The following is a 57,671-nucleotide window of genomic DNA, read 5'->3' on the forward strand; positions in this document are numbered from 1 at the left end:
CTTAGAAGTGTTCTTCTTAGCGTCTCACCCGTTGTTCTGAGTGGTTGTCCGTGTCAGTGGGTGCGTATATTACCTTCCAGATTTTTTTACGCAAGCACTTTTTTCATTTATTTCGATTTTTTATCAAATAGTTAAAAGAGTTCCCTTCTATATTAAAAAAGCCCCTATTTGATATTAACAAATAGGGGCTTCTACTAGATCACTATTCTATTCGGATTTAACCCAACCACTTACGAGCGTTTTGGAACAAACGCGCCCAAGGAGCCAGCTCTTGCCACTCCGCAGGTGACCAGCTGTGTTGAATAGCGCGATACACTCGCTCAGGGTGTGGCATCATAATCGTTACTCGACCATCTTCTGTTGTCAGACCTGTAACCCCTTCAACAGAACCATTCGGGTTGAATGGGTAGCGCTCAGTTGGTTGACCATAGTTATCAACATACTGAAGTGCAATCTGTTGATTTGATTGCAATGCAATTTTATGAGCCTCATCACGGTATTCTGTCTGCCCTTCTCCGTGTGCCACGACAATTGGCATACGAGAGCCTTCCATACCTGAAAGAAGGATAGACTTAGATTCCTTCACTTCGACTTGAACCAATCGTCCTTCAAACTGAGCAGATTGGTTACGCACAAACTTCGGCCAGTTTTGTGCGCCTGGGATCAAATCATGTAGGTTTGATAACATCTGACAACCGTTACACACACCTAATGAGAAAGTATCTTGGCGGTTGAAGAAAGCTTCAAACTGTTCGCGAGCTCGTTCGTTAAATAAGATGGATTTTGCCCAACCTTCACCAGCGCCTAATACGTCACCGTATGAGAAACCACCACAAGCGACTAGCCCTTTAAATTCTTCTAGAGAAATACGGCCAGACAGAATATCACTCATGTGAACATCTACTGGTGTAAAGCCCGCTTTATGGAAGGCTGCTGCCATTTCTACTTGACCATTAACACCCTGCTCACGCAACACTGCCATGCGCGGCTTAGCACCTGTTGAGATATAAGGCGCAGCAATATTTTCATTCACATCAAAACTTAGCGATGCAGATAGCCCCGGATCTTTGGCATCTAACAAGTTATCAAACTCTTGCTGTGCTGATTCAGGGTTATCGCGTAAAGCTTGAATGCGGTAACTTGTTTCAGACCATGTGCGCTGCCAAGTGATACGGTCTTGAGTCAGGATAACGTCATTATTTAACGTAAAGTTTAATGTATCGCTATCATTAAGTGTCGCCACTTTATGAACCGCAACACCTTTTGCTGCATACGCTTCTATTATTGCTTGCGCATCAACATCATTAACCTGAATCACTGCACCTAGCTCTTCATTAAAGAGAGCAGATGCCGCTTCAACCTGATTTGACGCGATCAAATCAAGATTCACATCTAAACCGATGTGACTTGCGAAAGACATTTCTACCAAAGATGCAAATAGGCCGCCGTCAGAACGGTCATGATAAGCAAGCAGCTTACCCTCTCCATTCAATGCCTGTGTTGCATCAAAGAAGCCGGCCAATGCATCAGCACTGTCAACATCAGGAACAGTTGAGCCAACTTGGTTGTAAACCTGAGCAAGAACGGAGCCGCCTAGTCGATTTTGCCCAGCACCAAGATCAATAAGCAAAAGCTGAGTATCTGCATTATTAGTCAATTCAGGCGTCAGCGTTTTACGTGCATCCTCTACAGGAGAAAATGCTGTAATCACTAGTGATAGCGGAGAGGTAACAGACTTATCTTCACCATCTTCTTTCCATACCGTTTTCATCGACATGGAATCTTTACCAACAGGAATTGCGATATCAAGTGCAGGACATAATTCCATACCTACCGCTTTCACAGTTTGATACAGTTTTTCGTCTTCGCCAGCGTGACCCGCTGCGGCCATCCAGTTAGCAGACAGCTTGATATGGTTACGCTTAGTAATTTTTGCAGCCGCTAGGTTAGTCAAAGCTTCACCAACCGCCATGCGACCAGATGCAGGTGCGTCCAACAAAGCGGATGGAGTGCGTTCCCCCATTGTCATCGCTTCACCGGTATAACTGTCTAAGCTGGATGTCGTCACAGCAACATCGGCAACGGGAACTTGCCATGGGCCAACCATCTGATCACGAGCAACCATACCCGTAATTGTTCGGTCACCAATCGTAATCAAGAAACTTTTAGAAGCAACGGTTGGTAAGCTAAGAACGCGATTTGCTGCATCCGCCAAATCTAAATTCTCGCCAGAGAAGTTGTCGCCTTTTACATTGGCCTTTTCGGCAGTACGATGCATTTTAGGTGGCTTGCCAAACAACACTGACATAGGAAGATCGACAGGCTTGTTATCAAAATGAGGGTCTTGTACTTCTAGATGAAGCTCTTCTTTCGCTTCACCAACAACTGCAAACGGACAGCGCTCGCGAGCACAAATATCTTCAAACTCTTCTATACGATCAGCCGGTACCGCTAGTACGTAGCGCTCTTGAGATTCGTTGCACCAAACCTCCAACGGAGACATACCCGGTTCGTCGTTTAGCACTTTGCGTAAATCAAATGCACCACCACGCTCACCGTCTTTAACCAGTTCAGGCAATGCATTAGAAAGACCGCCCGCACCAACATCATGAATAAAGCTAATTGGGTTGTTATCACCTAGCTGCCAGCAACGATCGATTACTTCCTGACAACGACGCTCCATCTCGGGGTTACCACGCTGAACAGAAGCGAAATCAAGATCTTCGTTACCATCAGCAGACGCCATAGAGGATGCAGCACCACCACCAAGACCGATCAACATTGCAGGTCCACCTAGTACAACCAGCTTCGCGCCAACATCAATCTCGTCTTTTTCTACATGATCACGGCGAATATTACCAAGACCACCCGCCAACATGATCGGCTTATGGTAGCCTCGAACTTCGTCTCCATTTGCTCCCTCTACTTTTTGTTCGTAAGTACGGAAGTAACCAAGAAGATTTGGGCGACCAAATTCGTTATTAAAAGCAGCACCACCAATCGGCCCTTCGATCATAATATCCAAAGGCGTTACGATACGAGAAGGCTTACCGTATTGGCTTTCCCATGGTTGTTCAAAGCCAGGGATTTTAAGATCGGATACCGTGTAGCCAGTTAAGCCAGCTTTCGGCTTAGCGCCAATACCTGTCGCACCTTCATCACGGATTTCACCGCCGGACCCTGTCGCAGCACCAGAGAAAGGCGCAATCGCAGTTGGATGGTTATGCGTTTCTACCTTCATCAGGATATCGATATCTTCCTGACTGAAATCATATTCTTGCGAACCAGGAGCAGGATAAAAACGACCCGCGTGATGACCTTCCATCACTGCAGCGTTATCTTTATAGGCAGATAAGGTGCCGTCGCTATTATGCTCGTGCGTATTCTTGATCATCTGGAACAAAGAGCGGTCTTGCTCTTCGCCATCGATCGTCCAAGAAGCGTTGAAGATTTTGTGGCGACAGTGTTCAGAGTTTGCCTGTGCAAACATCATCAACTCAATGTCGTTTGGATTGCGACCAAGTTCAACGAAAGATTCAACTAGGTAATCAATTTCGTCATCCGCCAGAGCTAAGCCCAATGTTTGGTTTGCCGTGACCAATGCATCTCGGCCACCGCCCAGAATATCAACATTGCTCATTGGAGCAGGCTCTGCATGACTGAACAGCTGTGACGCCTGACTTGTTAGTTCAAGCAAACTTTCAGTCATACGGTCATGCAGCAACGAAGCAACCGTTTGGCGCAGATCATCAGACAAAACTGAGTCAGAATGAACGAAATACTGAACACCACGCTCCACACGTGCGACTTTATTCAAACCACAGTTATGAAGAATATCCGTTGCCTTTGAAGACCATGGAGAAATGGTGCCAATACGAGGTACAACCAACACGCTTTGATCAGACGTTTTAACGGCATCTGTCTTAGCTCCGTAAGTCAACGCTTGTTCCAATATTAGCTGCTCTTTTTCAGACAACGAATCGCCTGAATTTAGCTCAATAAAGTGTATAAATTGCGCATCAATATCCGTTACACCTGGAGCAACGGCTTGTACTGTAGAAAGGAGTTTAGCCTTACGAAACGCAGAAAGAGCTGCGGAGCCATGCAGGGTTAGCATGTCGAGTGTTACCTCATATGGTTAGTTCGGGGATTTTGCGGGGTATTTTAAATGAATGAGTGGGTAAGGGATAGTAGCAGCAAGATCTCATTAACCTGTTTTATTTGACCGATCGTTTCAATTTCTTTTTTTGCTCTCGACGAAACTGAAAGAATGCCGTCAACTGTTCTGACGCTTCCGATGCCAACACCCCCCCGACCACTTCTACTTTATGATTCAAAAAGGCCTGTTCAAAAAACTGTCCCTGACTTTCTGTTACACCACTTTTTGGCTCTGTCGCTCCATAAACCACTTTCGCGATGCGTGCATGCACTATCGCTCCGGCGCACATAGAACAAGGTTCTAGCGTCACATACAAAGTGGCGCCTGGAAGACGGTAGTTATTTACGTTGGCACATGCATTTCGTATTGCTTGAATCTCTGCATGAGCAGTGGGATCACACGTACTAATAGGCCGATTAAAACCTCGTCCGATTATTTGGTTATTTTGAACAACAATCGCACCGACAGGGATTTCACTTTCCTGTGCTGCTTCTTCCGCTAACGCTAGCGCCTCTTTCATCCACTCATCGTCTGTCATATTGATTTATCTCAAACTAAAAAGTTGCTGGTCTTCTATTTCGTCCTCTAAACTGAGTTCAATTATTAACGAGGATTATAGGTGTGAAAAAAGTTGTAGATTTAATGATTACCAATCTAGTTACAATTAAAGAAACCGACTCCTTGGCATCTGCTAAGGAACTTATGGCGGAAAAAAACATTAGAAATCTGCCTGTCGTTGATGACGACGGAAAATGTCTAGGAATGTTAACCCAACGAGAATATTTAAAGCACGCTTTTTACCTTGTTAGTCAGTTTGGCACACAGTTGTTGAGCAAGAAAGAAGCCCAGACGCCAGTCAAAAATGCCATGAACACCGACATATTGACGTTGACACCTGACACAGACTTAGACATTGCGGCGCAGTTTTTCATATCAAACAAATACGGAAGCCTTCCAGTAGTCGACGACGATAAGCTTGTCGGCATCCTTACTCCCGTCGATTTCGTAAAGCTCGCTCACACCTATTTAAAGGACGCTTAAACAGCCTCCCAAACTCTTTTCTTCAACCAGTACAAAAAATGCCAAGTACACACTATGTGTCTTGGCATTTTTTATTAACATCGTACTAAGTCGCTATTCAAACCTGCATTCAAATAGCAGGCTCACATAGAGTTAAAGCGATTCAATTGATACTTTTTGCTCTTCAAGCTTAGCAACCGCTTGCTTTAGATCGTCTGATTTAGCACGTTCTTTAGCAACAACAGCCTCTGGCGCCTTAGCAACGAAACTCTCGTTAGAAAGCTTACCTTCAATACGTTGAAGATCCTTCGTTGCCTTGTCTATTTCTTTTTGTAGACGAGCAAGTTCTGCATCTTTATCAATCAGGCCTGCCATCGGTACCAACACTTCCATATCGCCAACCAGCGCAGTTGCAGACATAGGCGCTTCATCGCCTTTTTCTAGCCATGTTAACGTTTCAAGTTTTGCCAGCTTTTGTAAGAATGCCGTATTCGCAAGCATCCTAGCTTTGTCTTGCTCCGAGCCATTACGGAATAAGATATTTAGAGGTTTAGACGGAGCAATATCCATCTCACCGCGGATATTACGAATACCTTCAATCACTCCTTTCAGCCACTCGACATCGTTTTCAGCGTCATGATCTAACTTCGAATCATCTGCTTCTGGATAAGAAGCAAGCATAATCGTTTCACCTTCAACACCTGCTAAAGGCGCAACGCGGTGCCAAATTTCTTCCGTCAGGAACGGCATCATTGGGTGAGCTAGGCGTAAAAACGCTTCCAGAACACGAACCAATGTGCGGCGAGTACCGGTCAACTGAGCTTCTGTTGCATTCTCATCCCAAAGCACAGGTTTAGAAAGCTCAAGGTACCAGTCACAATACTCGTGCCACATAAATTCATACAAAGCTTGCGCTGCAAGGTCATAACGATGCGTATCATACGCTTTGTTTACCGCTGATTCCGCTTGCTGTAAGCGACTGATAATCCATCGATCGGCCAACGAAAGCTCTACATCTGAGCCAGACTGACCACAGTCTTTCTCTTCCGTATTCATCAACACATAACGTGTTGCATTCCAGATTTTATTACAGAAGTTGCGGTAACCTTCTAAGCGGTTTAGATCAAACTTAATATCACGACCGCCCGATGCCAAAGAGCACAGCGTAAAGCGCAATGCATCCGTTCCGTATGCCTGAATACCTTCTGGATAAGCGGAACGTGTGTTTTTCTCAACTTTTTCAGCAAGACGTGGCTGCATCATGCCGTAGGTGCGTTTTTGCACCAAAGATTCGATATCGATGCCATTAATCAAATCAAGTGGGTCAATAACATTCCCTTTTGATTTGGACATTTTATCGCCGCGTTCATCGCGAATAAGTCCTGTGATATAGACTGTCTTGAAGGGCACTTTATCTGTGAACTTCAACGTCATCATGATCATTCGCGCGACCCAGAAGAAGATAATATCAAACCCTGTTACCAACACATCGGATTCACTAAACAGTTTGAACTCTTCTGTCTCTTCTGGCCAACCTTGCGTAGCAAACGTCCACAATGCAGAAGAGAACCACGTATCCAGAACATCTTCGTCCTGAGTAAGCTCAACATCGTCACCTAAGCTGTATTTTTCGCGAACAGTTGCTTCATCTTTTCCTACGTAGAATTTACCCTGCGCATCATACCAAGCTGGAATTTGGTGTCCCCACCAAAGCTGACGAGAAATACACCAATCTTGTAAATCACGCATCCAAGAAAAGTAGGTGTTTTCCCACTGTTTTGGAACAAACTGGATATCGCCGTTCTCAACAGCTTCAATAGCAGGTTTCGCTAAAGTTTCTACGGCAACATACCATTGATTCGTTAAATAAGGCTCTACGACGGTATTGCCACGCTCACTGCGAGGCACTTTCAACTTATGGTCGTCAATTTTATCCAGTAGGCCTAATGCTTCGAAATCAGCAACAATCACCTTACGAGCCTCGAAGCGATCCATCCCTTGGTATTTTTCAGGGGAGTTATCATTAATCGACGCGTCGTCGGTCAAAATATTGATCATTGGTAAGTCGTGGCGTTTACCCATTTCGTAGTCATTGAAATCGTGAGCTGGGGTAATTTTCACACAGCCAGTTCCAAATTCTTTATCTACGTAGTCATCAGCAATAATTGGAACCTTTCGACCAACTAATGGCAATTCAATTTCTTTGCCAACTAAATCTTGGTAACGCTCATCGTCCGGTGCCACTGCCACTGCTGAGTCACCCAACATGGTCTCAGGACGTGTTGTCGCAACTACGATATAGTCTTTTCCATCTGCCGTTTTAGCACCATCGGCCAATGGATAACGGAAATGCCAAAGGAAGCCATTCTCTTCTTCGGAAATAACTTCGAGATCTGAAATAGCGGTATGAAGTTTAGGATCCCAGTTAACCAAACGTTGGCCACGGTAAATAATGCCTTCATCATACAAGCGTACAAACACTTCCTGAACCGCTTCAGACATGCCTGGATCCATCGTAAAGCGCTCTTTAGACCAGTCGACAGAGTCACCTAAAACCCGCATTTGATCAGAAATCGTACCACCAGACTGACCTTTCCACTCCCACACTTTTTCGAGGAATTTTTCACGGCCTAGCTCTTTACGAGTGGTATTTTGTGCGGCCAGCTGGCGCTCAACTACCATTTGCGTTGCAATACCTGCATGGTCACTGCCAGGTTGCCAAAGAGTTTGCTTGCCTTGCATTCGAGCACGTCGAATCATGGCATCCATGATGCTGTGCTGGAATGCATGCCCCATATGAAGACTCCCCGTTACATTTGGCGGTGGAATCATAATGGAAAATGGAGCGCCATTTCCGCTTGGCGCGAAATAATTGTTTTCTTCCCAACGCTGATAAATTGGGGCTTCGATACTCTGAGGTTGGTAAGTCTTTTCCATTATGTTGTCTTAAAACTCTATAAAATGGCAGTTGATAAATAATCGAGGGATTATAGCGTGTCAACACGAACGGAGGAAGCCGCTCATGTCGTCAATTGAAAGATAGAACAAAGGAAGCATGGGAAAGGCTCCCATTTCTTGCATGATATGGTCACCCCTTGCGCTTCGTATACTCAATCAGTACATCTGTGATCAAACTAGGAAGACGCTGTTCCAGAACGGTTTGAATCGCCGCTTCAAGATGCGCTCTGTCTCGTTGTTCGTCGTCTTGTTGTTCATCAATCGCAGCAAGTGGCGTTTGAGTGTCACCGTCGTCCATAGAAAGAGAAAAATAGTCCTCTTGTGATAGAGGCGAGTTAGCAGCCTCTTTTTCAGACGACGAAATTTTTAAGGCAGGGGAAGCTTTTTCAACATTTTTAGACTCAATATCCAAAACACTGTCTTCTGAATAAACGGCGCTTGGAGTCTGCTCCTTTTTTTTAGAAGAAGCCGTTTGCTGAGTCGCTTTGACATCCTGTGTACCGACAATATCCATCAAGATAGGAATATCATCCTGATTTCTTAAAGCATTCGTGAGTACCGTTTCATCAGGTTCGGCGTTAAATGTTTGTGTCACAGTATCCGACATAAAAAAGGACCAATAAGTTAGAACTTTTTGACAAGTGTAAGCACTGGAATATCGCGGTAGTAACTCAAACTGACATTCATATCCGTGCGATTTTGATGTACAACTTTGGCACTCACATAAGCAAATGTCCAGCCCAACAAAGCCTGTGAAGAGTAATGTTTGTTAATCGCCACCCTTGCAAGCCCCGGCATAACAGACAAACCATAGAATAACGCCTTCATTCCTGTGGATTCAGATAGCATCGCGGCATTAATCATAGGAACCGCTCCTGAAAAAGAATGACCGCTAACGCTATTCACGTCATCGAAAAGGCGCCAGTTACTGCTTCGGCCCTCATTTGGCCGACTTCCACCTAGAATATTTGCGGTAATAAAACCTGAAGGAGCGCCTACCATGAAGGTTCGAAAAGAGTACCGTCCCCATTTACCGTAAACGCTTTCATGATCACTTAGCCAATAATCGAGCCCCATAACCCCTAAATAAATGGGAATACTGGGTATCGTGCGTGTTGAGTCACCGAAATAATTGACCTGCTTTGAGTCATTAAGAAAACTTTCATCGTCATGCGGCAACTGCTCATGCAAATATTCGTCAATATTACTATTGGCCATAACGCCCGCTGTAAGAAGACCAGGAGACAGTGATTTCAATGTCGAGGTAGTATAAAAAGACTGATAATCCTGTACTACTTCACCGTACAACGTCCCCCAAAAACCGTCACTCGCACAAGCAAAAGGAGCGTTTACAGCTATAAACGCTCCACAAAAAAGCACCCAAAACTCTCGGATGCTTTTCATACTACTTTACTTTATTCAACAAATACTGAGTCAACAAGCCTACGGGTCTTCCGCTAGCACCTTTTGCAGCCCCACCCGTCCAAGCGGTTCCTGCAATATCCAAATGAGCCCATGGATAAGATTCAGTGTATCGAGACAAGAAACAAGCAGCGGTAACCGAGCCAGCTTCAGGGCCTCCAATATTACCCATATCGGCAAAGTTGCTGTCCAACTGCTGCTGGTATTCTTCATCTAAAGGCATTTGCCAAAGTTTATCCGCAGCACCTTTACTCGCTACCTTTAAGCTTTCAGCAACCGTATCGTCATTCGCATACATCGCTGAATTCACGCTGCCTAATGCAACAACACAAGCACCTGTTAGAGTCGCTATATCCACAACGGATTGTGGCTCAAAGCGCTCAATATATGTTAAGGCATCACAAAGAACCAAACGACCTTCAGCATCCGTATTCAAAATTTCTACGGTCTTACCAGACATAGTACGAACGATGTCTCCCGGTTTTGTAGCATGTCCACTCGGCATATTTTCAGCGGCAGCAATGACCGCAGTAAAATTCACAGCAGGCTTCATTTCACAAATGGCTTTCATGGTACCGAACACGCTGGCCGCGCCGCACATGTCATATTTCATTTCGTCCATTTTGGCGCCTGGCTTCAATGAAATACCACCAGTATCAAAAGTAATACCTTTACCAAGAAGCACGTGAGGCGCTTCGCCTTCCACTCCGCCTCGATAATGCATAACGATAAGGTAGCTTGGCTGATCACTGCCGCGGCCTACAGACAACATACAATGCATGCCTAACTCGTCCATTTTTGTCTCGTCTACCAACTCGACATCAATGCCATACTCTTCACCGAGACCCTGCGCTTTAGAAGCAAGGTAGCTAGGAGTACATACGTTACCTGGTAGATTTCCAAGTTGACGAGTAAACGCCGAGCCTACTGCCGTAGCGACACCAACGGACATAGCAGATTCGTCTGTACCTTCGAGTAAAATGGTCTCAACGTTGGTTGCTTTGTCTTTATCATCTTGTCTGAACCCAAGAAACTCATAGAAACCTTCATTTAACCATTGCGCGGCAAGTGTCAGTACATTAGCTTCTTGACGGTCAACAACACTTAGACCTTTTAACGCGACAGCCACTTTTGCAAATGGAAGCCCTTTAATTTGGGATGCGATTGCCGCTACGACTTTTTTCGCTTTCGCGTCAGAAAGAGTTCCTTTTCCCACACCGACCAGCAAAACAGCGGATGCAAACTCTTCAGCTACAGAAGGTAGAAGTAAGGTCTGCCCCACCGTGCCTTTAAAAACGTTAGATTCACGCAGTTGCAAAATTTGTCCCGATGATTTTGCATCAATCCATGCGGTAGATTCCGGCAACTCGCCTTCACTAGGTACAAAAACAACCGTCAAATCTGCTTCTACTGCGGATATACGATCGAACAATGCCGTTTTCATTTAATCTTCCTCTTTCCTAATAACTTGTATAAAACACTGGATAATCACTACCTTATCGCGAGATAATGGGGACTCTATAATTTGCTATCAACACTTTGTTGTAACTTTAATTATCCATTGAGGTGAATTTGAGACTATTCAGATACTTGGCGAAAGAAGTGCTCGTGTCAACAGCTGGAGTGACTCTAATTCTTCTTCTCATCATTCTCAGCGGCCGATTTGTAAATTATTTGGGGCGTGCTGCTGAAGGTAAAATGTCATTTGAGTTCCTTTTTATCATTCTAGGGTTCCATATTCCCAGTTTTATACAGATGATTCTTCCTTTGGCGTTTTTCATATCTTTGCTTTTAGCATACGGTCGCTTGTACATAGAAAATGAAATGTCGATTTTATTTTCAAGCGGAATCAGTAAAGCAAAATTAGCGCTCTACACTTTAGGTATAGCAGGCGTTTTAACGCTCGCTAGCGCTTTCATCAACTTCTGGCTCTCCCCTTTCTCAGAATATCAGGCCGAACTGGCACGACAAGAACAAGACCAACTGACCGCATTTGATTTCATTCAACCAGGTCGCTTCCAAGGACGAGGACAGAGAACCACGTATGTTGCGAGCTTCACCGCTGAAGAAGGCTGGATGAATGATATTTTTCTATCAGACTTTGTACGCAAAAATGACCGAGACATTCCCACACAAACAGTTGCTAAAAACGCAGAGCAAATCCGCATAGAAGCAGAAGGCGGTTTAAACTATTTAGTATTCAAAAATGGCGTTCGATACGAAGGCGTACCTGGGTCAGCGGAGTATCGAATCATGGAGTTTGATACCTACGCCATTCGACTAGAAGACAAAGCATTTGAAAAAATAGACCGAGCCTTTGCCGTTCCGACTTCTGCCCTTTTAGGATCCGAAAACCTTAAATATGTCGCAGAATTACATTGGCGCATGGCGTTAGTTATCATGATTCCAATTTTGGCAATCATTGGCGTTTCATTGAGCCAAGTTAACCCACGACAAGGGCGTTTTTTCAAAATGCTCCCCGCAATATTACTGATGATCCTCTACCTTGGTTTACTTATCTGGGGGAAAACAGCACTAGAGAAAGGAAAAATCCCCGCTCAATTTGGGTTATGGTGGGCACACGCGATGTTTGCGACCATTTCAGGTGTATTGTTTCTCCAATTTAATCAAACATTTGCTCGCAAAAAAGCCAAACTTCCGACCGCAAAGGAGAGCCAATAATGAACCGCTTTGACCGATATATCGGCAGCAGCGTTCTTTGGTCATTCGCAGCCGTTATCTTCGTACTCCTAGGGTTAGACTTTGCACTAACCTTCATAGACCAAGTAAAAAAGGTAAGCGACAGTTATACCACAACCGCACTACTTCAAGTTTTAGCCTATCGCGCACCCACTAAATTTGCAGAATACATTCCCGTGGCATCCTTAATCGGCACCCTAGTAGGGTTGGGGGCATTGGCCTCAACTTCCGAACTTACCGTTATCAGAGCCGCAGGTACTCCCATCTGGCGCATAGGGTTCGCAGCCTGCAAGCCAATATTTATTGTTGCTATTTTGGGAGTGTTTACTTCTGAATACATCTCTCCCTACACAACACAACAAGCAGACTTAATAGAGCGACTTCGTGGGCAAAGCGCTGGAAAATTCGCCCTAACAGGTGGTGTCTGGATAAAGTCCGATGGTAACTTTGTTTATATCAACGCAGCGGACCGAGACGGCGTACTTTATGACATTCAGATTTTCACACCGAAAGACCATGCTCTAGAAAAAATCCAAAAAGCTAAATTCGCAAAACACCAATCTGGTGAACAATGGACACTGGAGCAGGTCACAGAGACACACTTTCTAGGTGATAATATTGAAACAAGCTATCAAAAGACTGCGTCGTGGACAACATCATTAAAACCCAATCATTTATTCCTTGCCTCGCAGGAACCTGAAGCACTATCTCTAACTGAGTTGCACAATTATCAAGACTACCTCGTTCATCAAGAACTGAATGCGGGGCTGTATCAACTCGAATTTTGGACGAAAGCTCTTATGCCTTTTGCATGCTTCGCGCTTGTCATTGTTGCTTTATCCAGTGTGTTCGGACCACTTAGATCCTCAACAATGGGAGGAAGAATTTTTTCAGGTGTTTTGATCGGTATTATTTTCCAAAATGGTCTCAGCCTTTTTGGAAAAATGAGCCTAGCCCTTCATTTCTCTCCATTTATTGGTGTCTCAATCCCTATCACAATCTGCTTTGCTATCGGCATTTTCTTAATGCGACGCAGGGGTTAAACCGAATAAAAAACAATGAAACTTATAAATACGATGATTGATCCGCCCCTGTCACGCCTTCAATGGGCAAAATCCAGCTTACTCTTCGGCCTGCTATACACCCTGCTGGCCTATGTAATTACTCTAAATTACACATCCTTTATACAAGTAAGCAGCACTCTGGGCACAGTGTATTTGTCATTCGCCTTCATTGGACAGATAGGATTATTGTGTTTTCTTGGCGTTATTATTTCTACGTGTTTAGTCACTCTTATTAAGCAGAAACACCTAAATCTATTTATTTTGTGGCTAACAGGCACAGGCATTTCAATATTATTTTTTACTGACACCCAGATATATGAGCTGTACCGTTTTCATCTTGGAGGGTTCGTTTGGAGCCTTGTATTTGGCGAAGGTGGCAGTCAGGTTGTTTCTGTTTCGTGGCTTACTAAACTACTAATCGCTGGTGTTGTTTTTCTTTTTATGGGAGTTTGTGCTGTCCTTCTATGGGTCAGCATTAGACTTACCCAAAACCGAAAGTTAAAAAACCTTCGTTTAAGCTTCTATTCACTGATTGTTTTATCGTTCCTTAGTGCCAATCTAATACACGCGTGGTACGACGCTCACGGCAACACTGAAATACGAGCCATGACACGACACCTTCCGCTTTACGAACCCGCCACAGCGGTGCGGTTTATGGCGAAGCAAGGTTGGATTGACCCAAATACCGTCACTCAACGTGCACCGTTTGCAAAAGAACACACAGGGCAACTTAATTACCCAACACAAGGCTACGACATTAAAGCCGACAACAAACCAAACATTTTGTTTATTGCCATCGATGCATGGCGCGGGGACACTTTTGACAATACCGTAACGCCCTATACGTTCAACCTAACTCAGCAATCAGATGCGCTGTACTTTAAAGACCACCAAAGCGGTGGAAATGTCACAAAAGGGGGGATATTTAGCCTTTTCTACGGCATACCCGGTACCTATTGGGACGCATTTACGGCAGCACAACTGCCTCCTGTCTTTATTCAGTCTCTGCAAAAAGCCGGCTATGAGACTGGAATTTGGAGCTCAGGCCCAATTATCAACCCGTCATTCCATCGCAATGTTTTCAGCAGCATTCCTAACTTAGCGACAAAAACCGAAGGTGACGCGCCCTACAAAAGGGATAGAAAAATCACAGACAACTTTGTCGAGTTTGTAAAAAATACTCACTCGCCATTTTTAAGCTTTCTATTTTTTGACGCCGCTCACGGGTATGCTCCACCAGAAGACTATAACCCCAAATTTGAACCTTATTGGGACCGAGTTGATCATCTCGCTTTGAACGAAGATTTTGACCCAACACCTTATCGGAACAGATATCGAACCGCTTTGCACTTTATTGACGAGCAAATAGAAAGAGTCATAAACAGTTTAGAGGAAACAAATAAACTAAAAGATACAATCGTGATCATCACATCAGATCATGGAGAAGAGTTTAACGACACGGAGCAAAATTACTGGGGACACGGCAGTAACTTCACGCAAAATCAAACTCATGTCCCTCTTGTTATACTTTGGCCAGGAAAAGCGCATAAAGAATACCACCACAGAACCAGTCATTACGACATTGTCCCAACCATAATGACTGAAGCTCTTGGAATCACAACACCGATGAACACATACAGCAGTGGACGCTCCTTATTCGACCCAACCGGAAGAGATTGGTTACTCGTACACAGCTATTTCAACTACGGCGTCATCATGAAGGATCGCATCGTTACCACTTTCCCAACAGGGCAATTCGAAGTAACCGACTTAAACCTAAACAAAACAGATAAAAACATGCCTGCTGGCGTTACATTGTCAGTTCTAAAAGAGATCAGTCGCTTTTACAAATAACAACTTACTCAATCGATAGATTGCCACTTTGGAACACCTATCGATTTATAAACAGCTTTATTCTAGACAAAGCCTCTTGCAGGCGCTCTTGATCACACGTGTACGCAAAGCGCACATACTTGTGCGCATCTTTAACACCAAAATCTGCACCAGGCGTTAGCGCAACGTTCTTTTCTTCTAATAACGCCAAACACCACGCCATAGCGTCATCAGTGACACCAGATACATCAACATAAACATAAAAAGCCCCCTGTGCAGGAGCGACAACTGGCAAGCCGATTTCTCTTAACCCTTCGAGTAATGTGTTACGACGCTCGGAAAACTCTTCTTTTCGCGCCTCGCACTCTTTTAAAGACTCTTTATCAAATGCTTTTATTGCAGCATATTGCGAGACACTAGGAGCCGAGATAAACAAATTTTGAGCAAGCTTCGTAGCCCCTTCGATTGCCCAATCTGGCACGACAATCCACCCTAATCGCCATCCAGTCATTGCAAAAAATTTTGAAAAGCTATTAATCACAAAAATATCGCGATCGATACTTAATGCGGTAAAATCCTCCCCGTCATATACCAAGCCCTGATATATTTCATCAACAAGAAGATGCCCTCTTCGAGCAGCTACTTCCTTCCATGCAGATTCGATATAGTCTCTAGAAAGTACAGCCCCCGTCGGATTAGAAGGCGATGCCAACCACATACCTGACGTATTTCCATCCCAATATTCATCCAACGAAGACAAATCAATTGAAAAATTCTGCACCGCATTCGTTTCAACCAACTTTGCTTGAGCGCCACACTGAAGCAAAAAATGCCGATTGCATGGATAGCACGGATCAGGCATTAAGACATTGTCTCCTGACTCAACCATAAGTGATGCCATTAGGAGCAAGGCACCAGAGGCTCCAGGAGTTACAATAATTCGATCTTCTTCAACAACCGTTTCATAGCGATCAAAATAATGCTGACTAATTGCCTTTTTTAACTCAGGTAAGCCGTTTGCCGCGGTGTACCCTGTGCGCCCCTCCAATATTGTTTTGCATCCCGCTTCACTCACGTTCCGAGGCGCTATAAAATCGGGTTCACCGACTTCAAGATGAATAACATCAAACCCTTTCGATTGAAGATACTTGGCTCTTTCCAATACGGCCATTACATGAAAAGGGGAAATTTGCTCTACTCTTGAGGCTAACTTATGCATTTTTCCATCCATTAATACAAAAAAGCGGTACACTAAAGAAAATTGCGCGAAAAAAAGTGGTTATATTAGGGAATTTCTGATAACTTTCCGCCCGAAAAATTTCTAATTTCTAAACTTAATCAGTACAGGGTACCACAAGGAACGCCTGTGAAGTGAGGCAATGCGTATGCCAAAAACGAATCCCGAATCATTAATGAAAGACTTCGAACCCTACGTTTCCGTAGCGGGCGAAGAGTACATGAATGAAAAACAGTTGGCACACTTTCGTAGCATCTTGGTCAACTGGAAGCAAAACTTGATGGAAGAGGTCGATCGTACCGTTCATCACTTGCAAGAAGAAGCGGTGAACTATGCCGACCCAAATGATCGCGCAAGCCAAGAAGAGGAATTCAGCTTAGAACTACGTGCACGTGATCGCGAAAGAAAACTGGTTAAAAAAATCAACCAGACAATCGAGCGCATTGACGAAGACGATTACGGTTTCTGTGATGAGTGTGGTATCGAAATAGGTATTCGACGCTTAGAAGCACGTCCAACTGCAACAATGTGCATCGACTGCAAGACACTTGCTGAAATGAAAGAGAAGCAAGTCGGCGGCTAGTTTAGACATGCAGCGTATTTATCGCGGCCGGTTCGCTCCTTCGCCAACTGGCCCGCTGCATTTTGGCTCCCTTGTGGCAGCTCTTGCAAGCTACTTGGATGCCAAAAAACATAATGGCGAATGGCTCATCAGAATCGAAGATGTTGATGGATCACGCTGTAAAAAAGAGCACGCTCAATCACTTATTTCTGCTCTTAGTAGTTATGGGCTTCTGTCAGACTTACCTATTTTAAAACAGTCCACCCGCTTCGAACTCTACGAAAACACCCTACAATCCCTTAACACACAAAAAAAAGTCTTCCCATGCCATTGCACACGCCAATCTCTAAAGACCTATCAAGGAAGGCACCCGCACATCTGTTCACCGAACATCAGCAACACTGAAAAGCCAAGCTCAGAGCATTCTTGGCGATTACTAACCAATCAAAAAGCAATTTTTGAAGTGAACGACCCGATACAAGGCCACCTCCTATTTGATGCAGAAAAACTCCAAAATAACCCAATACTCAAAAGAAAAGACGGCTTTTTCTCATATCAACTTGCGGTTGTTGTCGACGATCACGCTCAGGAAATTACACACTTAGTTCGCGGTTCAGACCTACTAGACACAACAACCGAACAACTCTACCTATACTCTATACTGGACTGGGAACCACCCAGCATGTGTCATATTCCAGTCATCCTAGACAGCAATGGCAACAAAGTAAGCAAACAAAACCATGCCAAAGCACTACTGGCGGGAGATAAACTCACGCTGTTAACCGCTTTAAAGTACCTACAAATTACGAATATCTCCCCTGCACTTCACATTCAAGAGATTCTTCAACTGGCTATTAAGAAATGGAACCCTGAGAAGATACAACAATCAAAAAGTATACAACTCAAGCCTGAAGATTGTTGGCTCATACAATAGAGCATCCATTCAACAAAGCACCTTCAATAAATCACACGCTATTTTCATGAACCTAAGCATGTGTATAATCGTTACACAAGTTACAAGAGGTGACACTTATGCACCACATCATGATCATATGCCCTGAAAACTCTGAACTGAAATTTGCAGAAAAATGGCTCACTAGAAACGGCTTTCATATCAACGTCAGCCACTCAATTCAGCAAGCCGAAAAATATTATGGGCTCACAGACTTCGACCTAATTTTACTCGACATCGATTCACTCAATCAGACCGACATCGAAAAAGCACTCAAGCACTCATGCATCATCTTCGACGACAAAGCCAGCCTCAACAAAGCAGTCGACTTCATGTCAAAAGGTGGCCTGTATTACATTTCATTGCCTAGCTCAGCAGAGCAAGTCCTCCACCATGTAATAGATGCTCTGGAACGTCCAAACTCATCGACTTCGACACTCGAACCACCCAAAGGCGAAGAGGACGTTTTACTATTCCCCTTAAGCCCAAAAGCAGAAGAAAGCAAAAAACTCGGCACCCCTGAAAGCGGCATTATTGGACAAAGCCCCAATATGCAAACGCTATTCAGCGACATAAGAAAAATTGCTCCTACTGACGTCACCGTACTCGTACGGGGCGAATCAGGGACTGGTAAAGAATTGGTTGCAAAAGCGCTCCACAATCTCAGCAGCCGACACTCAGAAGCCCTCATCAGCGTCAATTGCGCTGCAATCCCAGAAAACCTAATAGAATCAGAGCTTTTTGGCCACGAAAAGGGAGCATTTACAGGAGCAGCGAGTGCCAGAGACGGCCTAGTCATCGCTGCCAACAATGGTACTCTATTTCTTGATGAAATAGGCGAACTGCCACTGGAAGCTCAAGCAAGATTGCTCAGAGTACTGCAAGAAGGAGAAATACGCCGAGTCGGTGCAGTACAGTCTACCAAAGTGGATATTAGACTTGTTACCGCAACACACAGAAACCTAAAGCAGATGGTCAAAGAGGGCCAGTTCCGAGAAGATTTGTACTATCGACTCTATGTAATGGAACTCATCCTCCCTCCCCTTAGAGAGCGAGGCGACGACTTATCACTTATTGCCCAAGCACTACTGAAATCGACGTGCAAAAAGTACAGCACACATCAATACGAATACTCAAAGGCATTTGACAACGTCATTAGAAGCCACTCTTGGCCAGGAAATGTACGTGAACTTGAAAATGCGATAGAACGCGCTGTCATATTAAGCCCAAGCACCCACTTAGACCCTCAAAACCTTAAGCTTGAGTTACTTAGCGACACCCCGCAAAAGCAACAACCGCACGACCAAGCATTCGGTGGCACAACACTTGATGATTACCTAAAGCACTTTGTTCTATCGCACCAGCAGGAGCTCACCGAAACAGAGATCGCCCAATCATTGGGCATTTCACGAAAAAGCCTTTGGGAAAGAAGACAAAAACTCGGAATACCCAAAAAAGTAACAAAATTAAAGTAACACTTGATACCAAAATACCCACACGAGAGACTCAATATTGTAAAAAAAATGCACAGCGAAATACTTTTTTTTAACATTTTCAATGAGTTAATATTTTTGGCACAACAAATGCCTTATAAGTGTCGCAACGATAACAAGGTTGACTGATAATAAAAATAAGTTAATCGTCGTAGAGTTCCTTGCCAATAACAACAATATTTAAGGAACACCATGGTCTCTCAAATAAAAATAAAATCTGAGACCATGGAATGAGAAATCGCTTTGGATAGTTGATTTTTTTAGATATGCCAGCCTTTAAGTAGGCGATGAGAATGTTGAAAAATAAAAATAATATTTGAGTAGAACTGCAGAAGCAGCACCAACAATATTTTCTGAACTAGTATCTTCAAAGTATCCAAAGCGATTATTTTATTTTCGCCTTTCGCTCGTACCTTCACACCTATATAGTCAGCACTTCCAATTACCAATACATTTTGTATCATGTAACTTTACTCTCTACATGTGTAGAATGTGTACTTCATTAACTTATGACAAATTAACTTCTAATGCTTACAGGTTTTAAAACACTGGTTCGTAAAGCAACAGCACTATTCACTTCTGAAAACATTATGGAATCGCCTTTGGTCATCCCAAAAGAGAAGCACTCGCTCACCGACAACGAATTAAGCCCTAATGCGCTGAAAGTTCTCCATAGATTAAATGGAGCGGGATACGATGCCTACCTCGTTGGAGGCTGCATACGCGACCACCTAATTGGCATAACACCCAAAGATTTTGACGTCGTTACCAACGCCACCCCAGAAGAAGTGCACAGTTTATTTTCAAATTCGCGACTGATCGGACGGAGATTTCGCCTCGTACATGTCACCTTCGGCAGAGAAATCATCGAAGTGTCAACGTTTAGGGCAAACACTACCATTGATAGCTCCCAAGCTCCGAAACACGACGAAAATGAGTCTCTAAAAAACAAAGATACTGCACGTTCATCCCATGGCATAATTTTACGAGACAACGTTTGGGGAAGCATTGATGAAGATGCTCAGCGCAGAGACTTTACGTTTAATGCACTCTATTTCAATGTAAAAGACCGCTCCATACACGATTTTTGTAACGGTCTTAGCGATATAGAAAACAAACAAATTCGCATTATTGGCGATCCTCGCGAGCGCTACAAGGAAGATCCTGTCAGGATGCTTCGCGCAATACGCTTTGCAGGAAAACTGGGATTTGATTTAGAACCGGAAACAGCCGCTCCAATCAAAGAAATGGCTCACCTTCTGGATCACATCCCGCCAGCACGCTTGTTTGAAGAAGTTTTAAAACTCTTGGGCAGCGGGCAAGGCGTCACCACATTCCAGCTTCTACGTGAATATGGCCTCTTTAAATATCTTTTCCCAGACACTGACGCCATTCTAAATAGCGGCTGGAAAAGGAATGATATTGATCCCGAACGCTTTGTACTTCAAGGGCTCGAGAATACTGATCTGCGCATATTAGACGGAAAAAGCACAGCTCCGTATTTTCTATATGCAATTCTACTGTGGCCAAGTGTGTGTTTGCGCCATGAAGAATTTGAATCTCAAGGGTTACCAACCACTCCAGCGCTTCATCAAGCTGCAACCATGGTATTAGACAACCAAGTTGCGTCTACCTCCATTCCGCGCAGATTTTCTACGCCGATGAGAGAAATATGGGACTTGCAATTCCGTTTACCGAAACGCTACGGAAAACGCGCCTTCGTCTTGCTTCAACACCCAAGATTTAGAGCTGCATTTGATTTTCTCCTAATCCGAGAGTTAAGCGGAACCGAATTAGATGGCCTCGGCGCATGGTGGGAAAACTTTCAACATGCCCCCGAAAATCAACAAAAAGATCTTATCTCAAAAGCAGATCCTAGAAAGTCTGATCCGGATGCCAAAAAACGTCGCCCTAGAAGACGACGCAAAAGCAATGCCGCGAAGAGACAATCGCCGGAAAATTAAGCATGTCTAGACACACAGTATTTATTGGATTAGGGAGCAACCTAAATAACCCCTTAGAGCAGCTCAATGAAGCCATTGCTTACCTCAACGCTCACGGCGACATTGACTCTTTTGAGTGTTCGCCGTGGTATTCGAGCAAGCCTGTCGGCCCTCAGGATCAACCTGACTATGTAAATGCAGTTGCTCGCTTTAATACCTCGCTAAGCCCAATAGAAACGTTAGATTTGCTACAAAGCATCGAAAACAATCATCACAGGGTTCGTGAACGCCATTGGGGCCCGCGAACACTTGATTTAGACATCCTTTTAGTCGATAACGAAATAATTTCTCTCCCTCGATTAAACGTACCTCACCCATTTATGCTAGAAAGGGGGTTTGTGATCCAGCCCTTGTCAGATCTAGTACCTGAGCTGCTCCTTCCCAACGGCAAAACCGTTAAAGAGCATGTAAAGCAACTTGATACCAGCGATTTGGTCTCGATTGAAAAAGAGTAAGTTATGTATTCAGATTCTAATAAAAAATTAACTCGCCCTGTAACCCTCTCAAAGCTCCAGAAAATGAAGCAAGAACAAGAGAAATTCACATGCCTAACCAGCTATGATGCAACGTTTACAGGTACGATGAATGCGGCGAATATCGAGACAATACTGATAGGCGATTCGTTAGGAATGGTCGTTCAAGGCCAAGACAGTACACTCCCTGTTTCTATTGAAGACATGTGCTATCACATCGCAGCAGTAAAGCGAGGCAATGATAATGCATTCTTACTCGCAGACATGCCATTTATGAGCTATTCCAAACCGGAACAAGCCTTAGATAACGCCGCGAAGCTAATGCAAGCAGGCGCGCATATGGTCAAGTTAGAAGGGGGTAGCTGGCTAAAAGATACCGTTAGCCTACTAACAGAACGAGGCATTCCTGTATGCGCTCATCTAGGTTTAACACCTCAGGCAGTACATAAGCTGGGTGGCTACAAGGTTCAGGGAAAAGACGAAGAAACGGCTGCACTACTTCTCAAAGAGTCACTAGAGCTTGAGGCCGCTGGCGCCGATATTTTACTTTATGAATGCATCCCCACTGAGCTTGGAAAAACACTGACTCAGGCCGTCGCCATTCCTACAATTGGAATTGGCGCAGGACCTCATACCGATGGACAAGTATTAGTCATGCACGACATGCTTGGCGTCACTCAAGGACGTAAACCTCGTTTCGTAAAGAACTTCTTAACCGATGGACGCAGTATTCAAGAAGCTTTTGAAGCCTATTCCAATGAAGTAAAATCCGGCACTTTCCCTGCACCTGAGCACGGTTTCTAAGATATGAAAACATTCCACACAGTTAAAGAGTTACGAGATGTACTCTACCAAGAACGCCTAAAAGAAAAACACATTGCATTTGTTCCCACAATGGGCAATTTGCACGAAGGGCATATGGATTTGGTTCGCAGAGCCCGAGAAGAAAATGGCATTGTCGTTGCTTCTATTTTCGTAAATCCAATGCAATTTGGTGAAAACGAAGACCTAGAACGTTATCCGAAGACGCTAAAAGACGACCAAGCATTGCTAAAATCAAATGGATGCGATTATTTATTCGCACCAGACGCACTGGAAATGTACCCTGATGGCAAACGCAGCCAAACGCAAATCGAAGTAACAGGGTTATCAGATATTCTATGTGGAGCAAGCCGCCCTGGACACTTCATAGGTGTCGCAACCGTCGTCACTAAACTTTTTAATATCGTTCAACCGGACAGCGCGATTTTTGGTAACAAAGATTATCAACAATTGAAAGTGATTGAAGACATGACAAGAGATTTGAGCTCCAACGTTAACATCATTGGCGTTGATATTGCTCGCTCACAGTCAGGTTTAGCATTAAGCTCTCGTAATGGCTACCTTAGCCAAGAAGAAAGAGACATTGCATCGACTCTTTATGCCACATTAGAATGGGCAAAAGATCAGCTTGTATTAGGCAGCACGAGTCACGAAGAAATCCGCGAACAAGCTCAACAGAAGCTTGAAGCGGTGGGCTTTCAGCGTGACTACTTTGAAATACGTGCGCAAGACAATTTACAAACACCGTTAGAGGAAGATAGAAGCCTAGTCATCTTGGCTGCGGCATATCTAGGAAAAGCACGACTAATAGACAATATTACTGTCGAGCTTACCTAATTCAAAATCAACGTAGGGAGATTGTAATGAGCTCACCCACCGCACTTCCAGCTTGGAAGGCTTTGACTGAACATAAAGAAGAAATGTCCAACGTAAAAATGGCCACTCTTTTTGATGAAGACAGCAATCGTGCAGAAAAGCTAACGGTTTCAGCAGCAGGCTGGACATTGGATTACTCGAAAAACAGAGCCAATGAAAAAACACTTTCTCTTTTAAATCAACTACTCAACGAAGTAGGCATGAACGATGCGATTCAAAGCATGTTCAACGGCGAGAAAATAAACAACACCGAAAAGCGCTCCGTTCTCCACACAGCCCTTCGTGCTAGCCACGCTCAAGAAAGCTTGATGGTTGACGACGTAAATGTCTTGGCGGAAGTTCGCTCAACGCTCAAACAGATGGAAAAGTTTGTTTGGCAGCTGCAAACAGGCCAATGGCGAGGTTACTCCAACCTTCCGATCACTGATGTAGTATCAATTGGCATTGGTGGCTCATACCTTGGCCCAAAGGTGGTTGCAGAAGCGCTAACCCCTTACAAGCAATCAAACATCGATGTTCACTTTGTTGCTAACATTGACGGTTCAGACATTACTGAAAAATTGCGTCACTTAGACCCTGAAACAACGGTTTTCATTATTTCATCAAAATCGTTTGGGACACTAGAAACACTCTACAATGCCAACGCCGCGCGCGATTGGTTCTTGCGCAATGGCGGCCCTGAAGAGCTTGTGCATAAGCATTTCGCAGCAGTAAGTTCCAATGTTGAAAAAGCGGTCAACTTTGGCATTGCAGAAGAAAACATTTTCCCTATGTGGGATTGGGTCGGTGGACGATATTCTCTTTGGTCTGCAATTGGTCTTCCAATTGCCGTCGCAATCGGCATGGAAAACTTCAATGCCGTTCTAGACGGTGCGTATCAAATGGATACTCATTTTAAAACGGCTCCACTAGAAGAAAATTTACCCGTTATTATGGGTGCTTTAGGCGTTTGGTACAGCAGTTTTCATAATGCTCAAAGCCATGCATTGATACCTTATGATCACTATTTACGCGCCCTACCCGCTCATATTCAACAGCTGGACATGGAAAGCAACGGGAAAGCGAACTTAGTTGATGGCACGGCTGTAGAAACAGATACAGGTCCTATCATTTGGGGCGGTGCGGGTACAAACGGCCAACATGCGTATCACCAGCTATTACATCAAGGCACTCGCCTTGTACCTGTCGACTTTATTGCACCTTTGAAAAGTCACAATCCGGTTGCTGACCACCATGCCCAACTGTTTGCAAACTGCCTCAGCCAAGCCCAAGCCTTGATGGTGGGCAAAACACTAGAGCAAGCTGAAAATGAACTTCGTGGCGCGGGCGCGAGTGAAGCGGAAATCGCTGCTGTTGCCCCTCATAAAGTGATAAAAGGCAACCGCCCAAGTAACACTCTACTCACTGAAAAAATGACTCCTTCAACCGTCGGCGCACTCATAGCGCTATACGAACATAGGACATTTGTGCAGGGTACTATTTGGGGAATTAACTCTTTTGATCAATGGGGTGTCGAACTAGGAAAAGTACTCGGTACAGATATCTATGATCGACTCACATCGGATTCAGATAACAGTAAGCTCGATGCATCAACACAAGCTTTGATTAACGCGTTTAAAGCAGCGCAAAACTAACGCAGCTTTTTATCCCCCCATCAAACTGAAAAGAACAGCCATCGCGCTGTTCTTTTCAGTTTGATGGGGGAATTAGTTTTAAGAAAAATTGAAAGACCTCTAACACCTCACCATCATACCTTCCAATCACGTATCCTAAATTCCGTACCTGCAATCACGCTAAAACTGTCTCAAACCATTTGGCGATTTGTAACAGTCGATCATCATCACGATGCCTAGCAATCAACTGAACGCCCAAAGGCAAACCCGCTGAATTTTGCATTCCTGGCAATGTAATAACAGGCAAGCCCATTGCTTGCCAAGGACGACTCATATGAGGTGAGCCAGTTTTATCATGTCCCAATGGCGCTATGTCAGCCGCCGCAGGGGTGAGTACAACATCGACCTCATCACACAGTGACCAAAGCCATTTATCCGTCTCTTCCGCGGCTTTCAGCGAGCTCAGATAACGCGCTCGCTTCATCGTCTTACCTTGCTCCATTAAGTCACTCAGTGGATCACTGAGCATTTCCGGCGAATTAGATTCTAGCGCTAAATTTCGACATACTTCCCACGCCATAATGTGACCATGATGATCCACCATCTCTAGCAGCTCATCACCCGCCTCTAAATCAACAACATCAACACCTTGATTAAGAAGTCTGTCACTCAGTGTAGACAAGGCTTGCGCCATTTCGACAGAAGCGTCGCCAATTAGAGCACCCTGACATAAAAGGACTCTAAGCGGCTTAACCGACTCATTCGGCGCATCAGACAAGCTCTGACGTAATAAAATAGAACGTAGCAGCTGAATATCTTCGACATGACGAGAGAACAAACCTAGAGAATCGAGCGACTGAGCCAGTGGCTGCGCTCCTCTCAAAGAATACTCTCCTCGACTACCTACGTAGCCAATTGAGCCACAATATGCTGCAGGACGAATGACAGAAGCGGCGGTTTGTGATCCTAATGCAACAGGCACCATCGTATCGGCTACTGCTGCAGCAGAACCACTTGAAGAGCCACCTGGCGTTCTGGCTAAATCTTTTGGATTGCTGGTTTTACCAGGCTTAAAATAGGCAAACTCAGTCGTGACGGTTTTTCCAAGAACAATCCCACCAGCCTGACGAATCAAGGCAACACAAGTCGCATCATCAATCGGTTGACGCCCCTTATGAATGGGTGACCCCATTTCAGTTGGCATGTCTTTAGTATCGATAATATCTTTGATGCCAACAGGAAGGCCTTTTAGAAGGCTGCTTTCATAAAAGCTTTGATTATCGCGATACTGCTTCAAATACGCTTCGCGATCTAACTGGTATTGCCACGCGCGCACATCAGGTTCGCGTGCTTCAATTTGATCGAAGCACGCATTAATAATGGCCTCCGCAGTGTGTTCTCCCTTTTCAATAGAGCGACACATCTGGCTTAAACTCAACGTATTCGGTTTAAGTGGTAACGTCATATTTCAGGTAGACTCCAAAACAAAGGTCATAGGAAGCATTAGCGTGCGCTAGATTGCTCATTTAAGGCGTGATAAGCACGATTAAAGTACACAAGACCTTCGCCATTCTCTCCAACCACTGCATCTTTTACTCGGCAATAAAAAATAGAATGCGAACCCATTTCATGGGACTCATGTATTTCACAGTCAAAGCTCACTAACGCTTCTTCCAAAATTGGCGCGCCCGTTTTCAATGTTGACCACTTATGTTTTGCAAAGCGCTCTTCACTTGATAAATCACGGTTTGCGAAATTCCAAGACACGTCCTGATGATGACCTTGCAAGACATTCACACTCAACACACCGTTCTTTTGAAAATGCGGGTAAGCAAATGAATTACGGTTCATACACACTAATAGAGTAGGTGGCTCATCTGTCACACTTGTTACTGCCGTCGCGGTAAACCCAAAACGCCCAGCTTCACCGTCTGTTGTAATGACAGTAACCGCACTTCCTAATAGTGACATGCCGTCACGAAATAATTTCACATCAACCATTTACGCTCTCCCGATCATGATTTAGCTTTGTTTGTTATATTTTTAGCTTGATTAAATATCCAAAACCAGACGATCCGATAAAGAGCGAGAACAACAAAGTGTCATTTGATCGTTATCATCTTTTTCTTCATCAGTAAGGTATACATCGCGGTGTTCGGGCGTGCCTTCCAAAACATCACATAAACACGTTCCACACGTTCCTTGCTCACAAGACACCTGAACTTTAACGCCTGCCGCTTTTAACGCGTCAGCAACGCTTTCGTCTTCTTTCACGGTAACTGTAATATCACTTTGCTCCGCATACACTTCGAAACTGTTACCGCCTTTTTCAACATCAACCGTAAAGAACTCTCGGTGAATCGCTTCGTCCGCAAAGCCTTTTTTCAGCGATGTATCGATCACCCATTCCATAAACCCTGTTGGACCACAAACATAAACATGGCTATTGCTTTGTTTGTCTTGTAGCACACTATCTAGGTTTAATGGCTTTCCGCCTTGTTCAGAATCAAAATGCAAATTCACTTTATCTGCAAATGGCGCCGATTTTAGTTCATCTAAGAAACCGCTGGTTTCTGGAGATCGGCTACAGTACCAAAGCTCAAAACTACGACCAGCGTGTGTCAATTCATACGCCATTGCGATCATAGGCGTAATACCAATACCGCCACCGATTAAAATAGAATGTTGTGCTCCCTCATCCAAAGGAAAAAGGTTGCGTGGCTTACTCACCACCAACTCTTTACCTTCGAGTAAGTTATCATGCACAGCGATCGACCCACCTCTAGAATTAGGATCCTTAAGAACACCTAACCGATACACTTTGTCGTTGGCAGGGTCGCCGCATAATGAATATTGACGAATAAGCTCGTCTGATAGGTGAAGATCAATGTGCGCGCCTGCGTCAAACACAGGTAAGGCATTGCCCTCTAAATCTGCTAATTCCAATGCCACCACGGTATCCGTATGCATCTCTCTTTTCTGGACAACTACTTTTAATAACTCGTCAGACATGCCCTCTCCCCCTAATTCTCTCTTATTTCTTTATGCTCTTGTTGCGGAACGAAAGGCACGTTAAAGCAGTGGCTAGGTTATAAAACCGGGCCTTTGTTAAACGGTTCCGCATAAGGCTTTATATAACGACAATAAACACACAGTACGCTGATAAACGTTAGGGAATACCCTAGCGCATAAACAATCCACCATTGACATCCCAAGTGGTGCCTGTAGTGAAATACGCTTCAGGGCGGGCAAATTGAACAACCACATCTCCGATAAAATCAGCGTCTCCTAACTCTCCAACTGGAATTGCTCCCAGTAGCGTTGGTAAACGCTCCTCAGGCACCAGCGCACTGACCATTGGTGACTCGATTGGCCCCGGTGCAACCGCGTTGACGGTTACCCCTTTCGACGCCAACTCTTTCGCAAAGACTTTCGTCACCGTAATAATGGCACCTTTAGAAGCCGCGTAGTGCGCGCCCGTTGACGTGCCACCATTTTGTCCTGCTAACGAGGCCATATTAACGATACGGCCATAGCCTTGTTCAGCAAAGTAAGCTCCAATGACCTGACAACCGAAGAAAGTACCGCCAAGATTTACGTTGACGACTTCATTAAACTCTTCAGGCGAAATCTCCATCACTGGCGTCGCTCTAGTAATCGATGCATTGTTTACCAATACCTGCAAGCTACCGAATCGTTTGAGCGTCTTTTCAAGGGCCAGCTCGAAGTCAAACTTGTTTGCTATATCCAAGCTCAGTGACAATACGGTTTCACCACTCGCGTCCAACTGCTTAGCCGCATTTTCCGCTGCGATGGGATCTCTATCTGTGACAACTAATTGATAGCCCGCCAACTTTAGACTTTTGGCAATATGGAAACCAAGCCCTTGTCCCGCTCCAGTCACTAATGCTGTCTGCAATTTCACTTCACCAGTCATGCAACACTCCTCTCATAAATTCCAAGCTCAAAAAACGTCGATAACATGGTGTTAGAAAATAAAACTTACGGTTCTTAAATAACCGTCAGCGTGCAACAGTTTGACCACTTTACGCTGAATGCTGTAGCTGCTCCCTTTCGGCGTTAAAATGTACTCAACGTCCGCAGGATACGTGATCAATTTACCGTGACGCAGCTCGTTTAGCGTCATTGCGCATCGTGCAGTCACTTGCTCTTCATTTTGTTCAACAATGCGTACTCGAGACATCATACGAACCGTCATGCTTGCAGCTCCTGCCGATACAGACTCACCACTTTCTAGACGAGTAACACGCATACGGCGCATGTCTTTGTCATCTAAAGCAAGGTTAAGAGTCGCCTCGTAATCCGTTTCGTTGTTGTCTGTTGGAACAATGTAAAGTCCAGAGTCATTCCAAAGAGTCAACCAATCTTGGTATTCTTTATGATCAAGAAGATCGGCTTCGTGCCAAATAAACGCGGTAACGTTGTTTACCAAATTTGCATCAACCGTCATGACTACTTCTCCTCACCTGCTGCCATCATTTTCTTGTAGTGCTGATAAGCACCGCGCATGCCTGTTTCTGAACATACCGCGCCTGCTGTATTGCCATCAGGTGTTGTGAACAATTTACCCATGCCTCGGTTTACAAGAATCCAACCGTCTTGACCGGCCATCGATCCTTTTTGAACACGCTCCCAAGCTTCTCCATCATCTGGAGTACCAAAGCCCATTGGCCCTTGGAAGTGCTCATGTAGACGCATACGTTTTTGGTTGAAGACAGCCGGAGCACCTTCACCACCTAAGGCAACGTGCTGAATTTCAGTCTCGTTCACGCTCACAGGACGAAGAACACGGAAAAACGCCATTGAACAAGAGACATTCGGAAATAGGTTTAGGTTAAATCCTGTACCATGTGACGCACGCACTAAACGTTTGATTTGCTCTTCGCTTTGACCTTCTTCACGAAGTGCTTGAGCAAGTTCTTCGAATCGTGCTGGGATTGGCTGATCTAGATCTGCTTCCAAATCAATTAGCTCAGGAATCATCACCATAACACTGTGACCATTGCCTAGATCTTCAACAAAACCTTCACCATCCAAGAAATCGAAAATGTCTGCGGTCGCATCATCAAGCGAGCTTACGAATGACTTGTGGACTATAGGGAAATGGTAGGCGTCTGTTGTGTTTTCCAACTGAATTTTCCAGTTACCCGGAAAGTTGAAACGGTGCTCACCCAATACTTTAAGAGGGAAACCTCCGCCTTGTTTAACAAACAAGTCGATCCATTTTTTAGCCTTACCTAAAAAATCTTCAAGCGGCTCAATGTCGTCTTTAAAGGTAGCAAAGACCAACCCTTGGTAAGATTCATGACGTAAGCTCTCTAATGGCAACTCATTCTTATCAAGAACACCATCGTATTCTTCAAGCTTTGGCACACCACGTAGGCTACCATCTAGGCCGTAGCCCCAACCATGGTAAGGACAAGCAAAGGCTTTCGTTTTACCTTTGCGGTGCTCACAAACTGTCGCACCACGATGGCGGCAGCGATTAAGCAAAACATGAGTGTTCTTTTTACGATCACGACTTAAAATAACAGGATGACGACCGATATAAGAGGTTTTAAAACTCCCGGCTTCTGGTACTTCACTTTCATGGCCAATGTAAACCCAAGTGCTATTAAATACTTTATCTAATTCTTCTTCGTAAATCGCGGGATCAGAATATAGGTCTTTATGTACTCGACCTTCTTCAACCATATCTGCTGCTTTTAAACTAATATTTTCTAATGAAATCAATTCACTCATGGTTTTCTCGCTTAATTCTGTCTGCTTAAGTGACTGGCTAACCAGCAGCACATGCGCTCTGAAGAGCCACCTTCAAAAGAAGGTGTTCAACTATTTTTCGGAACCTGGAACAGGTAAGTGAGCGTCGTCGTTCCAACTGCTGACGGGACGGCTAAATCGATTTTCGGTCTGGAAATGAGACATCTGCCATGTATCACTTTGACGTTCGAAATCGATTGTCAGTCGGGCACTGTTTAGATGAGATCCACCTTCTGAAAAAGACGATACCTGCAGCATATTCCAGCTTGCGGATGCACGATCGCCATCCACACGTATCACTTCCGACGTCAAATAATGCACATTGAGCGAAAAATGAGCAGGTTCTGCCGTATATTTCGCTAGCATATCGACAATAGCCTTACGCCCTTTAAAGCCGCCAAAGCTCTTCGCATATCTTGCACCTTTTCCTTCCCAAATAGCCCCTTCTGTGAACAACTGCCCAAGTTCATCTAAAGGAGTTTCTGGATTGAGGTGGTCACACAAATCCATATAACGATTGATGCACGCGCGAATTTTATTCTCGCTCTCAAGTGCATCTAAACGTTTCAATATTTCGTCAGTAGCCGTCATATTAGGCACGCTGTACGATTAGCTCACGACCAACGCGGGCTTCTACTTTCGCGTAACGCCATAGCTTGTAAGGTGTGTCGCCAACTGCTGTAGATCGGAACAAGTTGCAGCACGCGACGACGGTGTCGTAGTCTGCCACATCAGCCATCAAATACGTTGTCCAAGGGTAACCATCAGAAGGTCCGACCATACTTTGGTCGTCATCCATATTGCCGATTACTTCCACACCTTCCATATCGTGAATGCCATTCCACATTTCACCAAACGCAGCCCATACATCTAGCTGCTCATCTCTCGCAGCATCCATGAAGTTTTGGTTGATACCCATGCAAAACAAAACGCGAAGTGGTTTTTTATCGCTCATAACTGTCTTCTCCATTCACCGCAATAATTAAAGATAACCAGGCAGAGGATCCTGCCCAAAGAAAATGGCACCGGCATTTTGCCAAGTGATATCGCCCATAAAGGCGTGTTGAGTCACTACCTGAGCGTCATTAACAAAACGAGCAAGAGGGCTCGCTTTATAGATTCCAGTCATACCAGATAGCATTTGAACTTTACGTGCTACATCCGCAGCAACGCGTGTAAGGTGAGTAGAAGAAAGGCGCAACAGATTAGTTTGCTCTTTGCTTACCTCTCCTCCCTCTTCAAGTGACGCCCAAGCGTCATCAATTGATTCGTAAAAGAAAGAGCGAGCTGCACGTAGCTCTGCTTCCGCTTTTGCAACTTCGACTTGTGTCAGTGGTCGCTGCCCCATATTGGGTGCACCAGTAACCGAAGCACGTCCAGCAGCCATCGCCTGCAATTCATCCAGTGCGGCTCTCGCAACACCTAAACCAACGACCGCTAATACCTGTGTCGCAAAAGAAAGCGAGGGGTAACGGAACATATTTTCAGTAAGGTTCGAAGCCCCGCCACGAACAAACGACCAATCTTCAGGAACAGTCACGTTATCAACAACTAAATCGTGACTGCCTGTGCCCGCCATACCCACGGTATTCCAAGTCTTATCGATAGAGACTTTATCAGCGCTCATGACAGCCATACGTGGCAGGCCTACTTTGTCGCCCTCTTTTGGCGCAATACCAACACCGACAACGTCCGCCCCCATGCAACCGCTAGAAAATTTCCAGCGACCTTTTACAGCAAAACCTTCCTCAGAGACGTCAGCCGCTTGCGGAGGGAAGATACCACCAGCAAAAACCAGATCCGGAGTCTTCGCATATACTTTTTTTAGCGTCTCAAGCGGCAATGCTGACAGGTATACAATCCCCATAGCAAAGCTTCCAACCCAGCCCGCAGAACCATCCGCTTTGGAAATTTCTTCAATGACTTTACAGAACTGAGCCGCTGTTAATTCGTCACCACCTAGCGATTTAGGCACCAGTGCGCGATACAATCCAAACGCTTTAAATTTATCGATTATGTCTTGGCTAATGAAAGTTTGTTCATCAAATTCGTTTGCGCGTGCACGTTCGCTAATCTCACTTAATAATTGCTGGAACTCGCTTGTGCCCAGCGCATCGTAGATAGTGCTACGCTGTGCTGATTCATAGGCTGGCATCATTATTATCTCCTGACTTATTAAAGTGCGCCTCAGTAATTTGAGACTCGTTCACTCTTCGATAGAGACGGCTGGATTGCCTCTAACACTGGCTCAACACCTCGCTTTCATTTCAGTCTTTTTTTTTGAAACGCAGGCATAACACCCTTATGCAGCAACACATCAAAAAGAGAATGAACAGATGACGTTTTTACTTAAACTGGCCTCATTTACTTTACTTGTCAACTAATTATTTAGTCTAAATTCAGGTAAAAAGGAACAATAAAACAACCAATAAAACGTTTAATTTCATTAAAAAACAACACGTTATATAAAAATAAAATCACGTAAGAATAATCTTAAAATATTTCTAAAAGCGTCAAAAAAGATATTTTTTCAACTAATTTTAATAGCCCCCCCTTTAACACCGAGTGAAAAACAGCACCAATCTGCGAGTCTAAAAATCAAATCATCCGAAAAAACACATGATTAATACCCACAAAGATCACATGAAAAATTAGTTGACAATTCAATTGAATCAGGGGATTTTCGTATTAAGTACATTTAATGTACAAAATATGGAGATTGATATAGAAAACGAAAAACTTGCACGCAATTTGCTAGACAAAAAAATCAGCAAGCCATTATAAATAATAGAGATTTTTCTTTTTTTATCGACAGGAACCCATATAGGAAGCATATGAACAAACCGTAAGCAACGATCGAAGGTGAGGAGTAAAACAAAGCTCTTCTCAGCGAAAAAAACAAGTAAAACATTGTTTTTATAATTAAATAAGGAGCAAATTATGTCGCTAAAAAGTAGATTTCTATTGTTAGGTTGTCTTTTGTCTACTATGTCCGTCCCAAGCTTTGCAGATATCAAAGTGGGCGTCATATCATCAAGCACCGGCCCCATTGCCTTGGTGGGTATTCCACAAAAAAACTCCATTCCTCTGTTACCAAAAGAAGCAGCAGGAGAAAGCATCACCTACATTCCTCTAAACGACAGCAGTGACCCAACCGCAACCGTTAAAGCCTTCAAAAAATTAATCGATGAAGAAAAAGTAGACGCTATTATCGGACCGTCCGGTTCAGGAAACGCCATGGGCGTTATTCAATTTGCGGCGAAATCTGGAACACCTATGCTGGCGCCAGTAGGCACCGCTGCGGTCGTCTTACCGATGACAGAACAAAAAAAGTGGGTTTTTAAAACTACTCAAAATGACGACTTAATCGCGTCCGCATTAGTTGATCATATGAAGCGCACTGGTGTGAAAACGTTAGGTCTAATTGGCACGGCAGATCCATTTGGAGAAAACTGGTCAAAGGTGATGAGGAAGCTTGCAAGTGATAACAGCATTGAAATCGTCGCCAACGAGTCTTTTCAACGCCAAGACACCTCGATCACGGGCCAAAGTCTAAAACTACTATTAGCAAGCCCAGACGCCGTATTAATAGCCGCACCAGGAAGCTCATCAGTTCTACCGCAAACAACATTGAAAAGTACGGGCTATCAAGGTCAGATCTACCAAACTCACGGCGCAGCACTTGATCCATTCCTAAAACTTGGCGGGGACGCAGTTGAGGGGACGATATTGGCTGCAAGCTTAATGCTGGTTCTTGACCAAGCACCAGAGACACCATCAAAAGCAATCGCGACTAAGTATGTCGAAGACTACCAATCCCTCTACAACAAAAAGCCGGCCACGTTTGGCGGTAACGTCTTTGACGCAGGGCTTTTGCTAGAAACCGCCATTCCTACTGCCTTAAAAACAGCAAAACCAGGCACACCTGAATTCCGTGCCGCACTTCGCGATGCATTAGAAAGCACAACGGAGCTGTCAGGCACACAAGGCGTTTATAACATCACGCCTGAAGATCACAGTGGTTTTGATGAACGGGGTCGTGTGCTCATCACCGTTAAGAACGGCAAATGGCAACTTCTAGAAGGATAACGCGTAGATAAATACGTTATGCCGCGCTGGCGCACCCTAAACGACAGCGCGGCATTCTATACGACGATGTGAAAACGCTGGATTCAGACATGCCGTTTTAACGACAAGAGTGCCACTTAAGGCACCTATACGATTGAGAAGTTACAAGGAAAAGAATATGAATGTTCAAGTCGCTGCGTTACTTGGACAGGATGGATTAACCAATGGCGCAATTTACGCTCTGTTGTCATTATCCATTTTGTTAGTCTTTACCGTTACTCGAATTTTATTAATCCCTTTAGGCGAATTTGTTACCTTTGGGGCGCTCACAATGGCCGCTATTCAAACAGGTAAGCCGCTGGCTTTAGAATGGCTTCTGGCGACATTAATGCTAATAGACATTGCACTGGATGTTTACTCACGAAGGGACAGGACAGTAAGTCGAAAGCAGTACCAAATGATCGCTTTAAAGGCCGCTTACCTTGCTGTCGTATTGTTTGTCACACAAACCTTTACTCTTTCTGAACTGCCTATGCTGGCACAATCCATCTTGACGTTGTGCCTTATTGTTCCAATGGGCCCAATCATGTATCGACTCTTTTTCCAACCATTGGCGGATGCAGCACCTTTGGTTCTGCTCATTGTGTCGATTGCAGTGCATGTCGCCATGGTAGGAATAGGGCTGCTTCTTTTTGGGCCAGAGGGAGGGCACACCAAGCCTTTCTCAAATAGCATGCTTCAAATAAGCAATATCTTCATAAAAAGTCAGGCTTTATGGGTTATTTTTAGCGCCCTATTTCTCATCCTCGCACTTTTCTTCGCGTTTGAGCGCACTTTATACGGTAAAGCACTCAGAGCCGCCGCGGTGAACCAAGTTGGAGCACGTTTGCTTGGCATTTCCCCCGTATTCGCAGGTAAGGCCACTTTTGCTTTAGCGGCCTTTATAGGCTGCGCGTCGGGCATTCTTATCGCCCCCATTACAACGCTCTACTATGACTCTGGTTTTGTTATCAGCCTTAAAGGGTTTGTTGGCGCGATCATTGGCGGACTAGCAAGTTACCCCATTGCCGCGTTTGGCGCTGTCGTCGTTGGCCTAATAGAAGCTTTCTCTATGTTCTGGGCCAGCAGTTATAAAGAGATCATCGTGTTCACTCTGATTATTCCTTTTCTTATTTGGCGCTCAATGAAGGCCTCACATGTGGAGGATGAATAATGAAACCTCGTATCCTAATTATCTTAGTCGCTTGTGTGGCGTTACTTGCACCGCTTGTATTACCTAGTTTTCAGATCACGCTATTAAACTATATTGGTCTCTACGCGCTTGTTGTCCTTGGATTAGTACTGTTAACCGGTGTAGGCGGAATGACCAGTTTCGGGCAAGCTGCATTTGTAGGATTAAGTGCCTATACGACAACCTATTTAACAACAACCGCTGCTCTGCCAGACTGGTTAAGCTGGACAAACGGCTCCCCTTGGTTCGGTTTAGTATTTGGCTTGCTCCTTACCGCTGCAATAGCACTTATTCTAGGCGCACTTACCTTACGTTTGTCTGGACACTATCTGCCACTAGGCACGATCGCTTGGGGTATCTCACTGTATTATTTCTTTGGCACCATGACATCAATGGGTGGGCATACTGGGGTCAGCGACATTCCACCTTTAACCTTCTTCGGGCTCATCCTTGATCAGGGTGAAGAGATGTTTTACGTGATTTGGGTGATTCTTGCCGCGGCCATGTTTATCACACACAACCTTCTATCATCACGTGAGGGTCGAGCAATACGCGCCTTAAAAGGCGGTCAGCTCATGGCGGAAGCGATGGGAGTAAATACGTTTCGATCCAAAATGATTGCGTTCGTTATATCCGCTCTATTCGCCGCGCTTTCTGGCTGGCTTTACGCTCACACACAACGCTTTATCAACCCGTCGCCTTTTGGCTTACACATGGGGATAGATTACCTCTTTATGGCGTTAATTGGCGGAGTCTCCAGCGTTTGGGGCGCTTTATTAGGCGCTGGTACGCTTACTATTATGAAACAGTGGCTGGAAGATTTATTACCCCTCATTCTAGGCAGTGACGGCCAATATGAAAGCATCGTTTTTGGCCTTCTTATTGTCTTGTTAATGCAACGCTCGCCGAGTGGACTATGGCCATTTTTAGTCAAACTAACCCCAAGCTCCTGGCGCAGTAATAATCATCTCACTATCGATGATAACGCCAAGACGCTCGACCGCCGAGATCTGCCTGCAAGAGAGTCATTACTACTCGAAGCCAAAGACGTAACACGACGTTTTGGTGGATTAATTGCCAACAATAAGATGAACTTATCTCTGCATGCAGGCGAAATACTTGCGCTTATTGGCCCTAACGGCGCAGGTAAATCGACCATGTTTAACCAGCTGTCTGCGGTCGATACGCCGACTGAAGGCGAAATCATCTTTAGAGGCAAAAGTTTAAAAGGCAAAAATGCACGTCAGGTTGCCGAAATGGGTATGAGCCGAACATTCCAACACGTCAAGATGCTTCCGACGATGAGTGTGCTTGAAAATGTGGCGCTTGGTGCACACATGCGGGGTCAAAAAGGGGTTATCAGTGCCTCTCTGCACCTAGAACGCGAAGAGGAGCAGCGCTTATTAAAAGAAGCGAAGCTGCAAATCGAACGCGTCGGCTTAGGTGAATATGTCTTCGAAGAAGCTGGCAATCTCGCTTTAGGGCAGCAGCGACTGCTAGAAATTGCGCGCGCTCTGTGCTCAGATCCGTGTGCACTTCTGCTTGATGAGCCAGCCGCCGGACTTAGATTCCTTGAAAAACAAGCCTTGGCGGAACTGCTGGTGAAGCTACGTGGAGAAGGCTTGGCCATTCTACTCGTCGAACACGATATGGATTTCGTTATGAACCTTGCCAACCGCATCGTTGTGATGGAGTTTGGAGAGCTGATCGCAGAAGGCCTGCCACACGAAATTCAAACTAATCCAGCAGTCTTGGAAGCTTATTTAGGAGGCGTGGAATGAACCAGTCACAAACCGCACATCATGTAGCGCCGGAGACTCTTCTGGACGTAAACAACTTACATGTCTCTTATGGCAAAGTAGAAGCGCTAAGTGATATTCAATTATCACTTAAAGAGGGCCAACTGGTGACCGTCATTGGACCCAATGGAGCAGGGAAATCCACACTTCTTTCCGCCATTATGGGTTTACTCCCCTCTACCGGGGATATTTTATTTGACGGTGAGCACTATACCAGCCCAGAAATTGAAACCCTCGTGGGGAGAGGCTTAGGACTTGTGCCGGAAAAGCGCGAGCTATTCAATACGATGAGCGTGCAAGACAACCTACTGTTGGGTGCATTTCAACGATATCGCAGAGGAGATAAATCCTATCTACAGTCTCTTGATGAGATTTATGAGCTTTTCCCTCGTCTACAGGAACGCAGCAAACAGCAAGCCGGTACGCTTTCCGGTGGAGAGCGTCAAATGCTGGCCATTGGGCGAGCGATGATGGGGAAGCCTCGTTTGCTTATGTTAGACGAACCAAGCCTCGGATTGGCACCTCTCATCACTCGGGAAATTTTTCGCATTTTTAATGATCTACGCAGCAAAGGTGTCTCGATTTTACTCGTAGAGCAAAACGCCCGCGCCGCTTTAAACGTTGCCGATTACGCCTACGTACTTGAAGGTGGCAAAATCACTATACACGGTGTCGCTTCAGATTTAGCAAATGACTCGAGAGTCATTGATGCCTATTTGGGGTTAGCCAGTAAACACCAAGATATACTATCTAATTAAGGAGAGAAACAAATGAAAATCTGCATAGCGGGGGCAGGCGCTATTGGTTGCGCCTTGGCAGCGAGGCTGGCGAAAGTACACAAACAACTTTGCTTACTAGCCAGAGGCGACAACCTAATTAGGATCAAAGAGCAAGGAATCCATTTAAGCGACTTGGACGGTGAACATCACGTTCACGTCCGTGCAAGCGATGATGCAAACTATTTAGGCCCTCAAGATCTAATCCTCGTATGCACTAAAACCATGGCTCTTGAAACTATTTTAACCAGCATCCAACCAATGATTCACTCAAACACTGTGGTTATTCCAGTCGTTAATGGCATTCCTTGGTGGTACTTTAAAGGTATCGAGAGCCGCTTTGGCGGCGAAAACATTCGCGCCCTTGATCCTAAAGACCAATTAGAGACACTGCTCCCTCACAGCCAGATAATTGGCAGCGTCATCTTTTTAACAGCGTCACGAGTGGGACTGGGAAACGTGAAAGCAAATAACCCACACTTAATCGTACTGGGTGAAATCAATCATGAAATGACTGATCGGTTGGAAGCAATACGCACTGTGTTTGAACTAGCAGGAATCGAGTCTCGCTCAACCGACAATATTAGAGATCAGGTGTGGACCAAAGTCGCCGCAAACTTAACGTCAAACCCGTTGTCGGTCGTAACACAAAGCACACTGGAGCAGATCTATTCTAATCCAAGGTTAACCCCTTTAGTGCGGAGTATATTGGACGAAACCATGCTAACGGCAGCAGCATTTGGTGCCAGAATACGTTTTGATCCTCAGACCTTTATGGAACTAGGTGCTGGAATGGGCGCCATAAAGACCTCTATGCTTCAGGACTACGAAGCGGGGCTTCCATTAGAAACTGACGCGATAGGACACTCCGTCTTAGAACTGGCCTCTAAAATGAATCTTTCTATGCCCACCACAAAGCACATTATAAACCTCGCTGATTTTATGTCTGAACAACAGCGCTCAATGGCGTAAGGAGAGAATATATTGTCTCATGCAACGAAACCCGATCAATGCTCAGAAGAAGAATGGCAACTAAGAATAAAGCTGGCACATTGCTATCATTTAATTGATTTCTTTGGTTGGACGGAAACCATTTTTAACCATATCTCGGCACGTTTGCCAAACATTGATGGAGAATACTTAGTTAACCCATTCGGGCTAAATTACACGGAGATCACACCTAAGAATCTCATAAAAGTCGATGTAAAAGGCAACAAACTTGACGATTCACCTTATGACGGAAACCCAGCAGGGTTTGCCTTGCATGGAGCGATTCATGCCGCTAGAGAAGATGTCCATTGTGTGATTCACACTCACACAAATGAAGTGTCTGCTGTCGCGATGAAAAAAGCAGGATTTTCACACGATAGCTTCTATGGCGCGCAACTTTATGGACGCGTTGGTTATCATGATTTCGAAGGCATCACATTATTTGATGACGAGAAAGAGCGGATGCTAAAAAGTTTAGGAGATAAACATATTTTAGTACTGCGAAATCACGGCATTGCCGTCGGTGAGTTCGATATTGAACGTACCTTTTTCTTACTCTGGACGGTACAACGTGCCGCCGAAATCCAAGTCACATCTGGCGCACTTGGTGGCGCGGACGTTTTACTTGGCGAAGACGTACAAACAAAATGTGCGGATCTAACCCAGATGCTAATAAAAGACAGCGGCTTTGCAGATAAATTTTTCAATGCCATGGTTCGAAAAATGGAATTAGAGAATGGACCTTGTTGGTAATCATTGTCATACATCCTGTCACCTTTGCATAAAATCATACTATAATGCGAACGCTTTAATCTAAAAACAATCAGATTAAAGCGTTCATGCTATGCGCTAGACACTGTTAACCTCTCGCTTTGCGGTCCAGATGATAGCCTTTAACGTATGAATGCAATTACCTAACTTTTCAAGGATTTTTGACTTTCTATGACCAGTGTAAAGCGCTTACCTCGCAGTCAGAGATACAACCCCGCCAGCGAAGATTTTCACAAAGAAGACTTTCCTTTTTATTGGCTTGCGCGAGTACATGGGCGCTATCAGTTTGCGATGGAAAGAGCGCTGAAAAAAGTAGGTTTGGACATTCCTAGTTGGCGCATTCTCTTTATCCTAAAAGAAGAAGGCGTGTCTAGTATGTCTCAAATTGCTGAACATGCCATAGCCAAACTACCGACAGTCACTAAAACGGTATACCGAATGAAGAACGACGGTTTACTCGACACCCAAGTGTGTGATGGAGATGGCCGTGTAACGCGTGTGACACTCACTGATAAAGGCTGGAATGCCGTCCATGTGATCGAGGAAGCTACTCAAGGTTTATTTAAGCAAAGCTTTAAAGGAATGACCGAGGCACAAATAAAACGCCTAAATAAACTTCTAGAACAACTCTTTCATAACCTCCCTGAGCCGATGTAAGCCAAGATGGCTACCTGCACCGCATTCGCTGTGTATTTTGATCACCATCCGTCGCCTTCTAAGAAAGTTATTCTCGACAAGCTATGTTATTAATTGCTGTCAACATACGATTACACGCTTCGGTGACTTTACTCAGCTGTTGCTTCTGACCCTCTGTCAATTCTGTCATGGCTAAGTCGCTTAGAGGAGACAGAACCGTCTCCTTCATAAACTCGACCATTTCTGAGTTAATACTTCTTTGAGCATCCGAGAGCATGACTTCTTGCGTATTTTTCAGTTTTTTTGTATTCAAATCGCATGAGATCACTGTTAACCCATTATCCAAGCCCTTAAAGGCCAGCTTGAGCTCACGCTCATTGTCCAATTCAAGGCCTTTACACAGCTCCTGAAAACGCAGATCTGCGAACCACTCAGATAACGTTGTACCAACCTGAACGGCCATCACACCCTCAAGCATTCCTCGCATTTTCTGATTACAGCGTATTACCTTTCCTTTTCTATCCACCACAATGTAAGCACCTTCTATTACCTTAAGGCGCTTCTTTAAGTCCTCATTATGCAACGTATTCATCTCAATGATCTCGATGCTATATTGCAGCGTTTCTCCCTGCTTTTTTAAAGACAACTTAACTGGGAAAAAGGTATCTTGAGAGGTTTGAGCAATACGAGTTTGAGTAGGAACACTCCAGCTCTTTGCAGACGTATCTTGATTACCTAAAAAAGAAAGATGCTGTTGAAATGAACGATCAGCAAAAAGCTTTTGCAGCAACTTTCCTTGTAACTCATCGACTGAGTAGCCCAGAGATTCCGCCAATTTTTCATCAATCGACACTATCTCATGCTCAAGCGTGGACTCAATCATCATGAAAGGTGAAGCAAGCGAAGCCACGTCCAAGACTTCAAGGTCGTCAAAATCCTCTTCTAATTCACTGTCAGATGCTTGTTTATCTAATAAAGATTGATTGATTTGATCGATTAGCTCGTCGTTGTGCCAAGGCTTCACTAAGTACTTATGAACAATCCCCGATTTCAGTGATTCCATCACGCTTTCGAAGTCTGAATGGCCACTCAAGATCATACGAATAGAGTCAGGTTGAAGCGCCTCCGCTTTCTCAAGAAAGTCCGTTCCAGATAAACCAGGCATCATATAATCAGAGAGAATCAGATCTATCGGTGTATCATTTAAAACAGCCAATGCCTCATCACCGCCTTCGGCCGTTATGACATTGTAATTTTGCTTACGCAAAACGCGCTTTAGCGCCATGAGAATTTGAGCTTCGTCATCGACCAATAAAATATTTTGCATCGCCTCTACCTTCTATAACGATTCATCCTTGCTAGACTAGTATAGTCGGTATCTCCAATACAAAAAGCGCGTTAACCGATAACCAACAGAACCCATACAAAAGCTCATACATATTTTGCAATCAAAGACACAGCCTTATTGCGCATTGCGGACTAAGCGGTAAACGGCAGCCTCATTTTGGCTGTCTTGATTCGAAGATCCTACGCTTAAAGAGGTTATCGAACCATCATCGAAATCAATTCCTAATACCCAAGTTGCTCCAGACTCACGATACGAGCGAGGCGTACTTGTAAAATGCTCCCTAATGTCATCTTCGGTCGAACCAGTATCTTCATAGGGAAACACCTCTTCGTTCAACGCCAACCCATTACAAGCTTCCTCAACGATGGATCTAAGTTCTTTTACATTAGGCATTCGCCAATCGGTAAACCCAGCAAAACCGGATCCTGCATTCAATGACGCAATATTTTGAAGAGCAGTTACATAAGTCGATTTTGTATCTTCGCCGGTTTTACAGTCCGTACCTGAATACCCTTCAATACAACGCTTCCACATCAGCCCCGTTGTTTTATCAATAACAACTTCATCTGTAGCGCTAATCTCAAAGTTACTCGTAGGGGTAGTTTCAGTAATCGCACCTCGACATGACGCCGATGCATAATTGACACATACAACACCAAATAAAATCGCCGTAAAATATTTAATCATTAGATGCGTCCCTCACTAACATAACCCCTAACAACGTACCTTTCGTACTTGAGTTTGCAGACCCAGAGGCTTTACCGGCCTGACCAGTAATACCACTTCCTCTAAATGCAACACCCCAAGCCTCATCACCTTTATTTGTATCAACGTCAAAGTAATGGCTACCCGCCCAATATTTCCAGACAAGCGTGTCATCTGGGCGAGGGAAGTAATCATCATCAATTAGATCTGTCGTACCAGACGTTCCAATCGAGTTGTAATAGACTAAACTTAAAAGCTCATTGGTTTTTGGCATACGCCAATCAGAATAACCACAAAGCGCAGCGGTGTTTACTCGACTCACGTATGCACTGGTGTTACACGCCGATGCAGAATCGCATGTGTTAGGTGAGGTGCTGTGGGTTTCCGTCCCCGCAGTGGCACTCGACCCAGCAATTGTTGGCTCATACCATGTAAAGGTATCATCCATATCATGCAAACCTTCATCTGCCATTACGCCATTCCCACCTTGTTTCACTTCCCACATCAAGCCCGTGACATTATCTTTCACACAACTCCAATTGGAAGCGCCAGCACTTTGTGATGTCCCAGAACTGTCCACCTTAGTAAAACTAAACCCAGCCACACCGTCCGTTCCGCTTGCTTGAGTAACATCCCGACCAAATGCACAGTCCTGCTGTGAGGAGACAAGGCCAGAATCAGAAGAATCTTCACCACAACTTCCCAAATGGGTTACCGTGGTAAGAGCATGCGTAGCACCCGTGTCATTGAGCTCAACGACATTCGATAAGTCTGCTGTAATGGTTGTAGGTGTGGCTGATATTTCGGAACTCGCTGCGGTCTCTTCAGTACTGTCTTCCGCAGTTACAACTAAATAGTAAGTCGTCGAGTTGGCTAGCCCAGAAATTGAGCTTGAAGTGGAGGCAATATCATTAACAAGCGTTCCGCCGGCCAATGTAGCGTAATTGCTGATATCAGAAAGGGAGGAAAAGCTTTCAGTTGCGTAATATAAGTTATAGCTCGTCGCGGCAGTGACGGCCGTCCAAGAAGCATGGATGGTTTGACTAGCCACTGTTGCAGCCAGCCCTGTCGGGACTGTAAGGGTGTCAGACCCTGTCGATCCGCTACCACTAGAGCTTTCTCCACTAGAGCCGCTACCGGAACTACCACTGGATGAATCACTTCCTGTTGAACTTTCGCCTTCCGCTGGCTCAGGTGCACCACACGCTACTACGAGCGTCATGCACATCAAAATCGCACTGATTTTTCTGAGCTTCATATCGAACGAACCGTTTTCACTTAAAGTTTAGTTGATTGAACAGAGCATCTTCTTCTTATCGGTCAACATGCCATAACCTTAATTAAAATAGTTAACATAAAAAAACGCCAGTTTGTTTTACCAAACTGGCGTTTTTTTAAACGGCAAACTTATTTAAAGTCTTTCTTTAGAAAAAGCATCACACTTAAATGTGCTCTACCTTTTCAATTTCGTAAACAACTTCGCCACTCGGTACGTTAATCGCTACCTCGTCTTCTTCAAACTTACCAATGATCGCTTTTGCAATCGGTGAGGCATAAGATATTTTCTTATGTTTCACATCCGCTTCATCATCACCTACGATTTGATAGGTTACCGTTTCTTCAGTATCAACATTGTATAAGGTCACTGTTGCACCAAAGATAACCTTCCCTGTATGAGGCATTGAATTAATATCAATTACCTGCGAATCAGACAGCTTGCCTTCGATCTCTTTAATTCGACCTTCAGCAAAACCTTGCTCTTCACGAGCAGCATGATATTCCGCATTCTCTTTCAAATCACCGTGTTCACGCGCTTCTGCAATGTCCGCGATTACACGCGGACGAACAACAGATTTCAGGTGGTTAAGCTCTTCACGTAAACGCGCTTCGCCTACGAGCGTCATTGGTACTTTTTTCATTATTTCCCCAGGTGTAAATCTTGCAATCTTCTTACTTTTATCTCTTCGTCCAAACTAATCGCCAAGCTTGTCGCTTCTGCGCCAGCCAATGTTGTAGTGTAACAAACCTTGCGCTGCAATGCTGTACGACGAATCACTGAAGAGTCTGCGATCGCTTGAGTACCCGATGTAGTGTTTATAATGTAGTCGATTTCGTCGTTTTTCAACATATCGACGATATGTGGACGACCTTCGGTTACTTTGTTTACCTTAACGACATTGACACCGCTGTCAGCCAAGTACTGTGCAGTACCGCCTGTTGCAACGATTTCAAATCCGCTCTCGATTAAACGCTTCGCCACATCAACTGCGCCCGCTTTATCTTGATCACGGACAGAAATGAAAGCACGACCAGACGCTGGTAGAGTCGTCCCGCCACCTAATACGGCCTTGCCAAAGGCTTCAGCAAACGTATCGCCGACACCCATTACTTCGCCCGTAGATTTCATTTCAGGCCCAAGAATAGGATCAACACCTTGGAACTTATTGAACGGGAATACTGCTTCCTTAACGCTGTAGTACGAAGGAATAACTTCTTCAGTATAACCAATTTCTTCTAGCGTTTTTCCAGCCATAACTGCCGCAGCAATTTGAGCAAGTGAGCGACCAATACATTTAGAGACAAACGGCACTGTACGCGAAGCACGAGGGTTCACCTCGATAACAAAAATTTCGCCATCTTGCACTGCAAGCTGAGTATTCATCAACCCGATTACACCAAGCTCTAATGCCATACTCTTAATCATTGAGCGGATTTCATCTTGAATATCCGCTGGCAAAGAGTATGGAGGCAATGAACAAGCAGAATCGCCAGAGTGAACACCTGCCTGTTCAATATGCTGCATGATGCCACCAATCACAACCTGCTTTCCATCAGACACACAATCAATATCCACTTCAATAGCGGCTTTTAGGAAGTGGTCAAGTAACACAGGACTGTCATTCGAGACTTTAACCGCAGTCGTCATATAGCGGCTTAATTCTGCTTCATTATAGACGATTTCCATCGCACGGCCGCCCAATACATAAGATGGACGAACGACCAATGGATATCCAATTTCTGCCGCTTTAACAATTGCCTGCTCAGTACTACGAACCGTTGCGTTGTTAGGCTGCTTGTAACCCAGACGCTGAATCATGCTTTGGAAGCGTTCACGGTCTTCAGCTCGGTCAATTGCTTCTGGTGTTGTACCAATTATAGGCACGCCTTCATTTTGCAATGCACGTGCAATTTTCAATGGTGTTTGGCCACCAAATTGAACAATGACACCTTTCGGCTTTTCTGTGCGTACAATTTCAAGTACATCTTCAAGCGTTACTGGCTCAAAGTACAGACGGTCAGACGTATCGTAGTCAGTAGAAACGGTTTCAGGGTTACAGTTTACCATGATCGTTTCAAAACCATCTTCACGTAGACCTAATGCAGCGTGTACACAGCAGTAATCAAACTCGATACCCTGACCGATACGGTTTGGACCACCACCTAGAATAACGATTTTATCTTTATCCGTTGGCGCTGCTTCACATTCATCTTCATAAGTTGAATACATGTAAGCGGTGTTCGTTGCAAACTCAGCAGCACAGGTATCAACACGTTTGTACACAGGGTGAACATTGACAAGATTACGGCGCTCTCTCAATGACTTCTCAGTCACGCTGAGTAAATCAGCAAGACGAGCATCAGAGAAACCTTTACGTTTCAGGCGACGCACATAATCGTAATCAAGATCCGCTAAACCTTTATCAGCAAGCGCAGCTTCTTCTTTAATCAAATCTTCGATCTGAATAAGGAACCAAGGATCCACACCCGTTACCTGATACACTTCCTCAACGCTCATATTTTGACGGAATGCATCACCGATGAACCAGATACGATCTGCACCCGGTGACTTCAGTTCACCAAGAAGCTTCTCTTTCGAATCTTCTTTCGTAAAATCTAATTGAGGGTTGAATCCATCGGAACCTGTTTCTAGGCCACGTAAGGCTTTTTGTACAGATTCTTGGAAAGTACGACCAATGGCCATCACCTCACCCACGGACTTCATTTGAGTCGTTAGGCGGTCATTCGCCGTTGGGAATTTTTCAAAGGTGAAGCGAGGGATTTTAGTAACAACATAATCGATCGACGGCTCGAAGCTAGCAGGTGTCAAACCACCTGTGATGTCATTCTGAAGCTCATCCAACGTATAACCGATTGCCAGCTTCGCTGCAATTTTTGCAATTGGGAAGCCTGTCGCTTTAGAAGCCAATGCAGAAGAACGCGACACACGAGGGTTCATTTCGATAATAACCAAACGACCCGTTTTTGGATCCATACCAAACTGAACGTTAGAACCACCCGTTTCGACACCGATCTCACGCAATACCGCCAATGATGCATTACGCATGATTTGGTATTCTTTATCGGTCAGCGTTTGCGCAGGTGCAACAGTGATTGAATCGCCTGTATGGACGCCCATGGCATCGAAATTCTCAATGGCACAAACGATGATACAATTATCGTTTTTGTCACGAACCACTTCCATTTCATATTCTTTCCAACCAATCAATGATTCATCGATTAGCAGCTCATTGGTTGGCGACAAATCCAAACCACGAGTACAAATTTCTTCAAACTCTTCCATGTTGTAAGCGATACCGCCACCAGTACCGCCCATTGTGAAGGAAGGTCGAATGATACATGGGAAATTCACTTCGCTTTGAACTTTAAGCGCTTCTTCCATGTTGTGCGCAATTCCCGCACGTGGACACTCAAGACCTATCGACTTCATCGCTTGGTCAAAGCGATTACGATCTTCGGCTTTGTCGATCGCATCGGCGGTTGCACCGATCATTTCAACATCAAACTTTTCTAGAACACCATGACGCTCTAAATCCAACGCACAGTTAAGCGCGGTTTGACCACCCATTGTAGGCAATACTGCATCAGGGCGTTCTTTTTCTATGATTTTCTCAACCGTTTTCCATTCAATCGGCTCGATGTAAGTCGCGTCCGCCATTGAAGGGTCTGTCATAATGGTTGCAGGGTTCGAGTTAACCAAAATAACTCGGAAGCCTTCTTCACGAAGGGCTTTACAGGCTTGAGCACCTGAGTAGTCAAATTCACAGGCCTGACCGATTACAATCGGGCCAGCACCAAGGATTAAGACGCTTTTTATATCAGTACGCTTTGGCATAATCTCTTTGTTCCCGTTCAGGCTTTAGTAGCTTTGATATTTTCAATAAATTGATCAAACAAAGGCGCAACATCATGTGGGCCTGGGCTTGCTTCAGGGTGACCCTGAAAGCTAAAGGCTTTCTTATCTGTTCGTGCGATGCCTTGTAACGATCCGTCGAATAAAGATTTATGAGTCGCTTCTAGGTTGGCAGGAAGACTGTCTTCGTCCACAGCAAAACCGTGGTTTTGGCTGGTAATCATTACCGTGCCTTTCGCTATATCCTGAACAGGGTGGTTTGCACCGTGATGTCCAAACTTCATTTTCTTAGTTTGCGCACCAGACGCCAACGCAAGCAGTTGGTGACCTAGACAAATACCAAATACCGGAATCTCTGTTTCAAGAATCTCTTTAATGGCCGCAATTGCGTAATCACATGGCTCCGGATCACCCGGTCCATTTGATAGGAAAATACCGTCAGGATTCATCGCCAACACTTCGTTCGCAGGCGTCTGAGCTGGTACAACAGTTAAACGACAACCACGCTCAACCAACATGCGTAAAATATTGCGCTTTACACCAAAATCATAAGCCACGACATGAAAATCAGACTTTTCAGGTGTCGTGTGCCCATCTACTAAATCCCAAGTGGATTCTGTCCACTCGTATTTTGTTTCTACTGTTACTTCCTTTGCTAAATCCATGCCTTTTAGACCTGGAAATGCACGAGCGGCAGCAATTGCGTCTTCCTCGTTGATATTATCTCCGGCGACAATGCAACCTGCCTGCGCGCCTTTTTCACGAAGAATACGAGTCAATTTACGTGTATCAATATCAGCGATACCCACGACCCCTTTACGCTTTAGATAATCCGAAAGCGTTTCTTCTTTACGCCAGCTACTCGCCAGCAAAGGTAGATCTCGAATAATAAGGCCCGAACACCATACCTGACTTGATTCTTCGTCTTCAGAATTAACGCCAGTGTTACCAATATGGGGATAGGTCAAAGTGACCATTTGTCGAGCATAGGAAGGGTCTGTAAGAATTTCTTGATAACCGGTCATTGAGGTGTTGAATACCACCTCTGCGGTCGAGGAGCCATCTGCCCCGATTGAGACGCCTCTAAAAATAGTGCCGTCTTCCAGAGCAAGAATCGCTGATGTTGCCAAAGGAACCTCCCGTTAGAGCCAAAAAATGGTTGCAAAAAAGCGAGACAAACCGATGGTTTATCTCGCTTTTAAAATACGCTACTTTACTGCCTGTAAGTCTAGTACTTTTACGTTGAAGACCGCAGTTAAAAATCTGAACAATTTTACTCTTATACGCAATTTTCGTCCATAGCAAATCAGCTAAAAAGACCAAAGATAACGCCTTTTTTGACGAGTTTTGATTGACCTTTTAGTCAACATTAACAATAGCTCAATGCGCGACTAACAAAGTAACCCATCTGCCACTTCTTGAGCTTTATCGTAGCCCTCAAGATTCGCCAATACCGCCAATGAAAATGCCATTACCATAGCTGGCCCTTGTGCAGTGATAATATTACCATCCATCACAATAGGCTGATCGGCAAGATACTCTGCGCCTTTTAGATTCGATTCAAAGCCTGGATAGCACGTTGCTTGTTTGTCTACAACAAATCCATGCGTGCCAAATACCAAGGCGGGCGATGCACATATTGCCGCCAACAGCGCATCTTGAATATCATGCTTTTCGAGCAAATCAATTAACAATTTACTGTCACGGAGGGACTCTGCTCCTGGCATTCCTCCGGGAAGCACAATCGCGTCAAACATTTCGCTGGCAACATCTTCAAGAAGAACATCCGCCTCTATTTTTATGCCGTGGGCAGCGATTATCGACTTTGATTCATGCACACTTGCAACTTTAACCTCGACATCGCCCCTGCGTAATACATCAATAATTGTAATCGCTTCAATATCTTCACTTCCATTGGCGATAGGAACAAGCACCTTTGACATAGTTTCTCCTCGTTTGAATTCGAAATGTTTTTTTTACTTTAGGAACAAACTCATAAGGCAAGCGGCTTCCTTACCAGAGCTGTGGGTGTAATAGTTTTTACGACGACCGACTTCTTCGAATCCTATCTTGTAATAAAGCTCTATTGCTGCAACATTTGACTCTCGAACTTCCAGCAACAATTCATCATGCTTTAGCTCGTCGGCCCAATTTCTCCAAGCTAACAGCAAGGCTTCTGCATAACCTTTTCGTCTTTCATCTTTTGCAACAAGAATCAACTCAAGCTCAGATTGACCACATACATTCGATGCAACTAACCACGCAGTCAGAGCATCAGGTCGGGCACTATCACTCTGCAACACCCAAGACGTTCTTGCATTCAGAGACTCTTCAATTAAGCGTTCAGACCAAGGATAAGGGTTAGAGGAATTATTTAAATCTACAATAGCGACAAGGTCACTTATTTTAGCCGTGCGAATACTGTAACTCATACAATCTTTATCTCTTGAACGCCGCTTGCATCGCTTGCCACGCCTCTTTTCTAAGTTCTGGAATTTTCAGCATTTGCGGCAGACTTTCTACTTCCGCTATTTGAACGGAGGTAAAAGACAGTTTCCCTGTCGACTCTTGAATCATCTTCTGTGCATGTATTCCTGCAACAACCAAGCGAATGGAAGCCTCATCGCTTCCAATAAGCGTCTTTATGAATGATTCAAATGCTCCCAATTGCCAATCTTGACGAGCAAAAAAGTAAGGGTTTTTAAGTTGGTCAGGCCAAGAAAAAGCAAATGACTTCCATTCCAAAATATCGTGTTTGAGTAGCGCTTTCCCGAGGTTTAAAGCCAGCCTATCAAGCGCATCTGGTTCGCTAAAAGCAAACGGAACATCGGTAACAATAAAAAGATCCGAAGCCAAAGCATAGCCAGTAATCGCAACCCGAGAAGGTAAACCCGTAACACGTTCACGCGGCACCTCAACATGTACGGACTTTTCTTCAATCGGCTGTAAATCTTCAACAATAAGCTCCGGGCCCGATGTAAGCTCATTTTTTAAATTGAGAACGGAAGAAATAGGCGTCGCGCTTGAATCGCCCGAAACATCTAAAGCAGGCTTTTTTAACGCACGCTCCGCTACGGCAGATTGGAATCCAGATGGTGAATCATTCAGCGTATTTTTTGAATACTCTAATACAGCACTGGTCTGACAAGCCCAAGGAGAAGAAGGGCGATATATAACACCCTGACTGTCAGTGTGTTTGGGTAGCCAAGTTGTCACTCCCATCAATGCAAGGCATTCACTTTGATACGCCTGATAAGGCGTAATGTCTTGTTGTAATGGTGCTTGACTTTCAGTCGATATTTGCAATTGAGGTGTCTCAGATACTATGGCTACAGTAAAAAGATTATAGCGCTTTCACACACGGTCTCAAAACACTAATATTCGTATAAAATCTCGTCAGAAAAGAGTTTTTCGTAGAGCCTTAAATAAACTGTAGGTATAATAAACTAACCTTTTGTTCAAATTTATCATCAATAACCCCATTCAAATTGAGGAACTTCATGAAGCGATCTTTACTAGCGACTGCCGGTGCTGTGTTTACGGCACTTATGATGACACAAACGGTTCAGGCATCGGACTTACCAGACCTAAAAGGACGCACCATCGTCGCTGTAACGGAAAACGCATACACTCCTCTAAATTTCGCAGATCCGGAAACGGGCAAAGGCATTGGTTGGGAATACGATGCATTCAACGAAATTGCAAAACGCCTAAACGCAAAAGTAGACTGGCAACTAAGTAGCTGGGACACTATGATTCAAGCGGTAAAACAAGGTCAGTATGACGTCGCGATGGATGGCATTACGATCAATGATGACCGCAAAGCGCAGGTGGATTTCTCGGATCCTTATATGGTTTCAGAACAATTCATGCTAGTACGTGCGGATGAAACTCGCTTTAGTAACGCTAAAGATTTCGCTAAAGACGATGATTTGTATTTTGGCGCACAGCCAGGCACGACCAATTTCTATGTCGCTGTTTATACCGTTCTTGATGGCAATGAATCTAACTCTCGAATTAGCCTATTCGAAACATTTGGTGCTTCTGTACAGGCCTTAAAATCAGGCGATGTTGACTCTGTTTTAATGGACGCAACGTCCGCTCGCGGCTACATCGGCGCAAATCCAGGAACTTTTAAGGTTATTGGAGGCCCGTTAGGCACAGAAGAATTCGGTTTTATTTTTACACCTAATTCTGATTTAGTTAAACCCGTTAATGCGGCACTGAAGTCTATGAAAGACGACGGTACGCTTGATTCACTAAACCAAAAGTGGTTTTTCGACTACAACCATTAAGAGCGCACGTTATTCTGTATTCGCTTTCAGGGAATGTACCAGAAAGCGAATACTAATTTGTGGAGGTCATCGTGATATAACCTCCTAGTCTCTTTATGAAGCTGCTATCAAAAGGCCAACTAATGCCTACAGCAACTTCTTCTTTTAGGACTGCTCCTTTTTCAATGCAATCAGTTAAACAAACTCTTGATAAAACACCTTGGTGGCTTGTTGCTGCTCTTACTTTATTTCTACTTTTAGCTTGGCACATCGTTGCTGACGAAAGTTATAGAAAAATTGCAAACACATTAGGAGAAGGGTTACTAACAACCATTGGTGTTACATTCGCAGCCTTTTCTATTGCATCTTTTGCGGGTCTTCTTATTGCGCTAGCAGGCTTCTCACGCCATCGAGTATTGCGAGAAGTGTCACGCTTTTATATTGAAATTATTCGCGGCATTCCTGTTTTAGTTTTGCTTTTCTATATCGCCTTTGTCGGCGCACCGGAAATCATCAAACTTTACAATGGACTACTTCAATACCCAATTGAACAAGGCTGGGTAGATAAAGCGCGGACTCGCGATTTCACGCTTCTCTGGAGGGCGATTTTTGCACTGTCCATCAGTTACAGCGCCTTCATTGCCGAAGTTTTTCGTGCAGGCATTCAGGAAGTCGGCAAAGGACAAATTGAAGCAGCACAAGCTCTGGGGCTATCAAGCTGGCAACGATTTCGTTTAATTATTATGCCGCAAGCAATACGTAAAATATTACCGCCGCTTGGAAACGATTTTGTTGCAATGATTAAAGACTCGGCTCTGGTTTCCGTACTAGGCGTACAAGACATAACTCAATTAGGGAAAGTCTATAGTTCCTCAACCTTTCAGTTCTTTGAGACATACAATGTTGTGGCCTTTATGTACTTAGTGCTCACCTTAGGCTTATCGCTATTAATCAGCGCATTCGAACACTATTTACGTCGACACGACCGGCAAAAATAAAGACAATTTAACTGAAAGGGGATGAGCACAGAGTCAAACGAGTCCGTGCTCAAAAGTGTCGCAGAGTAAGAGAGATAGGGTTAAAGCGATTCGCTTGTTACTGAAAGCTTAAGTTTATGTGTGTCGCCCGATTCCAATACATATTGGTTGTCCAACGCATTCGCCGTTTCAACACAAACAAAAGATCGATATTCATCATCTTCAATGTCAGTACGCTTTTTCGACAAGGCTTCACCGGGATTCCAAAGCACAGTACTGTGACTGCCTTTAGTCTCAATAACAAACTTCCGTTTTAACTTAGCGTCGTGCAACTCAGTCACTTTTGGTGCGTTGAGATACACTCTGTCCATACTTTCACATGGACTCACAACGCCTTCCTGAGTTTTCATTTCGCCGTTGGCAACTTTATCAATGTATGAGACACCTTCTAACCCTGAAACACAGGCTTTTTGGTTATCTGAAACTTTAAAATAAGTATGAATGGCTTCTGAAACGGCAAATGGCTGGTCTGACTTGTTTTCTGCAACAAGAGAAATAGAAAAGCCTTCTCCTAATCGAAAAGTTAGCTGAAGTTCAAACGCCTGATGCCACATCTCTTCAACGAGAGGGTGATCCTCAGACTTTAGGCGTAGTACAACTTTAATATCGCCATTTTTAAAACGTCCAACTTCTAACAGTTTCCAGCGAAAGTATCTTGCCAAACCATGAGCAGGAAAATCGGACTCAACTTCATGAGCACCAAACCAAGGCCAACATACCGGAGCACCGAAATGCCTGCGCCCAAAACGATTAACGGCTCCCTCATTTTCTGATTGGAATAACCAATCTTCCTGTCCCGTAGGAGTAAAGCTAACTAGGTGTCCACCCCACAAGGCAATACGAGCTGTAAAGCTTGGCTGATTAATAATGATTTCATCACAGTCTCGTATAGTAGAAGGCAGCAATTCCCCACCGACTTCTTCCAACTCTTTAATCAGTTGGCCGTTCATTCATTGCTCCAAAATTCAATAATTATAGGAACATATTAGCTTCAGATTAAATGATTACAATAGTTTGTTGTTATGCTCATCATTCAAATCACATTTTCATGAACAAATGCACGATCAAAAAGACAGCAGAAAAAGACGTTTATATGCTATGCAACGCAGGTTCTATTACGGCCTTCGGACTTTGCTTTGTATAACGCATCATCGGCCCGAGAAAGCCAAGCGGACACGTCTTTCTCATCATCGCTTAGTTCGCAAATTCCTAAACTGATGGTGATACTAATATCCCCTTGATCGGTTTTCACTTTGCGTTTAGCGATGGCTTCCCTAATTTTTTCACTGTACTTATACGCGCCTTCTTTGCTTGTGTTAGGCAGCAGTATGACAAACTCTTCTCCTCCAAAGCGCCCAACAAAATCGCCACGCCGAGAAGAGCCACCAAGCGCCTTTGCAACGTCTTTTAATACTTCATCACCTATTGTGTGACCGTATTCATCGTTGACGTTTTTAAAGTGATCAATATCAGCGATAACCAGAGAATGAGTTCCTTTGTTCTTTTCATAAGACGTGAATATCATTCCCAGAGCGCGATCAATGTTCGCTCTGTTGTTGAGATCTGTTAAGCCGTCCGTCTTACTCATTTGATCGAGTCTTCGGTTAGCTTCAACAAGAGAGCGTTTATTCATCGCAACTGCGGTCACATCATACACCACAACACAAACATGGCTCACGCCGCCACGTACATCGGTAATGGGTCTTAGTACCACGTTTTGATACATATGCTCAGACGTTCCGGTAATAGAACGATATGGTTTAAATTTAAACACATAAGGTCTTTGTTCCCAGGAAACATAAATCGGCGTTTTAAGAGCAAGCACTGTATCCACTTTCTTCTTAAGCCAATCGCTGCTCACATCAGGAAAAAGCTCGAATAAAGATTTACCTTTTACCGTAGTAGAGCTCTTTCCACTGTGGTTTTCCATAAAACCATTCCAAAGAGATACTTGGTATTGGCTGTCCAATACGATAAGACCAACGTCGATATGCTGTAGCATATCGAAAAGCCAATGTAACTCAGCTAATTCTGACGATTCAGTAGACATATTCGATAAGCTCTAATCAATAAGATAGGAAATAAGGCGCTCTAGCGGTTCAAGTGAGTCTTCAGTAAATAATAACAGTAGATCACAACTGATTTTATAGTTTTCAACTTCATATACTATTTCAACGGCCAAAGTTTGCGTCCAGTCTTCTTTTTTCACCGCCACCAAATCCTGAACTTTTATATGCTGACCCATTACAGCTGGATGGCTTTGGCTGAATTCAATGTTTAGCTGCTGACTAAGTGCGGACATAAAAGGCCCTACTAGGACAGACGAAACATCCATCAACAGTTCAAGCTCCATCGAAGAGTCAATGCTTTCAGACATTCCTAGCAGTTTGGCCATATCAGGAAAGCTAGAGTCAGAAAAAATCAGTAATGTTTCGATCGAAATTCCCGCCCCAACAAATCCTTGAGTTACCGCAGAGCACTGTCCTTGATCAGTACCACCATAGGAGAGCGCCATCTGCAATTCACTGACTTCAAGAACATTCACTTGAGGGACAGGTAACTTAATAAATACATTCAGCATATCGGCAAGGACACTGGCTGCTCGACCCATAGAAACGTTAGAGATTTCTTGGAGACCACTTGCCAGTGTCAACTTTTCTTTCAAATCGCCGAGATTTAAACCGCGACTCTGTGTGGAAGATCTATCTGTAAAAATAGGAAGATCGGACAGTGCTTCAAGAAGGGTTTCTGAGGAAACAGGTTTCTTTAAAAAGTCCCGTGCGCCAAGATCTGATACACGCTTAATCGCCAGCGGCTGCACATCTCCCGATACAACCACAACAACGGGGGCATTTTCATTGCTCTGAAGCCCTTGGAGTGTTTGATATCCATCCAACACAGGCATGTTCAGATCAAGAAACATAATATCAACAGGAGTGCTGTCGATGATATCCAGAGCTTCCTGACCATGCTTCGCATATTTGACTTCAGCATCCCAATCGTTAGGCAACGCTCTCGCAAGTTGCTTTCTCGCTAAACTGGAATCATCGCAAATCAATATATTGACGCTCATTCATTCTCTCTCTGGGAAATTAATTCTACGGTATAACGGCTGGAATTCGCTCTCGTGTATTGCTAAAAAAACAATCCATTGTGTATATTTAGCCTAGTAAGCCAAACTTACTGAGGAAAATTACAACTTTAATGTCGCAAGGTTACCGCCATATACCCTTATGTGCCGTTATTTATTGTAACAAAATTATAGTGTCGTTAGGCTATTTAGTATTAAGTCATTGATAATAAAGCCTCATTTACCAATACCTCGTCATACTTATTTTGATTAGTCGAAATTAACGGTGTTTTTACAACCGACACTCCAAGCTCGTTGAGTTCTTTTACATCCAAGTTACCGTAATCATAATGTTCGTCCATCAACAAAATATCTAGGGCTTTCCCATGAACACACCCACTGTCGTTAAGGTTTGCTAACCAACGCACTCGTTTCATCAATGACCAGCCTAATTGCTCCGGGTCAACGCCTAAATTAGGGATGTAAATTTTGGGGTTCGGGTTACTCTTAACAGCAGACGCCACGCCATCAGGCAGTAAATTTGCAACAAGGCTAGAAAAGAAACTTCCTGGGGGAAAACAAATGAGGTCGGCATCGAGTATGTCCGCCTTTCTATCCTCAGATAGAGTTACAGACGTTTCACACACTTCATCCAGCCCATCATTAAGCCATATTTTCCCAATCGGACTTTGCAATGGCTGAGTTTCCTTGCCCGTTAAGTTATGCTGCCCAAGAATCGTATTCCCATTCTCAAGGTGTGTACCTAAATGCAAAGAGGTATCTACAACGGTTTTTACCTGTCCAAGTGTTTTAACAAGCCGAGAAAACAAAAACACAATGGGATCA

Annotated in this window: 50 protein-coding genes (1 of these 50 running past the window's edge); 21 read left to right on the plus strand and 29 right to left on the minus strand. The window is 44.3% G+C overall.

Annotated features, from left to right (window positions below):
- Positions 1-217: 217 nt before the first annotated feature.
- Entirely contained in the window at positions 218-4,117 is a 3,900-nt protein-coding gene (gene purL / locus DFP79_RS16740; protein ID WP_133505091.1) for a phosphoribosylformylglycinamidine synthase, read from the minus strand.
- Positions 4,118-4,217: 100 nt separating this feature from the next.
- Positions 4,218-4,697: a tRNA adenosine(34) deaminase TadA gene (tadA, locus tag DFP79_RS16745; protein ID WP_133505092.1), complete on the minus strand. Its 480-nt coding sequence runs from the start codon at positions 4,695-4,697 to the stop codon at positions 4,218-4,220.
- Positions 4,698-4,780: 83 nt separating this feature from the next.
- Here tadA and DFP79_RS16750 point away from each other — a divergent pair, with 83 nt between their 5' ends.
- Positions 4,781-5,200: a CBS domain-containing protein gene (locus DFP79_RS16750; protein ID WP_133505093.1), complete on the plus strand. Its 420-nt coding sequence runs from the start codon at positions 4,781-4,783 to the stop codon at positions 5,198-5,200.
- A gap of 132 nt (positions 5,201-5,332) precedes the next feature.
- Here DFP79_RS16750 and DFP79_RS16755 read toward each other — a convergent pair whose 3' ends face one another.
- The 4 genes from DFP79_RS16755 to DFP79_RS16770 form a co-directional block, all read right to left on the minus strand.
- On the minus strand, positions 5,333-8,116 hold the full coding sequence (locus tag DFP79_RS16755) for a valine--tRNA ligase (protein WP_133505094.1): 2,784 nt from the start codon (positions 8,114-8,116) through the stop codon (positions 5,333-5,335).
- Positions 8,117-8,267: 151 nt separating this feature from the next.
- The gene (locus DFP79_RS16760; protein WP_133505095.1) at positions 8,268-8,744 is read right to left on the minus strand and encodes a hypothetical protein; all 477 of its coding nucleotides are present in this window, start codon (positions 8,742-8,744) and stop codon (positions 8,268-8,270) included.
- A gap of 17 nt (positions 8,745-8,761) precedes the next feature.
- Complete coding sequence (locus DFP79_RS16765; RefSeq protein WP_133505096.1) at positions 8,762-9,541, minus strand: phosphatase PAP2 family protein; 780 nt, start codon at positions 9,539-9,541, stop codon at positions 8,762-8,764.
- Between the two features lies 1 nt (position 9,542).
- Positions 9,543-11,003, minus strand: a complete 1,461-nt coding sequence (locus DFP79_RS16770) for a leucyl aminopeptidase (RefSeq protein ID WP_133505097.1) — start codon at positions 11,001-11,003, stop codon at positions 9,543-9,545.
- A 164-nt stretch (positions 11,004-11,167) separates the two neighbouring features.
- On the opposite strand from DFP79_RS16770, the gene lptF reads away from it, so the two are divergent.
- From lptF to DFP79_RS16785, 3 genes are read left to right on the plus strand one after another with little or no spacing between them, the layout of a single operon-like run.
- Positions 11,168-12,241, plus strand: a complete 1,074-nt coding sequence (gene lptF, locus DFP79_RS16775; RefSeq protein WP_243730305.1) for an LPS export ABC transporter permease LptF — start codon at positions 11,168-11,170, stop codon at positions 12,239-12,241.
- The gene (gene lptG, locus DFP79_RS16780; RefSeq protein ID WP_133505099.1) at positions 12,241-13,302 is read left to right on the plus strand and encodes an LPS export ABC transporter permease LptG; all 1,062 of its coding nucleotides are present in this window, start codon (positions 12,241-12,243) and stop codon (positions 13,300-13,302) included. Before lptF ends, lptG begins: the two co-directional genes overlap by 1 nt.
- 15 nt (positions 13,303-13,317) lie before the next feature.
- Complete coding sequence (locus tag DFP79_RS16785; protein ID WP_133505100.1) at positions 13,318-15,177, plus strand: sulfatase-like hydrolase/transferase; 1,860 nt, start codon at positions 13,318-13,320, stop codon at positions 15,175-15,177.
- Between the two features lie 37 nt (positions 15,178-15,214).
- On the opposite strand, the gene DFP79_RS16790 is transcribed toward DFP79_RS16785, so the two are convergent.
- On the minus strand, positions 15,215-16,375 hold the full coding sequence (locus DFP79_RS16790) for an aminotransferase class I/II-fold pyridoxal phosphate-dependent enzyme (RefSeq protein ID WP_133505101.1): 1,161 nt from the start codon (positions 16,373-16,375) through the stop codon (positions 15,215-15,217).
- Positions 16,376-16,541: 166 nt separating this feature from the next.
- Here DFP79_RS16790 and dksA point away from each other — a divergent pair, with 166 nt between their 5' ends.
- The 8 genes from dksA to pgi all read left to right on the plus strand — a co-directional run bounded on the left by dksA (position 16,542) and on the right by pgi (position 25,208).
- Positions 16,542-16,976, plus strand: coding sequence for an RNA polymerase-binding protein DksA (dksA, locus tag DFP79_RS16795; RefSeq protein WP_133505102.1), 435 nt, complete (start codon positions 16,542-16,544; stop codon positions 16,974-16,976).
- A 7-nt stretch (positions 16,977-16,983) separates the two neighbouring features.
- The gene (gene gluQRS, locus DFP79_RS16800; protein WP_133505103.1) at positions 16,984-17,889 is read left to right on the plus strand and encodes a tRNA glutamyl-Q(34) synthetase GluQRS; all 906 of its coding nucleotides are present in this window, start codon (positions 16,984-16,986) and stop codon (positions 17,887-17,889) included.
- A 98-nt stretch (positions 17,890-17,987) separates the two neighbouring features.
- Positions 17,988-19,382 (plus strand): sigma-54 dependent transcriptional regulator, encoded by a 1,395-nt coding sequence (locus DFP79_RS16805; protein ID WP_133505104.1) that lies wholly within the window; start codon positions 17,988-17,990, stop codon positions 19,380-19,382.
- 545 nt (positions 19,383-19,927) lie between these two features.
- Positions 19,928-21,364, plus strand: coding sequence for a polynucleotide adenylyltransferase PcnB (gene pcnB, locus DFP79_RS16810; RefSeq protein WP_133505105.1), 1,437 nt, complete (start codon positions 19,928-19,930; stop codon positions 21,362-21,364).
- Between the two features lie 2 nt (positions 21,365-21,366).
- Positions 21,367-21,858 (plus strand): 2-amino-4-hydroxy-6-hydroxymethyldihydropteridine diphosphokinase, encoded by a 492-nt coding sequence (gene folK, locus DFP79_RS16815; RefSeq protein ID WP_133505106.1) that lies wholly within the window; start codon positions 21,367-21,369, stop codon positions 21,856-21,858.
- Between the two features lie 3 nt (positions 21,859-21,861).
- Positions 21,862-22,680: a 3-methyl-2-oxobutanoate hydroxymethyltransferase gene (gene panB / locus DFP79_RS16820; protein WP_133505107.1), complete on the plus strand. Its 819-nt coding sequence runs from the start codon at positions 21,862-21,864 to the stop codon at positions 22,678-22,680.
- A gap of 3 nt (positions 22,681-22,683) precedes the next feature.
- The gene (panC, locus tag DFP79_RS16825) at positions 22,684-23,535 is read left to right on the plus strand and encodes a pantoate--beta-alanine ligase (protein ID WP_133505108.1); all 852 of its coding nucleotides are present in this window, start codon (positions 22,684-22,686) and stop codon (positions 23,533-23,535) included.
- Positions 23,536-23,561: 26 nt separating this feature from the next.
- Entirely contained in the window at positions 23,562-25,208 is a 1,647-nt protein-coding gene (gene pgi, locus DFP79_RS16830) for a glucose-6-phosphate isomerase (protein ID WP_133505109.1), read from the plus strand.
- A gap of 154 nt (positions 25,209-25,362) precedes the next feature.
- Here the strand turns inward: pgi and DFP79_RS16835 are convergent, their stop codons facing one another.
- The 9 genes from DFP79_RS16835 to DFP79_RS16875 form a co-directional block, all read right to left on the minus strand.
- Positions 25,363-26,652 (minus strand): amidase, encoded by a 1,290-nt coding sequence (locus DFP79_RS16835; RefSeq protein ID WP_133505110.1) that lies wholly within the window; start codon positions 26,650-26,652, stop codon positions 25,363-25,365.
- Positions 26,653-26,690: 38 nt separating this feature from the next.
- The gene (locus tag DFP79_RS16840) at positions 26,691-27,188 is read right to left on the minus strand and encodes a flavin reductase (protein ID WP_133505111.1); all 498 of its coding nucleotides are present in this window, start codon (positions 27,186-27,188) and stop codon (positions 26,691-26,693) included.
- 51 nt (positions 27,189-27,239) lie between these two features.
- Complete coding sequence (locus tag DFP79_RS16845; protein ID WP_133505112.1) at positions 27,240-28,199, minus strand: PDR/VanB family oxidoreductase; 960 nt, start codon at positions 28,197-28,199, stop codon at positions 27,240-27,242.
- Between the two features lie 169 nt (positions 28,200-28,368).
- Positions 28,369-29,124, minus strand: a complete 756-nt coding sequence (locus tag DFP79_RS16850) for an SDR family NAD(P)-dependent oxidoreductase (protein WP_133505113.1) — start codon at positions 29,122-29,124, stop codon at positions 28,369-28,371.
- A 51-nt stretch (positions 29,125-29,175) separates the two neighbouring features.
- Positions 29,176-29,658, minus strand: coding sequence for an aromatic-ring-hydroxylating dioxygenase subunit beta (locus DFP79_RS16855; RefSeq protein WP_133505114.1), 483 nt, complete (start codon positions 29,656-29,658; stop codon positions 29,176-29,178).
- 2 nt (positions 29,659-29,660) lie between these two features.
- Positions 29,661-30,950 carry an aromatic ring-hydroxylating oxygenase subunit alpha gene (locus DFP79_RS16860; RefSeq protein WP_133505115.1) on the minus strand — a complete coding sequence of 430 codons (1,290 nt, stop codon included), beginning with the start codon at positions 30,948-30,950 and terminating at the stop codon, positions 29,661-29,663.
- Positions 30,951-31,040: 90 nt separating this feature from the next.
- The gene (locus DFP79_RS16865; RefSeq protein ID WP_133505116.1) at positions 31,041-31,559 is read right to left on the minus strand and encodes a nuclear transport factor 2 family protein; all 519 of its coding nucleotides are present in this window, start codon (positions 31,557-31,559) and stop codon (positions 31,041-31,043) included.
- Position 31,560: 1 nt separating this feature from the next.
- Positions 31,561-31,923 (minus strand): IacB protein, encoded by a 363-nt coding sequence (locus DFP79_RS16870; protein WP_133505117.1) that lies wholly within the window; start codon positions 31,921-31,923, stop codon positions 31,561-31,563.
- A 27-nt stretch (positions 31,924-31,950) separates the two neighbouring features.
- The gene (locus DFP79_RS16875; protein ID WP_133505118.1) at positions 31,951-33,126 is read right to left on the minus strand and encodes an acyl-CoA dehydrogenase family protein; all 1,176 of its coding nucleotides are present in this window, start codon (positions 33,124-33,126) and stop codon (positions 31,951-31,953) included.
- A gap of 782 nt (positions 33,127-33,908) precedes the next feature.
- Here DFP79_RS16875 and DFP79_RS16880 point away from each other — a divergent pair.
- The 7 genes from DFP79_RS16880 (at position 33,909) to DFP79_RS16910 (ending at position 41,260) form a co-directional block, all read left to right on the plus strand.
- Positions 33,909-35,057 (plus strand): ABC transporter substrate-binding protein, encoded by a 1,149-nt coding sequence (locus DFP79_RS16880; protein WP_133505119.1) that lies wholly within the window; start codon positions 33,909-33,911, stop codon positions 35,055-35,057.
- A 157-nt stretch (positions 35,058-35,214) separates the two neighbouring features.
- Entirely contained in the window at positions 35,215-36,249 is a 1,035-nt protein-coding gene (locus tag DFP79_RS16885) for a branched-chain amino acid ABC transporter permease (protein ID WP_133505120.1), read from the plus strand.
- Positions 36,249-38,048 (plus strand): branched-chain amino acid ABC transporter ATP-binding protein/permease, encoded by a 1,800-nt coding sequence (locus DFP79_RS16890; protein ID WP_133505121.1) that lies wholly within the window; start codon positions 36,249-36,251, stop codon positions 38,046-38,048. The genes DFP79_RS16885 and DFP79_RS16890 overlap by 1 nt, the downstream gene beginning before the upstream one ends.
- Complete coding sequence (locus DFP79_RS16895; protein WP_133505122.1) at positions 38,045-38,824, plus strand: ABC transporter ATP-binding protein; 780 nt, start codon at positions 38,045-38,047, stop codon at positions 38,822-38,824. Before DFP79_RS16890 ends, DFP79_RS16895 begins: the two co-directional genes overlap by 4 nt.
- A 12-nt stretch (positions 38,825-38,836) precedes the next feature.
- A complete protein-coding gene (locus DFP79_RS16900; RefSeq protein WP_133505123.1) occupies positions 38,837-39,814 on the plus strand; it encodes a ketopantoate reductase family protein in 978 nt (325 codons plus the stop codon).
- 12 nt (positions 39,815-39,826) lie between these two features.
- Positions 39,827-40,585: a class II aldolase/adducin family protein gene (locus tag DFP79_RS16905; protein WP_133505124.1), complete on the plus strand. Its 759-nt coding sequence runs from the start codon at positions 39,827-39,829 to the stop codon at positions 40,583-40,585.
- Positions 40,586-40,774: 189 nt separating this feature from the next.
- Positions 40,775-41,260, plus strand: a complete 486-nt coding sequence (locus DFP79_RS16910; RefSeq protein WP_133505125.1) for a MarR family winged helix-turn-helix transcriptional regulator — start codon at positions 40,775-40,777, stop codon at positions 41,258-41,260.
- A gap of 67 nt (positions 41,261-41,327) precedes the next feature.
- Here DFP79_RS16910 and DFP79_RS16915 read toward each other — a convergent pair whose 3' ends face one another.
- The 9 genes from DFP79_RS16915 to DFP79_RS16955 form a co-directional block, all read right to left on the minus strand.
- On the minus strand, positions 41,328-42,566 hold the full coding sequence (locus DFP79_RS16915) for a response regulator (RefSeq protein WP_133505126.1): 1,239 nt from the start codon (positions 42,564-42,566) through the stop codon (positions 41,328-41,330).
- A 135-nt stretch (positions 42,567-42,701) separates the two neighbouring features.
- Positions 42,702-43,274: an Lcl C-terminal domain-containing protein gene (locus DFP79_RS16920; RefSeq protein WP_133505127.1), complete on the minus strand. Its 573-nt coding sequence runs from the start codon at positions 43,272-43,274 to the stop codon at positions 42,702-42,704.
- Entirely contained in the window at positions 43,267-44,550 is a 1,284-nt protein-coding gene (locus DFP79_RS16925; RefSeq protein WP_133505128.1) for an Lcl C-terminal domain-containing protein, read from the minus strand. The genes DFP79_RS16920 and DFP79_RS16925 overlap by 8 nt, the downstream gene beginning before the upstream one ends.
- A gap of 184 nt (positions 44,551-44,734) precedes the next feature.
- The gene (greA, locus tag DFP79_RS16930) at positions 44,735-45,211 is read right to left on the minus strand and encodes a transcription elongation factor GreA (RefSeq protein ID WP_133505129.1); all 477 of its coding nucleotides are present in this window, start codon (positions 45,209-45,211) and stop codon (positions 44,735-44,737) included.
- Positions 45,211-48,426 carry a carbamoyl-phosphate synthase large subunit gene (carB, locus tag DFP79_RS16935; protein WP_133505130.1) on the minus strand — a complete coding sequence of 1,072 codons (3,216 nt, stop codon included), beginning with the start codon at positions 48,424-48,426 and terminating at the stop codon, positions 45,211-45,213. The genes greA and carB overlap by 1 nt, the downstream gene beginning before the upstream one ends.
- Positions 48,427-48,443: 17 nt before the next feature.
- On the minus strand, positions 48,444-49,574 hold the full coding sequence (gene carA, locus DFP79_RS16940) for a glutamine-hydrolyzing carbamoyl-phosphate synthase small subunit (protein ID WP_133505131.1): 1,131 nt from the start codon (positions 49,572-49,574) through the stop codon (positions 48,444-48,446).
- Between the two features lie 261 nt (positions 49,575-49,835).
- Positions 49,836-50,387, minus strand: coding sequence for a DJ-1 family glyoxalase III (locus tag DFP79_RS16945; protein WP_133505132.1), 552 nt, complete (start codon positions 50,385-50,387; stop codon positions 49,836-49,838).
- Between the two features lie 33 nt (positions 50,388-50,420).
- A complete protein-coding gene (locus DFP79_RS16950; protein WP_133505133.1) occupies positions 50,421-50,876 on the minus strand; it encodes a GNAT family N-acetyltransferase in 456 nt (151 codons plus the stop codon).
- A 7-nt stretch (positions 50,877-50,883) separates the two neighbouring features.
- A complete protein-coding gene (locus DFP79_RS16955; protein ID WP_133505134.1) occupies positions 50,884-51,750 on the minus strand; it encodes a hypothetical protein in 867 nt (288 codons plus the stop codon).
- Positions 51,751-51,944: 194 nt separating this feature from the next.
- Between DFP79_RS16955 and DFP79_RS16960 the strand changes: the two genes are divergently transcribed.
- The gene (locus tag DFP79_RS16960) at positions 51,945-52,739 is read left to right on the plus strand and encodes a transporter substrate-binding domain-containing protein (protein ID WP_133505135.1); all 795 of its coding nucleotides are present in this window, start codon (positions 51,945-51,947) and stop codon (positions 52,737-52,739) included.
- Positions 52,740-52,861: 122 nt separating this feature from the next.
- Positions 52,862-53,716 carry an amino acid ABC transporter permease gene (locus tag DFP79_RS16965; RefSeq protein WP_243730306.1) on the plus strand — a complete coding sequence of 285 codons (855 nt, stop codon included), beginning with the start codon at positions 52,862-52,864 and terminating at the stop codon, positions 53,714-53,716.
- An 80-nt stretch (positions 53,717-53,796) separates the two neighbouring features.
- Here the strand turns inward: DFP79_RS16965 and DFP79_RS16970 are convergent, their stop codons facing one another.
- The 4 genes from DFP79_RS16970 to DFP79_RS16985 all read right to left on the minus strand — a co-directional run.
- The gene (locus DFP79_RS16970; RefSeq protein ID WP_133505137.1) at positions 53,797-54,705 is read right to left on the minus strand and encodes a D-hexose-6-phosphate mutarotase; all 909 of its coding nucleotides are present in this window, start codon (positions 54,703-54,705) and stop codon (positions 53,797-53,799) included.
- Between the two features lie 146 nt (positions 54,706-54,851).
- Positions 54,852-55,805 carry a sensor domain-containing diguanylate cyclase gene (locus DFP79_RS16975; protein ID WP_133505138.1) on the minus strand — a complete coding sequence of 318 codons (954 nt, stop codon included), beginning with the start codon at positions 55,803-55,805 and terminating at the stop codon, positions 54,852-54,854.
- 12 nt (positions 55,806-55,817) lie between these two features.
- Positions 55,818-56,828, minus strand: a complete 1,011-nt coding sequence (locus DFP79_RS16980; protein WP_133505139.1) for a response regulator — start codon at positions 56,826-56,828, stop codon at positions 55,818-55,820.
- A 212-nt stretch (positions 56,829-57,040) separates the two neighbouring features.
- Positions 57,041-57,671: the 3' portion of a GAK system CofD-like protein gene (locus tag DFP79_RS16985; RefSeq protein ID WP_133505140.1), read on the minus strand. Its footprint extends 533 nt past the window's final position; only the last 631 of its 1,164 coding nucleotides appear in the window; the start codon falls outside the window, past its right edge; the stop codon is at positions 57,041-57,043.

This window comes from Marinomonas balearica (genome assembly GCF_004362145.1).
Classification (GTDB): Bacteria; Pseudomonadota; Gammaproteobacteria; order Pseudomonadales; family Marinomonadaceae; genus Marinomonas; species Marinomonas balearica.

Bases quoted from the DNA above. Each gene is read 5' to 3' on its own strand.
- purL (WP_133505091.1), bottom strand. From the start codon at position 4,117: ATGCTAACCCTGCATGGCTCCGCAGCTCTTTCTGCGTTTCGTAAGGCT.
- tadA (WP_133505092.1), bottom strand. From the start codon at position 4,697: ATGACAGACGATGAGTGGATGAAAGAGGCGCTAGCGTTAGCGGAAGAA.
- DFP79_RS16755 (WP_133505094.1), bottom strand. From the start codon at position 8,116: ATGGAAAAGACTTACCAACCTCAGAGTATCGAAGCCCCAATTTATCAG.
- DFP79_RS16760 (WP_133505095.1), bottom strand. From the start codon at position 8,744: ATGTCGGATACTGTGACACAAACATTTAACGCCGAACCTGATGAAACG.
- DFP79_RS16765 (WP_133505096.1), bottom strand. From the start codon at position 9,541: ATGAAAAGCATCCGAGAGTTTTGGGTGCTTTTTTGTGGAGCGTTTATA.
- DFP79_RS16770 (WP_133505097.1), bottom strand. From the start codon at position 11,003: ATGAAAACGGCATTGTTCGATCGTATATCCGCAGTAGAAGCAGATTTG.
- lptG (WP_133505099.1), top strand. From the start codon at position 12,241: ATGAACCGCTTTGACCGATATATCGGCAGCAGCGTTCTTTGGTCATTC.
- DFP79_RS16785 (WP_133505100.1), top strand. From the start codon at position 13,318: ATGAAACTTATAAATACGATGATTGATCCGCCCCTGTCACGCCTTCAA.
- DFP79_RS16790 (WP_133505101.1), bottom strand. From the start codon at position 16,375: ATGCATAAGTTAGCCTCAAGAGTAGAGCAAATTTCCCCTTTTCATGTA.
- dksA (WP_133505102.1), top strand. From the start codon at position 16,542: ATGCCAAAAACGAATCCCGAATCATTAATGAAAGACTTCGAACCCTAC.
- gluQRS (WP_133505103.1), top strand. From the start codon at position 16,984: ATGCAGCGTATTTATCGCGGCCGGTTCGCTCCTTCGCCAACTGGCCCG.
- DFP79_RS16805 (WP_133505104.1), top strand. From the start codon at position 17,988: ATGCACCACATCATGATCATATGCCCTGAAAACTCTGAACTGAAATTT.
- pcnB (WP_133505105.1), top strand. From the start codon at position 19,928: ATGCTTACAGGTTTTAAAACACTGGTTCGTAAAGCAACAGCACTATTC.
- folK (WP_133505106.1), top strand. From the start codon at position 21,367: ATGTCTAGACACACAGTATTTATTGGATTAGGGAGCAACCTAAATAAC.
- panB (WP_133505107.1), top strand. From the start codon at position 21,862: ATGTATTCAGATTCTAATAAAAAATTAACTCGCCCTGTAACCCTCTCA.
- panC (WP_133505108.1), top strand. From the start codon at position 22,684: ATGAAAACATTCCACACAGTTAAAGAGTTACGAGATGTACTCTACCAA.
- pgi (WP_133505109.1), top strand. From the start codon at position 23,562: ATGAGCTCACCCACCGCACTTCCAGCTTGGAAGGCTTTGACTGAACAT.
- DFP79_RS16835 (WP_133505110.1), bottom strand. From the start codon at position 26,652: ATGACGTTACCACTTAAACCGAATACGTTGAGTTTAAGCCAGATGTGT.
- DFP79_RS16840 (WP_133505111.1), bottom strand. From the start codon at position 27,188: ATGGTTGATGTGAAATTATTTCGTGACGGCATGTCACTATTAGGAAGT.
- DFP79_RS16845 (WP_133505112.1), bottom strand. From the start codon at position 28,199: ATGTCTGACGAGTTATTAAAAGTAGTTGTCCAGAAAAGAGAGATGCAT.
- DFP79_RS16850 (WP_133505113.1), bottom strand. From the start codon at position 29,124: ATGACTGGTGAAGTGAAATTGCAGACAGCATTAGTGACTGGAGCGGGA.
- DFP79_RS16855 (WP_133505114.1), bottom strand. From the start codon at position 29,658: ATGACGGTTGATGCAAATTTGGTAAACAACGTTACCGCGTTTATTTGG.
- DFP79_RS16860 (WP_133505115.1), bottom strand. From the start codon at position 30,950: ATGAGTGAATTGATTTCATTAGAAAATATTAGTTTAAAAGCAGCAGAT.
- DFP79_RS16865 (WP_133505116.1), bottom strand. From the start codon at position 31,559: ATGACGGCTACTGACGAAATATTGAAACGTTTAGATGCACTTGAGAGC.
- DFP79_RS16870 (WP_133505117.1), bottom strand. From the start codon at position 31,923: ATGAGCGATAAAAAACCACTTCGCGTTTTGTTTTGCATGGGTATCAAC.
- DFP79_RS16875 (WP_133505118.1), bottom strand. From the start codon at position 33,126: ATGATGCCAGCCTATGAATCAGCACAGCGTAGCACTATCTACGATGCG.
- DFP79_RS16880 (WP_133505119.1), top strand. From the start codon at position 33,909: ATGTCGCTAAAAAGTAGATTTCTATTGTTAGGTTGTCTTTTGTCTACT.
- DFP79_RS16885 (WP_133505120.1), top strand. From the start codon at position 35,215: ATGAATGTTCAAGTCGCTGCGTTACTTGGACAGGATGGATTAACCAAT.
- DFP79_RS16890 (WP_133505121.1), top strand. From the start codon at position 36,249: ATGAAACCTCGTATCCTAATTATCTTAGTCGCTTGTGTGGCGTTACTT.
- DFP79_RS16895 (WP_133505122.1), top strand. From the start codon at position 38,045: ATGAACCAGTCACAAACCGCACATCATGTAGCGCCGGAGACTCTTCTG.
- DFP79_RS16900 (WP_133505123.1), top strand. From the start codon at position 38,837: ATGAAAATCTGCATAGCGGGGGCAGGCGCTATTGGTTGCGCCTTGGCA.
- DFP79_RS16910 (WP_133505125.1), top strand. From the start codon at position 40,775: ATGACCAGTGTAAAGCGCTTACCTCGCAGTCAGAGATACAACCCCGCC.
- DFP79_RS16915 (WP_133505126.1), bottom strand. From the start codon at position 42,566: ATGCAAAATATTTTATTGGTCGATGACGAAGCTCAAATTCTCATGGCG.
- DFP79_RS16920 (WP_133505127.1), bottom strand. From the start codon at position 43,274: ATGATTAAATATTTTACGGCGATTTTATTTGGTGTTGTATGTGTCAAT.
- DFP79_RS16925 (WP_133505128.1), bottom strand. From the start codon at position 44,550: ATGAAGCTCAGAAAAATCAGTGCGATTTTGATGTGCATGACGCTCGTA.
- greA (WP_133505129.1), bottom strand. From the start codon at position 45,211: ATGAAAAAAGTACCAATGACGCTCGTAGGCGAAGCGCGTTTACGTGAA.
- carB (WP_133505130.1), bottom strand. From the start codon at position 48,426: ATGCCAAAGCGTACTGATATAAAAAGCGTCTTAATCCTTGGTGCTGGC.
- DFP79_RS16945 (WP_133505132.1), bottom strand. From the start codon at position 50,387: ATGTCAAAGGTGCTTGTTCCTATCGCCAATGGAAGTGAAGATATTGAA.
- DFP79_RS16950 (WP_133505133.1), bottom strand. From the start codon at position 50,876: ATGAGTTACAGTATTCGCACGGCTAAAATAAGTGACCTTGTCGCTATT.
- DFP79_RS16960 (WP_133505135.1), top strand. From the start codon at position 51,945: ATGAAGCGATCTTTACTAGCGACTGCCGGTGCTGTGTTTACGGCACTT.
- DFP79_RS16965 (WP_243730306.1), top strand. From the start codon at position 52,862: ATGCCTACAGCAACTTCTTCTTTTAGGACTGCTCCTTTTTCAATGCAA.
- DFP79_RS16970 (WP_133505137.1), bottom strand. From the start codon at position 54,705: ATGAACGGCCAACTGATTAAAGAGTTGGAAGAAGTCGGTGGGGAATTG.
- DFP79_RS16975 (WP_133505138.1), bottom strand. From the start codon at position 55,805: ATGTCTACTGAATCGTCAGAATTAGCTGAGTTACATTGGCTTTTCGAT.
- DFP79_RS16980 (WP_133505139.1), bottom strand. From the start codon at position 56,828: ATGAGCGTCAATATATTGATTTGCGATGATTCCAGTTTAGCGAGAAAG.